The sequence below is a fragment of the Dechloromonas sp. HYN0024 genome, assembly GCF_003441615.1.
Lineage (GTDB): Bacteria > Pseudomonadota > Gammaproteobacteria > Burkholderiales > Rhodocyclaceae > Azonexus.
This window is the reverse complement of the sequence record NZ_CP031842.1, coordinates 342,444-398,831: the sequence shown is the minus strand read 5'-3', so window position 1 is coordinate 398,831 and position 56,388 is coordinate 342,444. Positions and strand designations below refer to the sequence as shown.

The following is a 56,388-nucleotide window of genomic DNA, read 5'->3' as shown; positions in this document are numbered from 1 at the left end:
TAGCCGACCGGGTCGGCCGGCAACAGGCGCCAGGCGTGAGGCATGCAGGCCTGCGGGGGCTGGTTGGTGCTGATGACGCCGCAGCGGTCACCCTTGTGGCGCTGGGCGTTGATGAAATCGAGCAAACGCTCGGCCGGCACGAGGCGCATCGGCGTTTGCGGTGCATAGTGGGCAGCCAGGGAACCGGAAACACGCGGCGCGCCGGCGGCAGTTTCGATCACCGGGCGACGACCGAGGACAGCTTCGAGATGGGCCGGTGCGATATGGCCGGGACGCAGGACAACCGGATCACCCCGCGAGCAGTCAACAATGGTCGATTCGATGCCGACCGTGCACGGGCCGCCATCGAGAATCAGCGGCACCCGATCGCCCAGTTCTTCGCGGACATGCTCGGCGGTGGTCGGACTGATGCGCCCGAAGCGATTGGCCGAGGGCGCCGCGATGCCGGCGTGTTCGCCAACCTCGGCAGCGAAGGCACGGAGCAGGCCGAGAGCCACTGGATGACCGGGAACGCGGAGACCAACGGTATTCTGGCCGCCGGTCACGGCATCGGGCACCCATGCCTGTTTTTTCAGAATCAGGGTGAGCGGACCAGGCCAGAAAGCCTCCATGAGTTCCCAGGCGACATCGGGAACCTGCTCGGCCCAGTGATCGACGGCGTCGTGACCGGCAATATGGACAATCAGCGGGTGATCAGCCGGACGGCCCTTGGCGGCAAAAATCTTGGCAACGGCGGCCGGGTTGGCGGCATCCGCCCCCAGGCCGTAAACCGTTTCCGTCGGGAAGGCGACCAGTTCGCCAGCGCGCAGCAATTCAACAGCGCGCGTGTAGTCCTGAGTCATCGGCGAAAGCTGGTCGGTGTTGTGATCAAGGCTGATCAGGCAACGTCTTGGACAGCACTTTTTCCGTCTGACTCTGACGGAAGCCAGCCAACTTCTGGGCAACGCCAGCGTCGCTCAGGGCCAGGATGGAGACGGCAAACAGCGCAGCATTGGTCGCCCCGGCTTCGCCGACAGCGAAGGTGGCGACGGGAATACCACCCGGCATCTGGACCATGGAAAGCAGCGAATCAAGCCCCATCAGGTGCTTCGACGGCATTGGCACGCCGAGCACGGGAATCTGCGTCTTGGCGGCGAGAACGCCGGCCAGGTGGGCGGCACCACCCGCGGCGCCGATCAGCACCTTGATGCCACGCTCGGCGGCGGTTGCCGCGTAGTCCAATGCCTGATCCGGGGTACGGTGGGCAGACAGAACCTTGGCTTCGTAGGGGATGTCGAGGCTCTTCAGGGCGACGGCGGCGGCGCGCATGATCGGCCAGTCGCTGTCGGAACCCATGACGATACCAACCAGGGGCTTATTGCTCATGTTGTAAATCCTTCAAGTAGGGATGGAAAGATGCCTTAGTCAGCGGGCGGCGGCTTTTCGTTCCGCCGCTTCGATCGTATTGGCCAGCAGCATGGTGATGGTCATCGGACCCACACCACCCGGCACCGGGGTGATCTGGCCGGCCACCTCAAGGCAGCCGGCGTAATCGACGTCACCACACAGCTTGCCGTCGGGCAGGCGGTTGATACCGACGTCGATGACGACAGCGCCCGGCTTGACCATATCGGCGGTCACGAATTTCGGCTTGCCGACGGCAGCGACCAGAATGTCAGCGCGACGGGTGTGGCCGAGCAGGTCTTTCGTGCGCGAGTTGCACACGGTGACCGTGGCACCGGCGTTGATCAGCAGCAGCGCCATCGGCTTGCCGACGATGTTGGAGCGGCCGATAACGACAGCTTCCTTGCCGATCAGGTCGACATTGCCCTTTTCAAACATCTTCATGACGCCGTAGGGCGTACACGGGATGAAACGCGGATTGCCCTGGGCCAGCGCGCCGACGTTCTCGGCATGAAAGCCGTCCACGTCCTTGTCGGCGGCGATGGCTTCGAGCACCGCTTCCTCATCGAAATGCTTGGGCAGCGGCAGTTGCACGAGAATGCCGTGAATCTCGGGGTTGGCGTTCAGTTCGGCAATCTTGTTAAGCACTGTTGCCTGATCGACCGTGGCGTCATAGGTGATCTTTTCGGAGTGCATGCCAATGGCCAGACAGCCGTTGACCTTGTTGCGGACATACACTTCGGAGGCCGGGTCGGCTCCAACCAGAATGACCACCAGACCGGGCTTGTGCCCTTTGGCGGTGAGCCCCTCGACACGTGCCTTGAAACCCTGACGGAGTTCTTCGGCAAGTGCCTTGCCATCGATAATTTGAGCTGTCATCGTCGCATCCAACTGAAAAGAAAAGGGGAAAGGCGGCTGCCTTTCCCTTTGAATTGGCGCGTATTTTAACAGATTACGCGAGTGCAGCCTCGGCTTGGCCGACCGCTGCGCGTCCGGCCTCGAACGCCCGGCGATTCAGTTCGACCAGCTTCTCGCCCTTGCGCTGGAAGCGCTTGAGTACACAGTCGAGCAGGGTTTCGGCGCCGAACGGCAAGTGATCGGCGATGGCACCGAGCATGACGGTGTTGCCTAGCCGAATGTCGCCAAGGCCCTGGGCAATCGAGGTGGCATCGAAGGCGACGACCTTGTTGCCGCATTTTTTGATTTCAGCCAGCGGATCTTCCGGGTAATCAAAGAGGCCCAGCTCAACCACCGGCGGCACCAGTCGGGCGGTGTTCATCAGGGTGATACCACCCGGCCTGAGCATGTGCTGCCAGCGCATCGCCTCGGCCGATTCGAAGCCGAGCAGGACGTCAGCCGTACCCGGCGTGATCTGCGGCGACAAAACCCGCTGACCGAAACGTAGGTGAGAGGAAACGACCCCGCCGCGCTGCGCCATGCCGGCGACTTCCGTTTTCTTGGCGTCGTGACCGAGCGCGATGGCGGCTTCCGCCAGAATCTCGGTCGCCGTCATGACACCCTGACCACCGATGCCGACGACGAGAATATTGGTGTTTTCACTCATCTCAGGCCTCACATCCCTTGGTCACCAGATTGATCGGCGAAGTCGCCATATGGTGCACGATGGCCTTTGGCGCACATGGCTGGACGCACAGGCCGCAACCGGTACACACCGACGTTTCGATCCGGACAAAAGCCAGATCGACCTCGCGCCCGCTCGGCTTGACCTCCTTGCCGCGGCTCGTCACGTGAATGGCCGGACAACCGACATCGATACAGTTGCCGCAGCCGGTGCACTTGTCATCCATAACCTCGAACGGCTTGAGCTTGTGGTAATCCTTGACCAGAACGCAGGGCTGGTCGGTGATGATGACCGAAACATCGGGGACCTTCACCTCATCGCGAATGGTCTTGAAGAGTACCGGCAACTCATAAGGATTGACCTTGTGAATGCGCTCATCCTTGACGCCCAGCGCCGAGACCAGCCTGGCGAAATCAATGCGCGGAGCCTCCTCGCCGTGGATGCCATAACCATTGCCCGGATTGTTCTGGCCACCGGTCATCCCGACGGCGCGGTTATCGAGCAGCAGGACCGTGACATTGCCCTTGTTGTACACCATGTCGAGCAGCCCCTGCATGCCCATGTGCAGGAAGGTCGAATCGCCGATCACGGCGACGATGCGCTTGTCCTTGTCGGCCTCGCCGCGTCCCTTGTCCATGCCCAGCGCGACGCCCATCGAGGCCCCCATCGAGACGCAGGTATCCAGGGCGTTCCACGGATGTCCGGCGCCCAGCGTGTAGCAGCCGATGTCACCGGAAATATTGAGGTTACGGACCTGCGACAGCGTGTAATAGACGCCCAGGTGCGGGCAGGCCACGCACATCGTCGGCGGCCGCGGGAAAACCTGCATCGGCGCGAATGTCGTCGTTTCCGGCATTGGCTCACCGAGCAATCGGGCGATGGCCGGTTTCAGGACATTCGGCGACAACTCGCCCTGCAGCGGCAGAATTTCCTTGCCAATGACCTTCAAGCCCTGTGCCTTCAGTTCGGTTTCAACCAGCGGCTCGACTTCCTCGACGACCACGACCTGATCAACCATGGCGGCCAGTTCGCGGCATTTATCGAAAGGCACCGGGCTGGAAAAACCGAGCTTCAGTACCGGCGCATTGGGGAAGGATTCCTTGACGTGCATGTAGGCCGGACCGGAGGCGATGAAGCCGACGCGTTTGTCCGGACCGTCTTCGATGAAGTTCAGTTCTGACGTTTCGGCCAGTTCGCGCAACTTGATCTCGCGGGCAAACATCAGCGGAATGCGCTTGCCGGCATTGCCCGGCACCATCACGAAGCGTGCCGGCTCCTTGGTGAAGCCGGCACCGACATGCTCACCGCGCTCGCCGACGGTGACCAGTGACTTGACGTGGTTGATGCGCGTCGTCATGCGCAGGATGACCGGCACCTGGAGTTTTTCCGACAACGCGTAGCCATACAGGGTCATCGCGTAGGCTTCCTGCGAATCCGCCGGCTCGAGCACCGGCACGTGGGCGAAGCGGCCCCAGTAGCGCGAGTCCTGCTCATTCTGCGATGACGACAGGCCGACGTCGTCAGCAATGGCGATGACCAGGCCGCCGACCACACCCGTCAGGGTCAGGGTCATCAACGCGTCGGAGGCGACGTTCATGCCGACGTGCTTCATGCAGCAAAAGGCGCGCGAACCAGCGTAGGCGCAGCCAATGGCAACCTCCAGCGAGACCTTTTCATTGACCGACCACTCGGCATAGAGATCCGGGTAGGTGGAAATGACTTCCAGCATTTCAGTAGACGGCGTACCGGGATAAGCAGCGGCGACCTTGACGCCAGCCTCCCATACGGCGCGGGCGACCGCTTCATTACCGGACATCAGGACCCGGCTTGCTGCCGGTACAGGCATGACTGCCGCCATGTCGACTCCTAAATCAATTAAACGAGACGGTCGATTTTAAAGGTGGCCCCGAAAGCCAATTTGATACAGCGCAACTCGATTGACAATATTTTTCGTGTCGTATTGTTATTTGCCGGATGCTGATGGATATCAAAGCCCGCCCCGACCAGCCCCGGAACAATGGCCACTCTCCCGGATACCCGCCATGACCACTACCACCCCCCTCGCGGTACCAGTGCCCCGCTTCCGAATTCCCGGCAACAAGGGAATCTGGGCCGGCATTAGCTGCGAGTTCGTCGAGTTCTCGGTGCTCTTTGCGGTTTACTTCATCGCCCGTGCACATTTTCCCGAGGCTTTCCACGACGGAGCACAACGCCTTTCGGTGACCGCCGGCACCGTGATCACCCTGCTCATGATCACCAGCAGCTATTTCATTGCCTGTTCGGTGAACGCCATCCGCCAGGACCAGCATCGGGCCGCCATCATCTGGCTTGTCAGGGGCCTCGCCGTCGCCCTGGGCTACCCCCTGACCAAGGCACTCGAAATCAGCTGGAACCTGGCCAACGGCATCAACGGCGAATCGGGGATTTTTTTCACGGTCTACTACTACCTGACGTTCACCCATCTCGTACACGCCACCTGGGGCATTCTTGGCATCCTCTGGGTGCTTGCCCGGCTGAGTTTTCGCGGTTATTCATCGGACGACCATGCCGGGCTGGAAGCCCTGGCCTGCTACTGGCACGCCACCGACATCATCTGGCTGGTCATCTTCCCGATGTTTTACGTGCTGGCCTGAGCATGAACACCAAAACCGACCACTTCTCCCGCCTGACCGCCGCCTGGCTTACGCTGGTCGGCCTGACGCTGGCCAGCCTCGGTCTCAGCGAATGGTTCCGCGCTGCTCCCTGGCTGCCGCTGCTGGTCGCCGCCATCATCTGGATCAAGGGGGCGCTGGTGGCCCGTTGCTTCCTCGAATCGCCAGTTGCCCACCCGTTTATCGCCGGCATCCTCAGAACATTCATCGCCCTTGCCCCGATCGCCCTGATCGCCACCGCCTTTTTCGGCGGCACGCTGGCCCGCTGGGCCACGCTCTAAGCGCACCTGACCGGTTTTAATTTTGTTCAAAAGGCGCGGTACGCGTTTACCCCTATTGCACGATGTGAATTTTGTTTTTACAATGCGAAACGTGACTAAGGGAAAGTACGGACTCGCGAAGCACGCAGGAACCAGCTAAAGTTGTTTTGCTCAACAGGCAAAACAGAATGACATTCAATCCAGGAGACAAACCATGGCCGAACAACCGAATAATTTGCCTGACCCCGCCGACGTCGATCCGCAGGAAACCAAGGAATGGATAGACGCTCTGGAAGGCGTCATCACCCAGGAAGGCGCTGACCGCGCCCATTACCTGATCGAGAAGCTGATCGGACAAGCCCGCGAAGACGGCATTGATCTGCCCTACTCGGCCAACACCGAATACATCAACACCATTCCGGCCGATCAGCAGCCCAAGTACCCGGGCAACGCCGACATGGAAATCAAGATTCACAGCTACATCCGCTGGAACGCCATGGCCATGGTCGTGCGCGCCAACAAGGACACCAACGTCGGCGGCCACATTGCCTCCTTCGCTTCGGCCGCCGCGCTCTACGACGTAGGCTTTTCGCATTTCTGGCGCAGCATCAACGACCCCTCCGGTGGCGACCTCATCTTCTTCCAGGGCCATTCCGTACCGGGCGTCTATTCACGCGCCTTCATGCTCGGCCGCCTGAGCGAAGAGCAGATGGACAATTTCCGTCAGGAAACCGACGGCAAGGGCATTTCGTCCTACCCGCATCCGTGGCTGATGCCGGACTTCTGGCAGTTCCCGACCGTTTCCATGGGCCTCGGCCCGATCCAGGCCATCTATCAGGCCCGCTTCATGAAGTACCTCGACTCGCGCGGACTGGCCAAGGCCAATGATCGCAAGGTCTGGGCCTTCCTCGGCGACGGCGAGACCGACGAAGTCGAATCGCTCGGCGCCATCGGTATGGCCGGGCGCGAAAAGCTCGACAACCTGATTTTCGTCATCAACTGCAACCTGCAGCGCCTTGACGGCCCGGTGCGCGGCAACGGCAAGATCATCCAGGAACTCGAATCCGAATTCCGCGGTGCCGGCTGGAACGTCATCAAGCTGGTCTGGGGCACGCATTGGGATGCCCTGTTCCAGCGCGACAAGAAGGGCATCCTCAAGAAGCGCATGATGGAACTGGTCGATGGCCAGTACCAGACCTTCAAGGCCAAGAATGGCGCCTATGTCCGCGAACATTTCTTCAACACGCCGGAACTGCGCGAACTGGTCGCCGACTGGACCGACGATGAAGTCTGGGCGCTGAACCGTGGCGGCCACGACATTTTCAAGATTTTTGCCGCCTACGACCGCGCCATCAAGACCAAGGGCGCACCGACCCTGATTCTGGCCAAGACCATCAAGGGTTTCGGCATGGGCCAGGCCGGTGAAGCGATGAACACCTCGCACCAGCAGAAGAAAATGGACAAGGACCAGATCGGCCGCTTCCGCGACCGTTTCAACCTGCCTGTGCCGGACGACCAGCTGGAAGCCCTGCCCTACCTGAAATTTGCTGAAGACTCCCCGGAATACCAGTACATGCGCCAGCGCCGCATGGACCTCGGCGGTTTCCTGCCGCAGCGCCGCCGCAAGGCCGACCCGCTCGCCGTACCGTCACTTGATACCTTTGCCGCCCTGTTGAAAGCCTCCGGCGAAGGCCGCGAATTGTCTACGACGATGGCCATCGTCCGCATCATGAACATGATGCTGAAGGACAAGAATGTCGGCAAGAACGTCGTGCCCATCGTGCCGGACGAGTCCCGCACCTTCGGCATGGAAGGCATGTTCCGCTCGGTCGGCATCTGGAACCAGGAAGGCCAGAACTATGTGCCGGAAGACCATGACCAGCTGATGTTCTACAAGGAATCGAAGACCGGTCAGGTATTGCAGGAAGGCATCAACGAATCCGGCGCAATGAGCGACTGGATCGCCGCCGCCACTTCGTATTCCGTCCATAACGTCCAGACCATTCCGTTCTACATCTGCTACTCGATGTTCGGCATGCAGCGCGTCCTCGACCTCTGCTGGGCGGCTGGTGACCAGCGCGCCCGCGGCTTCCTGATCGGCGGCACGGCCGGGCGCACGACGCTCAACGGCGAAGGCCTGCAACATGAAGACGGCCACAGCCTGATCCTGTCGAACCTGATCCCGAACTGCATCTCGTACGACCCGACCTTCCAGTACGAAGTCGCTGTCGTCACGCAGGACGGCATGCGCCGCATGTTCGCCGAGCAGGAAGACGTCTTCTATTACCTGACGGTGATGAACGAGAACTACGAGCACCCGGAAATGCCGGTCGGTGCCGAAGCCGATATCATCAAGGGCATGTACGCCTTCAAGAAGGGGGCTGAATCGAAGGGACCGCGCGTCCAGCTGCTTGGCTCCGGCACCATCTTCCGCGAAGTCATCGCCGCCGCCGACCTGCTCAAACAGGACTGGGGTGTCGAGTCCGACCTCTGGGGTTGCCCGAGCATGAACGAACTGGCCCGCAACGGTATCGATACCCAGCGCTGGAACATGCTGCACCCGCTGGAAGAGCCGAAGCTGTCGCATGTCGAAGAGAAGCTGGCCGGCGCCAAAGGACCGGTCATTGCGGCAACCGACTACATCAAGCTGTTCTCCGAGCAGATCCGCCCCTTCGTCAAGGCACCGTACGTCACGCTGGGCACCGACGGCTTCGGCCGCTCCGACACCCGCGAGAAGCTGCGCCACCACTTCGAGGTCGATCGTCACTGGGTCACGCTGGCTGCCCTCAAGGCACTGGCCGACACCGGTGAAATCAAGCGCGAAGTTGTCGCCGCTGCCCTGGTCAAGTACAACCTTGACCCGAACAAGCCGAATCCGCTGAGCGTTTAAGGGAGAGACAACATGAGCCAAATCATTGAAGTCAAAGTCCCCGATATCGGCGATTTCGAAAGCGTTCCGGTCATCGAACTGTTTGTGAAGGTGGGCGACCACATCAAGGTCGACGAAGCCATTGTCACCCTCGAATCCGACAAGGCGACGATGGATGTCCCCTCAACGGTTGAGGGCGTCGTCAAGGAAGTCCTCGTTGCCCTTGGCACCAAGGTTGGCGAAGGTGCACTGCTGATCAAGGTTGAAGCTGGCGGTGCCGCTGCGGCGGCGCCTGCCCCTGCCACCCAGGCTGCTGCTCCGGCGCCGGCTCCCGCCGCCGCCCCGGTCGCAGCCGCCCCCGCTGCCGGTGGTGGCGTCGTAGAGGTGAAGGTGCCGGACATTGGCGATTTCGCCGAAGTCCCGGTCATCGAGCTTTACGTCAAGGTCGGCGACAGCATCAAGGTCGACGACGCGATTGCCACGCTGGAATCCGACAAGGCGACGATGGATGTCCCGTCCACAGTCGCTGGCACGGTCAAGGAAGTCCTCGTCCAGCTCGGTTCCAAGGTTGGTGAAGGCACGGTCCTGATCAAGGTGGAAACCGGCGCTTCTGCCCCGGCCGCCGCTGTTCAAGCTGCCGCCCCGGCGCCTGTGGCTGCTGCCGCACCGGTTTCTGCGCCGGCCGCAGCCGCCCCGGCGGCACTGGCTCCGACCCTGGCCGCCGGTGCCAAGGTGCATGCTTCGCCGTCGGTCCGGGCCTATGCCCGCGAACTCGGCGTCGATCTCAACAAGGTACCGGCCACCGGCCCGAAGAACCGCATCGTCAAGGAAGACCTGACCAAGTACGTCAAGGGCGTCATGTCGGGCGCCATTGCCGGTCCGGTCGCGGCGACGGGTGGTGGGGTCACGGGCGGTGGTTCGCTCGATCTGCTGCCCTGGCCGAAGGTTGATTTCGCCAAGTTCGGCGAGATCGAGGTCAAGCCGCTGTCGCGCATCAAGAAGATTTCCGGCCAGAACCTGTCGCGCAACTGGGTCATGATCCCGGCCGTGACCTATCACGAAGATGCCGACATCACCGACATCGAAGCCTTCCGCGTGCTGCTCAACAAGGAAAACGAAAAGGGTGGCGGTGCCAAGCTGACCATGCTCGCTTTCCTCATGAAGGCCTGCGTCAAGGGCCTGCAGAAGTTCCCGGAATTCAACTCCTCGCTCGATGGCGACAATCTGGTGCTGAAGAAGTATTTCAACATCGGTTTCGCGGCCGACACGCCGAATGGCCTGGTCGTCCCCGTCGTCAAGAATGTGGACAAGAAGTCGGTCTTCGAACTGGCGCAGGAATCCGGCGATCTCGCCAAGCAGGCGCGTGACGGCAAGCTCAAGCCGGCCGACATGTCCGGTGCCTGCTTCACGATTTCCAGCCTGGGCGGCATCGGTGGCACCTACTTCGCACCCATCGTCAATGCGCCGGAAGTCGCCATTCTCGGGGTCAACAAGTCGGCCATGAAGCCGGTCTGGGACGGCAAGCAGTTCGTCCCCCGCCTCACCCTGCCGCTCTCGCTGACCGCTGACCACCGCGTCATCGACGGCGCGCTGGCGACCCGCTTCAACGTCTATATCGCGCAGTTGCTGGCCGACTTCCGTCGCGTCGCGCTGTAAAGGGGAGAACACCATGAGCAATCTGGTAGAAGTCAAAGTCCCCGATATTGGCGATTTCGCCGAAGTGCCGATCATCGACCTCTTCGTCAAGGTCGGCGACAGCATCAAGGTGGATGACGCGATCTGCACGCTGGAGTCCGACAAGGCGACGATGGATGTACCGTCGCCGGTCGCTGGCGTAGTCAAGGAAGTGCTCGTTCAACTTGGCGCCAAAGTGGCCGAAGGCAGCCTGCTGATCAAGGTCGAAGCGGGCGCTGCGGCGACCGCCCCGGCCCCGCAGGCCGCTGCTCCTGCAGCCACCGCCGCACCGGTCGCGGCCCCCGTCGCCGGCAGCCATGCCGGCGGTGCCGACATCGAGTGCGAAATGCTCGTGCTCGGCGCGGGCCCTGGTGGCTATTCCGCCGCTTTCCGCTCGGCCGACCTCGGTATGAAGACGGTCATCGTCGAGCGTTACGCGACGCTGGGCGGAGTCTGTCTCAACGTCGGCTGCATTCCGTCCAAGGCCCTGCTCCACGTTGCGGCGGTCATGGAAGAAGCTGAACACGCCAATGATCTCGGCGTCACCTTTGCTGCCCCGACGGTCGATATCGACAAGCTGCGTGCCCACAAGGACAAGGTCGTTGGCAAGCTGACCGGCGGTCTGGCCGGCATGGCCAAGGGCCGCAAGGTTGAAATCGTGCGCGGCTTCGGCACTTTCATTGACCCGCATCACATCGAAGTCGAAGAAACAACTGGCACCGGCCAGGACAAGACTGGCAGCAAGAAGGTCATCAAGTTCCAGAAATGCATCATTGCCGCAGGTTCGGCCGCCATGCACCTGCCTTTCATTCCGAAGGACCCGCGCATTGTCGATTCGACCGGGGCGCTGGAACTGCGCTTCGTGCCCAAGAAGATGCTGGTCATCGGCGGCGGCATCATCGGCCTGGAAATGGCCACGGTCTATTCGACCCTGGGCGCCAAGGTCGATGTCGTCGAAATGATGGACGGCCTGATGCAAGGCCCCGACCGCGACGCAGTCAAGGTCTGGGAAAAGCAGAACGCCAAGCGTTTCGACAAGATCATGCTGAAGACCAAGACGGTCGCCGTCGATGCCAAGGAGGACGGCCTTTACGTCACCTTTGAAGGCGAAGGCGTCTCGTCCGAGCCAGTCAAGTACGACATGATACTGCAAGCTGCCGGCCGTACGCCGAACGGCAACAAGATCGGGGCCGACAAGGCTGGCGTTGCGGTCACCGACCGTGGCTTTATCAACGTCGATGCCCAGATGCGGACCAACGTGCCGCACATCTTCGCCATCGGCGATCTGGTCGGCCAGCCGATGCTCGCCCACAAGGCAGTGCATGAGTCGCACGTCGCCGCCGAAGCGGCAGCCGGTCAGAAATCAGCCTTTGATGCCTCGGTCATCCCGAGTGTCGCCTACACCCATCCCGAAGTGGCCTGGGTCGGCGTCACCGAAGACCAGGCCAAGAAGGAAGGGCGCAAGATCGAAGCCGCCAAGTTCCCCTGGGCGGCCTCCGGTCGGGCCATCGCCAACGGCGCCGATTACGGCTTCACCAAGCTGATATTCGATGCCGAAACGCATCGCGTCATCGGCGGGGCGATTGTCGGCCCCAACGCTGGCGACATGATCGGCGAAGTCTGTCTGGCCATTGAAATGGGCTGTGACTCGGTCGATATCGGCAAGACCATCCACCCCCACCCGACGCTCGGCGAAACGGTCGGCATGGCGGCGGAAGTCGCCCACGGCACCTGTACCGACGTACCGGCACCGCGCAAGAAATAAGGCGTTCAATCGCGGCAAGACAAAAAGGGCGACGGTTCAACCGTCGCCCTTTTTTTACCGTCCGCTCAGACCGGAATAATCGCCGGCAGAGTCCTTAGCGTTGGCTTTTGCTGATCCGCGCTGTTTTAGCGACGGACATGCTCACGTTCGCGACCTTCACCCTCATTGTGCTCGTACGCCGGCCTGGCCATCAGTAATAGCTGACCGCCTTCGACCAACTCGGCGTCAGCCGAAAACCCGGCGACGCTGCCGTTGTACTTGGTGTGATTTTGGGCAACGAAGAGGCTATAGATCTTGTCATCATTTTCGTGGCCGAGAATCTCCGTCACATCGACGACGCCGGAAGCTTCTTCGTCCTTGGTATAAGCACCAGGGCGATTGATGTCACCGAAAAGGACCGGATCAAAGCCGGCAATTTTGGTCAGGCTTCCATTTTTCGGGCTGAAGATCCAGACCTTGCCGTTGTGCTGGTTATTGCCGACATCTTCCAGCAAGGTGAGCGTGCCGTCGTCATTGACCGAGATATTGTCAAACATCTGGTAATCGCCCTTGGCCGATGTGCCATCAAGCAACATCTCGATTTTTCCGCCCAGTTCCGGCTTGGCAGAATCGTCGAAAGTCAGCGCCCAAAGGCGTGAACGGCCAATCTGACCCAGTGCTATGTCAACATTGCCGTTTCCGTCCTTGGCTGCGTCCATCTGATCGGTCGTCACAAAATAGAATCGGTTGTGGTTCTCGTTGTCCCAGGCGCCATCTTCCGGACGGAGGAACTTGGTGCTGGCACCATTGGCAATATCAGCCCCGGCAACCAGCGAGAAGGTTCCTTCATAGTTGCCACGTTTGTTCACCGTCAGGCCAAGGCCGGCATCGGCCGCACGCGTCTCGGGCAGGTTGCCGGCGACTGCCACGCGATAGACGACGCCTCCCACCAAGCCAGCTTTCTCGACATCATTACCGGTATTTTTCTTGTCGCCCGCATAAACGTAAACACCATTGGTACCGCCATCAGCCGTACCAATTACCACTGTCCGGTCACCCGAATGCGGGTTGGCCAAGAGGTTTTCCCAAGCCCCGTGAGCTGTTTCGGTCCACGGCAGCACGTAGCTGCTGCCCTTGTCCGGACCGGTTGCAACGTGAGCCAGGCCACGCTGGTAAGTCGGCGCAGATTCTTCGCCGTTGAGGAAGATGCGTTGCTTGGTGCCCTTGCGCGTTGCCTTATTGAAAAATGCACTTTTTGCCGCCAGATCGGCCGAGCAGAAGCGCGAAAACGAACTGCCCTGACCGGCCACGCCTGTCGCCTGCACCGCCCCCCAGCTACCATCCGTAGCCTGCCGGTACACCCGCTGGATAAGATCGCCACCAGACACAACCTCGAGCGTCTTCTTGTTGATGACCCACTCTGAAACAAACGCACCCTTGCCGCCATGCGCACGAACGACACCCGCCGGATCGGCGATTTCATGGTTCATCAGAACGGTGAAAGTGCCGTCCTCGTTGTCGTAGGCACCGAGGCCATCGGGCAACCCGACCATGCGGTAATTTCCGACTCTTTCACCAACGGCCAGAAGGGAAGTGATGGTGACATTTGGAACCAGCGAATGCACGTACGGAGCAACGGCTGTGCTCGGTCCCTGCTCGGCCATCACAGGTGCTGCCACGGCGATCAGAGCGGCATTGAGCAGCACGACTAATGTTTTCAACTTCATGGATAAACTCCTGATTGACTGGGGTTATTCGTTCACACGGGCGACCTTTGTCCTGACTCACGGCCAGCTAGGCAACAGGCCCTTCCAGACTAGTCACCTGACATTACAAGGACATGAACCTTTCGTTTCCGCTCGGCAATCCGAGCCACGCTCATGGTCAATACACCCATCCAGAGCATCGCCACTAACCGCCGCCCATGGAGAAACCCCAGCGCGTTGGCGCAACGCCATGACCTCTGATGAATGTTAGGTCCCGCCGTAAAAAAAGCGGAACAGGCACATGCCACGGTAAACTGGCGGCAGCTTCGGGCGCCGGCACATTTGTCGCCCTTCTTATTTCCCAGTCTGGACCATGACCGCCCATCCGCAACTCCCCCGCCGCTCACCCGAAGAGCAAATCCGTCTCGAAGCATCGCTGCGCGACGTGTTCGAGCACAAGCTCTGCTTCAACGAACTGCTAGGCTTCAAGGTCGAATCACTGGACCCGACCGCACCACAAATCAGCTTCATGATGCGCAAGGAACTGATCGGGCATTTCCTGCACGGCCGATTGCACGGCGGCGTCATCGCCACAGTGCTCGATACCGTCGGGGGGCTCGCGGCAACCGTCGCCATTGCCGAAAAATTCAATGATGAAACCACCGAGCAGGTCGCCCATCGCTTCGGCCGTATCGGCACCATCGACCTGCGCACCGACTTCCTGCGTCAGGGCATTGGCAAAAAATTTACGGCCACCGGACGGATTACCCGTCTCGGCGGCCGTATCGCCTCGGTGCAGATGACGCTGGAGAATGAAACCGGCCTGCTCATCGCCACCGGAAGCGCCTCCTACGTCATCAGCTGATCAGAGGATCGGCACACCCTGCTGCTCACCACGTTCGTACACCACGTTGGCGCGACCGACGATGAGCGGGTCAAGATTGCCGATCCGACCGGTATCCTTGTTGTTGTAGGGCAGCTTGTGCAGGACGTAGCGCATGGCATTGAGCCGCGCCCGCTTCTTGCAGTTCGACTTGATCACCGTCCACGGCGCATCGGCGGTATCGGTATGGAAGAACATCGCCTCCTTGGCTTTGGTGTAGTCGGCCCACTTGTCGAGCGAGGCCATGTCGATTGGTGACAATTTCCACTGCTTGAGCGGATGCACCTTGCGCTCGCCGAAACGGCGGCGCTGCTCCTCGCGGCTGACCGAAAACCAGAACTTGATGAGGTGGGTGCCGTTACGGGCGAGCATGCGCTCGAACTCGGGGGCCTGACGCACGAATTCCGAATACTCCTGATCGGAGCAGAAACCCATCACCCGCTCGACGCCGGCACGGTTGTACCAGGAGCGGTCGAACAGCACGATCTCGCCATTGGTTGGCAGGTGCTGGACGTAGCGCTGGAAATACCACTGACCACGTTCGATCTCGCTCGGCTTTTCCAGGGCCACGACGCGTGCGCCGCGAGGATTGAGATGTTCCATGAAACGTTTGATGGTGCCGCCCTTACCCGCCGCATCGCGACCTTCAAAGAGGATGACAACCTTCTGCCCGGTTTCCTTGACCCAGGCCTGCAACTTGAGCAACTCGACCTGCAGGCGGTATTTCTGCCGCTCGTAGTTCTTGCGCTGCATGAGGTTCTTGTAGGGATAACCGCCATCGCGCCAATCCTTGGCCAGTTCTTCATCAGGACTGGCCGGCAACTCCTCGACAACCCCTCCCTGTTGCTTGAGCAAGCCCCTGAGCAAGGCGACCGACTCTTCCGGCGGCATCCCGGCGATGACATCGCGCATGGCGCCCATTTTTGATTCCTGGGCACCATCGACTGCGGCTCGTACGGTAAAGCCTTCAATGCCCTTGTCGCTGAGGTCCGGCGCCACATCGCCGCTCGCCACCTGGCGCCGCCGAGCCGCACGCGGTACCGGCTTGGCCGTTTCTGCCGCCATCTTGGGTCGCGCTGTCGTTGTTTTTTTAGGGGTGACCATATCTCTCTCCATCCGTCGATGCAAAGAGGCTATTTCACGGCAAAGCTGTCGCCTTGTCTAGTCCAGCATTTCGACCGGAATGACTGAGCGCAGAACGGTCTGCGTCTCTCCTCGGCGAACACGGTTGCTCAGCCACCACAAGGCACCTTTCTTGATGCTCCAGTCAGACTCATGGCCGGCCAGCAACAGCGATGCCATGCGACCTAGCGAGGGCTGGTGTCCGACAATCAGGACGGCTCCCTGGGCATTGGGCCAACCCGAGGCGGCGATCAGTTCCGAAACACAGGCCTCCGGGCCAATCTTGCGAACTGTCTCGAAGGGCAGCTTGAGGGCTTCCACCGTCTGCTGGGTTCGCACCGATGGGCTGGCAATGATGCGCAGCTCCTTGGGCTGATGCGCCAGAATCCAGGCCGCCATGGTGCGCGCCTGCTTTTCGCCACGCGCCGTCAGACGCCGCTTCATATCGTCGTCGCCGTCTTCCGCTTCAGCATGACGCCAGAGCAGCAGTTCCATGATCGCCCCCTCCCGAAAAGCCGGCAGTATGCCCATCGATTGTTACCGCCTGATGGCAACAATGGATTTCATCATCGCATAGCGGGCACATCGTTTGCTGGCAATGCGCCCAGAATTTCGGGCTGCGTAGCTTTCGCCGATACTGGCCCAGCCTTTCAAAAAGTAAAATAAACGGCAACCCGCGATGGTTGCCGTTTTTACTTGTCGCAATGGATGCGACTATTTGCCCTTCAAGGCCTTCTTGGGATAAATGTCGTAACGGCTCGACTTCCCTTCCAGGACGTAGCCCGGTGACTGGCCTTCAATATTGGGGGCCTTGCGCGGCCGCTTGACGACGACGCGATGCGTCGCCAATTCCAGGGCTGCCTGCAGCAGTTGCGGCGCATCGTCGTCAGCCCCGACCAGCGGACGAAACATTCGCATTTCCTTTTTGACCAGCGAGCTCTTGTCGCGGTGCGGGAACATCGGATCAAGATAGATGACCTGCGGCGGCTCTTCAGCCCATGCCCTGAACAGTTGAACCGCGTTACCCTGGCGCAGCTGCATGCGTTCAATGATCACCCCGACGTCCGGGTCACCAAGGGCGCGGCCCAGACCGTCGGCGAGCAAGGCGGCGATCAACGGATGGCGCTCGATCAGGGTAACCGGGCACCCCAACTGGGCCAGCAGGAAGGCATCGCGGCCCAGACCGGCGGTGGCGTCGACAATGACGGGCCGGACACCGGGTTGAATGCCGACCGCCTTGGCAATCATCTGGCCGCTGCCGCCGCCGTGCAGACGACGATGGGCGACCGCCCCCTCGAGAAAATCGACCCGCACCGGACCCGCGGCATCCTGCCCCAGTTCCTGCAATTGCCAGCCGCCCGCGCCCAGCTGCAAGGCAAACTCGGCATCGCCGGCAAGCGGCAGACCAAGGGTATCTGCCATCGCCAAAGCCCGATCTGCAAGCTCCGGTGCCAGCGCCTCGATGCGGACGTTTGCTGCAGCGTTCAAAACAGACCTCAGATGGCAGGCGTTTCGATACCGGAAGGCAGGGCGACAGACGACGGATCAATCACATCATCCTGACCGGCGCCGTCCTCGGCCTTGCCAGCCAGTTTCTGGCGTCGCTTTTCTTCCTGTTTGGCCTTCTTGGCGAGATCTCTTTGGCGCTTTTCGAACTGGTAGTTTGGTTTGGCCAAGAGGCCTCCTCTCGTCGCCAACATGGCGGGAAACAAAATGAAAAAGTCTGCTCCGATGATATACGCAGATACCCGGCAAAAATACGTTTCCCCAATGCAAAACGCCAACCGGGTTAGGGCTGGCGTTTTGCATGAAACCTGGTGGCCAATCGCGGAATCGAACCACGGACACGCGGATTTTCAATCCGCTGCTCTACCAACTGAGCTAATTGGCCAAACGAGGGCGCATTATAGCGATGTCACCCGACCTCTGCAACCTTCCAGAGCCGTTTTTGCGGACTCAGGTGCCGATTGGGGGCGACTGGCGGTAAAGTTCTGAAAAATCATCCGGGGGCGGTGGGGGTGGGACCGGCGGATACCAGGCGACAAAGCTCACCTGGGCCAACGCACCGCGTGTGTGAGGATTGGGCCGCAGGCTAGCGCGGGTATCGTGCTGCATGGCGATTTCCTGAACGATGGCGAGCCCCAACCCACTGCCTTCGGTCGACGCATCATCGACCCGATAAAAACGTTCGAAGACCAGTTCGGCTTGTTCCTCGCTGATACCAACGCCGTCATCCTCGACTTCGAGCAGCACGGCGCCCGATCTCATGACCACCCGACAGGTAACGTGCCCGCCACTGGGGGTATAGCGCAGGGCATTGTCGAGGAGGTTTTTGGCCAGCTCCCTTAACAGGAAGGCATTGCCGACAATCATCGCCGAGTGGTCGGACTCGAAGCCGAGGTCGATGTCTTTTTCAATAGCCACCGGCACCCAGTCGGTGACCACATCGCGAATAAGTACGACGAGGTCGAGCGGCTCGTGTTTTTGCTGCGCCGCCTCCCCCCCCTCCGTCCGGGCCAGCGTCAGCAGCTGGTTGATCAGCCGCCCGGCCCGATCCACCCCGGTGGCAATCTGGTGCAAGGCATGGCGCAAGGCCGCCGGATCGGTTTCCCGGATGGCAAATTGGGCCTGCGTCTTGAGCCCGGTGAGGGGGGTACGCATCTGGTGGGCTGCATCAGCAACGAATCGTTGCTGGGCGGAGACACTGCGCTTCATGCGCTCGAGCATGGCATTGAAGGCTTCGACCAGTGGCTCAAGCTCTTCGGGCACGCGTCGCGTGCCAATCGGCGACAGGTCATCCGGCTCACGGGCCTCGATGGTCTGGCGCAGGCGGGTCAGTGGGCGCAGGCCGCGCGACAGGCCGAACCAGACGAGCATGACGGCGAGGGGAATGATGATGAACTGCGGCAGGATCACGCTGGCAACAATCTTGTTGGCAAGCTGACTGCGCTTTTCGGTGGTTTCGCCGACTTCGATGATGATCCACTGCGACTTGGCCATTTGCGGCTCGGCCAGGTAGGTATAGGCGAGGCGTAGATCCTGTCCCTTGAAATCGGCATCGCGCATATAGACTTCACCGGGCACGATCGAGTCGTCGGGAGACGATGCCGAAACGGGGAGATCCTTGTCGCCGGCGAGAAGTTTGCCGCTGCCCGAGACCACATGGAAATAAACACTATCGGTTTCATCGGCCCGCAACATGGCCCGGGCCGAAGCGGGCAAGGACAGCAAGGGTTTGCCATCGACCAGCTTGACCTGGCGGGCGATGGCCGTGACATGCTCACGGAGCGCCTGGTCGTAGGGATAGTTGGCGACGTTGTTGGCGAAGTAATGGGTGAAGGCTATGCTGAGCGGCCAGACGAAGAGCAGAGGCGCGAGCATCCAGTCGAGAATCTCGCCAAACAGCGAGCGCTCGGTTTCGGACACCTGCGGTGGTGGGCTACTCGCCCTGTGGTCGCTCAAGGCAGTAACCCAGTCCGCGAACGGTAGCGATCTTCACGCCGCCCGTTTCAATCTTCTTGCGCAAGCGATGTACATAGACCTCGATGGCATTGTGACTGACCTCTTCACCCCAGCCACAGAGATGATCGACTAGTTGATCCTTGCTGACCAGGCGGCCCATGCGACTGAGCAGGACTTCGAGCAGACCAACCTCGCGGGCTGACAGTTCGAGCGTTTCGCCATTGACCAGCGCCACCCGGCCAACCTGATCGTAGGTCAGCGCGCCACACTGGATGGTGGGCGAAGTCCCGGCCGAACGGCGGGTCAGGGCGCGAACCCGGGCCTCGAGTTCGGGCAGCTCGAAGGGCTTGACCATATAGTCATCGGCACCGAGATCAAGACCTTTGACCCGGTCCCCGGTACCGTCGAGCGCCGTCAGGATAAGTACCGGCAACTGTGAATTACGGGCCCGAATGCGTTTGAGCACCTCAAGGCCGGAGAGCTTCGGCAAGCCAAGGTCGAGAATGAGAAGATCGTAGGACACCGTCAACAGGGCGTTGTCGGCGTCGAGTCCGTTGGCGGCCCAGTCCACGGCGTAGCCGCCCTGCCGCAGCGACCGGGCAAGCCCATCGGCAATAATGGTGTCGTCTTCTGCAATAAGAATGCGCATCTTTTCCTGCCCCTCTGCCGGCGTAAGATTTCTGTAAGCCTGTCGCACTATTCTGCGCGGGCTGTTCTCCTTTTATGGTCTTTGGAGTATGCGGTACTACCGCTACTCAGGGGGTTGTCCGACCTGCACTGGACGGCCCCCTACCGTTTTTTCCCCCTCGCCCAAGCCCCGTAGTCTATCAAATAATCTACCCTGCGAATTCCGCAGCGCACAAGCTCGTCCACGCTTTCAGAATCCCGGCACGAGCACAGAGTGACAAAGTGCCGCCTGAGCAAACTCAGGACGAAAAAAAGCCCGGGCGAACCCGGGCTTTTTACTGACGACTGCTCGTCTGATCTTAGTGACCGCTGGCGCCAGAAGCACCCAGACCGGTTTCCGAACGCAGTTGCTGCGACGGGTACAGGGCACGTTCCTTCTGGGCCTGAGCCGAGTTGTCCAGAATGGACACCAGCCAGATCGTGAAGAACGCGGCAGACATCGAGAAGATGGCAGCAGAGTTGTACGGGAACCAAGCGGAGCCCTTCGGGTTGCCCATAACAGCTTCCCAGACCGAGGCAGAGCCGACGGTCAGGACAGCAGCCATAACCAGACCGACGAAGCCACCGACCACAGCGCCACGCGTCGTGCAGTTCTTCCACAGCACGGACATGAAGAGCACCGGGAAGTTCGAGGAACAGGCGATGGTGAAGGCCAGCATCACCATGTAGGCAACGTTTTCCTTCTCGAAGGCAATACCGAGAACCATGGCCAGAATGCCCAGGAAGATCGTGGCGATCTTGGAGACGCGCAGTTCCTGCTCGGACGAGCAGCCCTTGTTGAACACCGAAGCGTACAGGTCATGCGACACGGCAGAAGCGCCGGACAGGGTCAGACCAGCAACCACAGCCAGAATCGTTGCGAAGGCAACAGCGGAGATGAAGCCGAGGAACAGGTCACCACCAACTGCCTTGGCCAGATGCACAGCAGCCATGTTGCCGCCGCCCTTCAGACCCTTGGCGATTTCGCCGCCGATGTAGAAGTCACCCGGGTTGGCGATCAGGTTGGTGATAGCGCCGAAACCGATGATGAAGGTCAGGATGTAGAAGTAACCGATCCAGGTGGTAGCCCAGGCAACCGACTTGCGTGCTTCCTTGGCGTTCGGCACGGTGAAGAAGCGCATCAGGATGTGCGGCAGGCCAGCGGTACCGAACATCAGTGCCATACCGACGGAGATGGCAGAGATCGGATCCTTGATCAGCGCGCCCGGACCCATGATGGCATCCTTCTTGGTGTGCATTTCAACAGCCTTGGTGAACAGGGCTTCCGGCGAGAAACCGAACTGCAGCAGCACGGACACGGCCATGAAGGTCGCACCGGACAGGAGCATGACGGCCTTGATGATCTGCACCCAGGTCGTTGCGGTCATACCGCCGAAGAGCACGTACATCAGCATCACGACGCCGACGAGGATTTCTGCGTACATGTATTCCATGCCGAAGAGCACCTTGATCAGCTGACCAGCACCGACCATCTGCGCAATCATGTAGAAAGCGACGATAACCAGGGAAGCCGAAGCTGCGAAGATACGGACCGGGGTCTGGGCGAAACGGTAGGAAGCCACGTCAGCGAACGTGAACTTGCCGAGGTTGCGCAGACGCTCAGCCATCAGGAAGGTGATGACCGGCCAGCCGACCAGCCAGCCGATCGAGAAGATCAGGCCGTCAAAGCCGTTGGCAAAAACGAGACCGGAAATACCCAGGAACGAGGCCGCAGACATGTAGTCGCCAGCGATGGCAAGGCCGTTCTGGAAGCCGGTGATACCGCCACCGCCGGTGTAGAAGTCAGCCGCCGACTTGGTCTTGGAAGCTGCCCACTTGGTGATGTAGAGCGTGCCGCCGACGAAGATGGCGAACATGGCGATGGCCGTCCAGTTGGTAGCCTGCTTGGCGGTCTGACCGAGGTCAGCACCAGCCGCGATGGCACCACCGGCGACAGCCATGGCCAGAAGGCCGAGAAGGATCTTGGAGAATTTGGTCATCTTACTTCTGTGCCTCCTTGATGATGGCTTCGTTGATCGCGTCAAATTCGGTGTTGGCGCGACGAACGTAGACCCAGGTCAGCAGGATGGTGAAGGCGATAACGCCCACGCCGATCGGCACGCCGATGCTCATGGTGTAGCCTTCGCCGATCTTCTGGGCCAGGAACTCTTTGTTGTATGCAACCAAGAGAATGAAGCCGTAGTAAGCAGCGGCGCTTACGATGGCCATAATGATGGAGTAGGTGCTGCGCATGGCAACAAACTCCAGGAATTTCGGATTAGCTGTAACCCGATCCAGTGTGTCTTGCATTGATTTGCTCCTCAGATTTTGTTTATAGAGGCATTGCTGCGAAGCGTAATTTAGGCGCAGCGTCTTACAGCTAACTTACAGACAGTTACAAAAGTCATAACGCACATCAAAGCAAATTTGCTCGACCAGTAAAAGCGGGGCCAAAATGCAAAAAGCCCCGAACCAGGCGGGGCTTTTGAAGGCGCAATGGCCGACCGGGAGATTACATCCCCATGCCGCCCATGCCACCCATGCCGCCCATACCACCCATGTCGGGCATGCCGCCGGCCGGCTTGTCTTCAGCCAGTTCGGCCACCATGCATTCGGTGGTCAGCATCAGGCCGGCCACGGAGGCGGCGTTCTGCAGTGCGGTGCGGGTCACCTTGGTCGGGTCGAGAACGCCCATTTCGACCATGTCGCCGTACTCGCCGGTGGAGGCGTTGTAACCGTAGTTACCCTTGCCACGCTGCACCTTGTCGACCACGACCGACGGCTCGTCGCCGGCGTTCGAGACGATTTCGCGCAGCGGCTGCTCCATGGCGCGCAGGACGATCTTGATACCGGCATCCTGATCGTGGTTGTCACCCTTGAGCTTGCCAACGGCAGCGCGGGCGCGGATCAGGGCAACGCCGCCGCCGGCGACGATACCTTCCTCGACAGCAGCGCGGGTGGCGTGCAGGGCATCTTCAACGCGTGCCTTCTTTTCCTTCATTTCGACTTCGGTGGCGGCACCAACCTTGATGACGGCAACGCCGCCAGCCAGCTTGGCAACACGTTCCTGCAGCTTTTCCTTGTCGTAATCGGAGGTTGCTTCCTCGATCTGGATGCGGATCTGCTTGACGCGGGCTTCGATCGAAGCGGCTTCGCCGGCACCATCGATGATGATGGTGTTTTCCTTGGCGACTTCGATGCGCTTGGCCTGGCCGAGGTCCTTGAGGACAGCCTTTTCCAGCGACAGGCCGGTTTCTTCGGCGATCACGGTACCGCCGGTCAGGATGGCGATGTCTTCGAGCATGGCCTTGCGACGATCACCAAAGCCCGGGGCCTTGACGGCGACGGTCTTGAGGATGCCACGGATGTTGTTCACGACGAGGGTGGCGAGGGCTTCACCATCGACATCTTCAGCGATGATGAGGAGCGGACGGCCGGCCTTGGCGACTTGTTCCAGAATCGGCAGCAGGTCGCGGATGTTGGAAATCTTCTTGTCGTAGAGCAGGACAAACGGGTTTTCCATCAGGGCTTGCTGCTTGTCGCTGTTGTTGATGAAGTAGGGCGACAGATAGCCACGGTCGAACTGCATGCCTTCGACGACGTCGAGTTCGTTGGCCAGGGACTTGCCATCTTCAACGGTGATGACGCCTTCCTTGCCGACCTTTTCCATGGCACGGGCGATGATTTCGCCAATGTCGGAATCGGAGTTGGCGGAGATCGAACCGACCTGGGCGATTTCCTTGGTCGTCGTGCAGGGCTTGGAGAAAGCCTGCAGTTCGGCGATGGTGGCGATCACAGCCTTGTCGATACCGCGCTTGAGGTCCATCGGGTTCATGCCGGCGGCAACGTACTTCATGCCTTCGCGGACGATGGCCTGGGCCAGCACGGTGGCGGTGGTGGTGCCATCACCGGCGATGTCGGAGGTCTTGGAAGCGACTTCCTTGACCATCTGGGCGCCCATGTTGGCGAACTTGTCCTTGAGTTCGATTTCCTTGGCGACGGAAACGCCGTCCTTGGTCACCGTCGGGCCGCCGTAGGAGCGCTCGAGCACGACATTGCGACCCTTGGGGCCGAGGGTAACCTTGACCGCGTCGGCCAGGATGTTGATGCCTTCGACCATGCGGGCGCGGGCGGAATCACCGAATTTGACTTCTTTAGCTGCCATTTATATAGCTCCTGAATATTGATCTGTTGCGTTCGTCGGGGCAGAAATTACTTCTGCAGGACGCCCATGATGTCTTCTTCACGCATGACCAGGACTTCCTGACCATCGACCTTGACGCCTTGACCGGCGTACTTGCCGAACAGCACACGGTCGCCGACCTTGACGTCGAGGGCGATCTGCTTGCCGTTGTCGTCACGCTTGCCCGGGCCGACGGCCAGAACTTCGCCCTGATCCGGCTTTTCGCCAGCGGAATCGGGAATGACGATGCCGGAAGCGGTGGTGCGCTCGGCTTCAATGCGCTTGACGATCACACGGTCGTGCAAAGGACGGATATTCATAAATCAGACTCCTGAAAATGAGTTACAACAAACAAAATTGGCCGGCCGCGCCTGGCGCGGCTTCGGGAACGGAGCGGGCGGATTATTAGCACTCGTCTCCGGTGAGTGCTAATAATAGGGGCGGGACGACGGTATTTCAAGAGCCTCGCGTCAATCAGGCGTAAATAGCCACAACCAACGCCACGCAAGTGATTGAAAAACAGCCTCATTTACACCAAACGGTGCACCACCGCCGACGCCAGCTAAAATGCCGGCATGACCGTTTTGCTCAAGAATCCCTGATGATCACCCGTTGGCTTGCCGCCCTCGTCAGTCTTGCCCTGTCCTTGTCCGCACAGGCCGAAGGGCTCCCGCCTGATGTCCTGAAGGCGTTGAAGGCAGCCCAGATTCCCGCGACCAGCGTCGCCGTCATCGTCCAGCCGGTCGATGCCAGCACCCCGCTCGTCGCCCACAATGCCGGGCAAGCGATGAACCCGGCCTCGGTGATGAAACTGCTCACCACCTATGCGGCGCTCGACCTGCTCGGCCCGGCCTATACCTGGAAGACCAGCGTCTGGACCGAGGCAGCACCGGCAAATGGCGTCCTGAGCGGGAATCTGTATCTGCGCGGCAGCGGCGACCCGCGTTTCGCCATCGAACATCTATGGGCCCTGCTCCGGCAAGTCCAGGTGCGCGGCATTCGGCAGATCAGTGGCGACATCGTCCTCGACCGCAGCATCTTCAATGTCCCGGCCATCGACCCGGGCGCATTCGACGACAAGCCGATGCGCCCCTATAACGTCGGCCCGGATGGCCTGCTCCTTAATTTTCGTGCCCTGCGTTTCACGCTGCTGCCTGACAACGGCAAGCCACGCCTGCTCATGGAAACACCGAGCGAAGGCCTCCGCGTCGACAATCAACTGCGCGCCAGCAGCGGCGAGTGCAGTAGCAACTGGAAGGACCTGATCAGCCTCCGCCTGATCCCGGAAAGCACCGGCCACCGACTCGAATTTACCGGCAGCTACGCGGCGCTATGCGGCGAAAGAACACTCAACCTGTCGCCACTGCCGCCCGAGGCTCAGGTAGACGGACTGCTCCGCGCCCTGTGGAAGGAGCTCGGTGGCACGCTCAACGGACAAGTGCGGGGCGGTAGCGTGCCGCTGGGTGCCAGCCTGCTCGCCCGGCATGAGTCAGCGCCACTGGCCGATGCCGTGCGCGACATCAACAAGTTCAGCAATAACGTCATGGCTCGCCAGGTGTTTCTTACTTTAGGCAGCGCCACCCAGCCAGAGGCACCCTCGGCAGAATCCCCGCCCGCCACCACCGAACGTGCCCGACAGCGCATGACCGACTGGCTGGCCAGTCGCCAGCTGCATTTCTCCGAACTGGTGGTAGACAACGGCTCCGGCCTGTCACGCAGCGAGCGGATCAGCGCCGGCAGCCTCAACCGACTGCTGCTCGACGCCTGGAAAAGCCCGGTCATGCCGGAATTCGTATCCAGCCTGCCGATCGTCGGCATCGACGGCACAATGAAAAAACGCCTGGTCAGCACGGAAGCCAGCGGCCGCGCCCATATCAAGACCGGCACGCTGGATGGCGTCAAGACGGCTGCCGGCTACGCCCTCGACGCCCAGGGCCGACGCTATGCCGTGACGTTCCTGATCAATCACCCGCGCGCCCAGGCCGGCAGCGCAGCTATCGACGCCCTCCTCGTCTGGGTCGCCCAGCGCCGGCTTGGCGAGAAAGTACCGGCACTGGAAAATGAGTGAGCACTCGCCTTTCCCGGCCAATTACCTGAATCAGGCGGGGCTCAACCGGCAACACGTCTTCACGCTCAGCGAGCTTCCGGCCGAGGTCGTAGCCACCCTGGGTGACATTGATGGCTACCGGCAACTGATCCTTATCGGCCATGCTGGTCGGCTCCTGTGGGAATGCGTCAAGGCCAGCGGCATCGAGGGCGAACACCCGATTGATGACTATTCTATGCGGACGGTAGCACGCTGGTTTACCGAGTTTTTGCCCGGCCGGCGCTACACCCTGCTTTATCCCGGCGAAGCCGCCGTCGGTCTACAACAACTTGGGAAGCTGGCCGGCTGGCACCACCCCTCGCCGTTCATGATCGGCATTGATGCCACATGGGGAAGCTGGTTTGCCTACCGCGCCGTCGTCTTGGCCGATACAGATTTTTTGCCATCGCCGCCCGCTGAGCGCCTCAATCCCTGCCAGACCTGCCAGGAAAAGCCCTGCATCACCGCCTGCCCGGCCGGGGCGCTAGCCGATGGCTCTTTTTCCCTGTCGCGCTGTGCCAGCTATCGCCTTCAGCCAGATTCGGTCTGCGCCTACGGCTGTCTCGCCCGCTCAGCCTGCCCGATAGGTAGCGCCTACCGCTACGACGAGGCGCAGATCAGGCACAGCTATTCCCGCTCACTGGCGATGCTGCGCCAGTATTTCTAGCCGATCGGCCGGACGCCAAACAGCGCCAGCCAGCCACGAATGACGCGATAAGAAACCCACAGCCCGAGGATAGCAATCAGTATCCAGGCCAGCGGGATGCCAATGATGGTGATGATCAGCAGGCCATAGATCAGCAGACCGGCAAAGGTGAACCAGAAAGTGCGGATCTGCCAGCGGAAATGGCTTTCCAGCCAGGTGCCATTGACGTCGCTGCGCTTGAGATAATTAAGGAAGACGGCACACAGCGAAGGCAAGCCAAAAACGAAGCCACCAGCCACCGTGGCCGCCGAGGTTAGGCCGACCAACACGGCAATTGCGTGCAGGCCGTAGATAAAATGGGTAAGTTGGACCAGCGAGGGACGGACGCCCTGCAGATCGGCGACGGGAAGGGGTTCCGGCATGGCTTATTCCTCGGGAAGATATTTCTGCATGAGCAGCGCATTACCGGCTGCCGGATCAAGGACATAGGGTAAAAATCCGGCCTGATGGTAAGACGCCATCGCCCGCGTGTTGTTGGACAGGACTTCCAGCGTCAGCTTGCAGCAGCCCAGCTCACGGGCCCGCTCCTCTGCCCAGGCCAGCAAGGCCTGACCGATGCCCTGACCGCGCACAGTGTTATGGACGACGATGTCGTGAACATTGAGCAAGGGTTTGGCCGCAAACGTTGAAAACCCGGCGAAGCAGTCGATCAGACCCACCGCCTCACCATCGCGCCAGGCCAGCGCCCCATGAAAGCCCGGCACCTCGCGCATGACGCCGATCAGATGCAGCTTGGCGTAATCCGACAGGCCCTCGCCGCCACCCATGGGGTCATTGGCGTAGTGATCCAGAAGGCCAAGCCAGATTTCAGCCTGCGCCAGGTCGGACAGATCCAGCGGAACAACCCTCAGGCTCACAGCCCGAGCGCCTGCCACATCGTGTCGATGCGCTTTTTCACGCCATCATCCATGACAATCGGCCGCCCCCACTCGCGGCTGGTTTCGCCCGGCCACTTGTTGGTCGCGTCGAGCCCCATCTTGGAGCCCAGACCGGCCACCGGCGAGGCGAAATCAAGGTAGTCGATCGGTGTGTTATCGACCAGCGTCGTATCGCGCGTCGCATCCATACGGGTCGTCATCGCCCACACCACTTCCTTCCAGTCGCGGATGTCGATGTCGTCGTCGACGACAATGATGGTCTTGGTATACATGAACTGGCGGAGGAAACTCCAGATACCGAACATGATGCGCTTGGCGTGGCCGGGATAAGCCTTCTTGATGCTGACAATCGCCATGCGGTACGAACAGCCTTCCGGCGGCAGGTAGAAATCAACGATTTCCGGATATTGCTTCTGGAGCAGCGGCACGAACACTTCATTGAGAGCGACGCCAAGCACAGCCGGCTCATCGGGCGGCTTGCCGGTGTAGGTGCTGTGATAGATCGGGTCGCGGCGCATGGTGATGCGCTCGATGGTGAACACCGGGAATTCGGCCTGCTCGTTGTAATAGCCGGTGTGGTCGCCATACGGCCCTTCGAGCGCCATCTCACCGGGGTGGATGACCCCTTCCAGAACGATTTCGGCCGAAGCGGGCACTTGCAAAGCGGAGCCGATGCATTGTGTCAGCTCCGTCTTGGCCCCACGCAACAGGCCGGCAAACTGGTATTCGGAAAGGCTGTCCGGCACCGGGGTCACGGCCCCGAGGATGGTCGCCGGATCGCAGCCAAGTACCACCGCCACCGGGAAGGGCTGGCCGGGATGGGCCAGTTGATGCTCGCGAAAATCGAGCGCCCCGCCGCGATGCGCCAGCCAGCGCATGATCACCTTGTTCGGCCCGAGCACCTGCTGGCGGTAGATGCCGAGGTTCTGCCGGTTCTTGTGCGGCCCTTTGGTAACAACCAGGCCCCAGGTGATCAGCGGCGCGACATCGCCCGGCCAGCAGTGCTGGATGGGCAGGCGCGCCAGATCGACATCCTTGCCCTCCCAGATAATTTCCTGACAAGGCGCATTCGACACCTTCTTCGGTGCCATGTTCATCACCTGCTTCAAAATCGGCAGCTTGTCCCAGGCATCCTTGAGGCCCTTGGGTGGTTCCGGCTCCTTGAGATAGGCGAGCAGCTTGCCGACTTCACGCAGGGCCTGCACCGATTCTTCGCCCATGCCGAGCGCCACCCGTTTCGGCGTCCCGAACAGATTGGCCAGAACCGGCATGGTATGGCGGGTTTGACCACTGCGCGGCTTCTCGAAAAGGATGGCAGGGCCTTCGGCGCGCAGGACGCGGTCGCAGATTTCGGTCATCTCGAGATGTGTATCGACCTCGACGCCGACGCGTTTGAGTTCGCCGGTCTTCTCCAGTTGCGACACGAAGTCGCGCAAGTCGTGATATTTCATCGAATCAGGAAATCCAGCGCGATGCCGGCGAAGATCGCCGCACCGACAGTATTGTTATGGAGAAAAGCCTTGAAACAGGCCATCCGCTCACGACCGCGTATCCACGTGTAATGCACACCCATGATAGCGCCAGCAACGAGCAGGCCGGCATAAAAGGCCGGGCCTCGATGCAATTGCCAGCCGATCCAGCCGATGATCGCCAGCGTCGCGCCATAACAACCCATCACCGCTGCCACGTCGAAACGACCGAAGGTGATGGCCGAGGTCTTGATGCCGATTTTCACATCGTCCTCACGGTCAACCATGGCGTACTCGGTATCGTAGGCCACCGCCCAGAAAATATTGGCAAGCAGCAGCCACCACGCCTCGGCTGGCACCTCGCCAAGATGCGCCGCGTAGGCCATCGGGATGCCAAAACCGAAAGCGATGCCGAGATAAGCTTGCGGAATGGCCAGGAAACGTTTGGTAAACGGGTAGCTGGCAGCGAGAAAAAGCGCCGGCACCGACAGCCAGATAACCAACGCCTTGCCAAGCATCAGGACCAGGGCAAATGCTGCCAGCGAAAGCCCGGCAAAGAGCGCCAGGGCTTCCTTCGTGGTCACTTTGCCGGCCGTCAGCGGGCGCTCCTTGGTGCGTTCAACATGCTTGTCGAAATCGCGGTCGGCGTAGTCGTTGATGACACAGCCGGCCGAACGCATCAGTACAGTACCCAGCACGAAGACCCAGAGCACCATCCAGTTGGGCCGCCCCAGCGCCGACAACCACAGCGCCCACAGCGTCGGCCAGAGCAGCAACATGATGCCGATCGGCTTGTCGAGGCGCATCAGCCGTTCGTAGAGATCGAGTTTTTCCTTGAGGGCGGGCCAGTTCATCGGGCAATTTTACCTTGGTCGGGGCGCTCAGCCAGCGCTGTGCCGACTAGCCTGCTGCCAGGCCACCACAACCTGCCCGGCATGGGCAAGAATGGCCTGATAGCGTTTGGCCGGCAGGGCGTGGCGCAAGGAGGCGAATAGCTGCTGCGTTCCATCCTGGGCGAGCGGCGACTTCGGCGCGATATCGGAGAGCAGGGCAATCTGGATATTGGCCAGGGCATCGGCGACCAGACGCCAGCCCAGCTCGGGCATCTGCCCGTTGAGGGCCACCATCATGCTGCCCAGCGGCTGGACAATCCCCTGCACCTGTTCGCTGGTTTCGCAGGCGGTCATGGCATGCCACAGCGCGAGGTGGATACCGCGCCGCACATCGACCTTGAAATCAATGGCATCGGACTCGACCTCGTTGATCTGCTCGAAATACTGCTGAAAGAGCACATCGTCACGGGCCTCAAGGCGGGTACGCAGACCACCGATAAGCGCCGTCAGGGAATGAATGGCATCGAGATTGAAGGCCTGCGTATAGGCCAGCCCCCATTGATCGAGACCGCTGATCAGCAAGGCCAGGCGGAGCGCCCGGGCCTCGTCGCTGGCGCCAGCCTGGCACCAGTCGAAGCAATGCGCCGCCACTTCGCCGAGAACGACGACATCCGGTGCCCCGTCTGCCGTCACCGCCTGGCGAAACGCACCGGCAAAGACATCCTGGGCCATCCGCGCCGCAAGGTGCTGGGTATCGGCACTGGCCAGGCTGGCAAGTTGGTCGGCGGGGATCTGGGCAGCAGTCGTCATGGCAAATCGAAATGAGGGAAAGCCGATATTTTAACGAGACGCCGGATACCTGACGCCAATTGCTGCATCCAACCAGGGAAAAGAACTGCAATCAAGATGGAGAAATGTCGCCGGAAAGACGGCCAATGGCCAGCATGGCGACACCGACCGAACCCGCAGCCGTCGCTTCAGTCCATGAAGCCCGACTGGATTTCCAGGATTTTATCGAGTGCCCCCAACAGCACGGCAACACAATCAGGGTCCAGCTTGAAGTGGCTCATGCGCTCCAGTTCAGCAAAGGCCTGAGCGTTGCTCCAGGCCTTTTTGTACGGGCGCTCCGAGGTCAGTGCATCGAACACATCGGCCACGGCAACGATCCGCGCCTCAATCGGAATGTCCTTGCCGGCCAGACCATCCGGGTAACCATTGCCATCGATGCTCTCGTGATGATGCGCCACGATATTGCGGATCATCACGATATCCTTGTGGTTCCGGATATTGAAGTTGACCATCATGGCGTCGATGATCTCCCGCCCCCGCGTCGTATGGGTTTTCATCTCGGCGAACTCTTCAACGCTGAGCGGGCCGGGCTTGAGGAGAATCCGGTCGGGTATGGCGATCTTGCCGACATCATGCAATGGCGCATGCTGGAAAATCCGGTCAGCGAACTCGTCGTCAATGGCATGCGTGGCCCCCAGCCGCCAGGCAATCAACTGCGAGTAACGGGCCATGCGCTCGAGATGCATGCCGGTTTCCGGATCGCGATGATGGGTGAACTGGGTGGCCGTCTTCAGGGCGCCGCGCAAGGTCGAAATCTGGGTCAACTCGGCGGCCATCAACCCGGTCATCAGGTGCGCGATCATATCGAGGTAGGTCAGGTTCGAATCATCGAACGCGGCGCGCTGAAAGGAGTTGAAAAACAACATACCGATGAACTGACCATCGCTGAACAGCGGAATGGTATAGCTGGACTGAAAGCCCTTGGCGAGTATCTGCTTGGAGTGGGTTGTATTCCGGTCGGCAAACACCCCCAGATCATTGACGACGCGCGTCTCGCGGTTTTTCGCCAGATAGAGCAGGGAGGGAACCTCGCTGAGTTTGGCTTCATGAAGCTTGAGGGGATTGTCGGCCTCCATGCTCCCGATGAAGGTACGCAGGGTATCGGTGACCTGATCGTATTTGGCGATGGCGATGCGATCGATGCACGGAAAGCGCTGCCGGACGACCTCATGAACATAGGCTGCCTTGTCCTGCAGCGTACGATGGTCGTCCAGTTTGCTGAGTTGCAATTGATGCTCCTCCCCATGCGGGGCAGGCATCATTGCAGAATCATCCACTTGCGCCGCACCGGGCACGGCGGGCAAAGGCGCCAATGACATACGAACTCCATATTCCCTGATTCACAGCATGTCCCGGCCCATGACAGACCAGGGCACCTGCTTTGCTTGAATCGAACCGGCTCGTCGTCGCAACTGGGTCACGCTGACCATCGGGGCTCCGGAAAATAGTACAACAAATTGGTCGGGATTCCGTGAAAAGCAGCACCAGCCAATGGCTGGTCTGATCCGCACCGTTACCGCAGCTTCCCCCGCAAAGCCGCCACTGCTGCCTGCAGGGCGGCCGGAGTCGCTGCTTCAGTAGCGAACGGAGCGCCTACACGCAAGACGACCGCCGAGAACAGGCCGCGCCGGAATGGCGACTTCATGGCGACCCCGTCAATGCGGGAAAAATAGCTCCCCCACAGGCCGCCTAGCGCCATCGGCACGACCGGCACCGGATTGGCGGCAAGAATGCGGGAGATGCCGGGACGGAAGGTCTGCAACTCACCGTCGCGGGTAATGCCGCCCTCGGGGAAGAGGCCGACCAGATCACCGTTGGCCAGCGCCTTGCTCACGTCGCGGAAAGCGGCCTCCAGCATGGCCGGGTCTTCCTTGGCCGACGCGATGGGAATGGCCCCGCAATGGCGGAAGATAAAGCCGAGCAGAGGGGTCTTGAAAATGCGATGGTCCATGACAAAGCGGATCGGTCGGGGCGAGGCCCCCATGATGATCACCGCATCGGCAAAGCTGACATGATTGGCCACCAGAACCGCCGCCCCTTCTGCCGGAATATGCGCCAGCCCCTCGCTGCGTAGCCGATACACCGCCTTGACGAGCAGCCAGGCGATAAAGCGGAGCAGGAATTCCGGCACCAGCCCGTAAATATAGATCGCCACACAAGCGTTAAGCAGGGCAGCGAGGCCAAACAGGACCGGCATCGACATCCCGGCACCGAGCAGGCTGGCCGCCCCGAGCGCACCGACCACCATGAACAATGCGTTGAGAATATTGTTGCCGGCAATGATGCGGGCCCGATGATCCGGTGCGCTGCGCAACTGGATCAGCGCGTAGAGCGGAACCGTGAAAAAGCCGCCGAAGGCACCCAGCATGGTGAAATCGATCAACACCCGCCAGACATCCGGAATACTGAGCAAGGCAAGCAGTTGGTGCGGCGTCGTACCAGCCAGGCCAAGCGGCGAGGCAAAATACAGATCCAGCCCGAACAGCGTCAGGCCAATCGAGCCAAATGGCACCAGCCCGATCTCGACATGGTGGCCGGACATCCGTTCGCAGAGCATCGAGCCGACCCCGATGCCCACCGTAAATGTGGCGAGTAACAGGGTCACCGCCGACTCGCCCCCGCCCAGCACAACGCGCGCGTATGCCGGAAACTGGGCGACGAACAACCCGCCATAGAGCCAGAACCAGGAGATGCCAAGAATGGACAGAAAGACAGTCCGGTCCCGCCGGGCAAATGCAATGTTGCGCCAGGTTTCCGTCAACGGATTGAGGTTCACCCTGAGTTCCGGCACTGGCGCCGGCGCCGCCGGGATGCCCCGGCTCGTCAGGTAGCCAGCCAGGGCGACGGCAAATCCGCCGCCGGCGATCCACGCCGGATGGTCGACCACACCGGCCAGCAACCCACCGGCCAGCATCCCGACCAGAATGGCCACGAATGTACCGGCCTCGATCAGCGCATTGCCACCGACCAGTTCATCGGCGTGCAGATGCTGCGGCATGATGGCGTACTTGACCGGCCCGAACAACGTCGAATGCAGGCCGAGCAGGAAAAGCCCACCCAGCAGCACGGGCAGGCTGTGCAGCAGAAATCCGGCTGCCGCAACGCCCATGATGAGCATCTCCAGCATCTTGACGAAGCGGGCGAGCATCGCCTTGTCGTACTTGTCGGCCAGTTGTCCGGCAGTCGCCGAGAAGAGAAAAAAGGGCAGGATGAAAATGCCCGATGCCAGGCTGCCCAGAATTTCCGGATTGAGCGCCGTCCATTGCGTCGCCTGAAAGGTCAGGAGGACGACCAGGGCATTCTTGAACAGGTTGTCGTTGAAAGCCCCGAGAAACTGGGTCACAAAGAAAGGCCCGAAGCGCCGCGTCCGGAGGAGTCGGAATTGACTGCTCACGCTGCACCGCTGGCGAAAAGAAAGCGAACGAAATTCATGGCCGGGATTCTATGCGACATCGAGCCGCTAAAATACGCCATCGCAATGCTCGCCGCGCCCGACAGCCGAAGAAAGTCCACAAGCAATGAAGCCCTCCCGCTCGGAATTCCTTGACCTCCCCGACGTCCGACTGCACATCCGCCGCTGGGGTGATGCGCAGGCCCCGATGTTGTTCCTGCTGCACGGCTGGATGGATGTTTCGGCCTCTTTCCAGTTTGTCGTGGACGAACTGGCCCGTGACTGGAATATCGTCGCCCCCGACTGGCGCGGTTTCGGTAATTCGGAATGGCTGAACCGGCCTTATTTTTTCGCCGAGCATCTAGGCGACCTGGAAGCAATCGTTGATCGTTACGCACCGACAGGCAAGGTGAAACTGGTCGGCCACAGCATGGGCGGCATTCTTTCCTGTTTGTACGCCGGCATTCGGCCCGAGCGCGTTGAAAGCGTCGTTTCGCTGGAAGGTTTCGGCATTGCGCCGACCACACCGGGGATGGCCCCGGAGCGTTACCAGCAGTGGCTGGGCGCCCTTAAAAAGCCGCCGCGCATGCATGCCTACGCCGACCGTGCCGCCTTTGCCCGCCGACTCTTGCACAGCGACCGCTTTCTGCTTCCTGAGCGCGCCGAATTTCTGGCCAAGCACCTGGCCCGTGTCGGCGATGGCGAAAACCGGGCCGGCCTTCGCCATCACGGCATCATCTGGAATGGCGACCCGTGGCACAAAGCCCCCGCCCCTTATCTGTTCCGTCTCGAGGAATCGATGGCGATCTGGAAACAGATCACCTGCTCGGTACTCTGGGTGGCTGGCCGGCAATCCTGGGTTATTCGTGAGTTCGAAACCCGGCCGGGCGACTGGGCGGCGCGTCAGGCCTGTTTTGCAAATCTTGGCGAGGCGTGGATCGATCAGGCCGACCACATGTTGCATCATGACCAGCCAACCGAAGTGGCACGCATCGTCGAGGCATTTATCGGCTGAAATGCCGAAGCGCAGAGCATCAAGAAAAAAGCCGGGAAATCCCGGCTTTTTCTTAGTGGTAGGCCGTCTTCGAGGCCAGCTTGGCAGCCATGAAACAGGCCAGGCCAAGAATAACAACAGTAAACACAATGCCGACGTAAGAGAGTTCGTCCATATTTGCCTCGATACAGGTTGAAGTAAAAAATCAGGCAATCAGACCGCTCTCCCGAAGAAAGTTCCCGCCGGGCCAAATTATTTTTACGCCGGGCCCAATGACGGCCCGGCGAGCCCGGCATCAGCGACCGAGCGACCCGCCCGGTGCGGCGCGCAGGTACTGGTTCGGCCATATCCCGACCTGCCCCAATGCCTGGGCTGCCTGCAGGGGCCAGTAGGGATTGCGCAGGATTTCCCGGCCGACCAGAACCATGTCGGCCTGGCCGGTGCGCACGATGTGATCGGCCTGGGCGGGCGAGGTGATCAACCCTACCGCAGCCGCCGGCAGCCCCGCCTCATGGCGGACGCGGGCGGCGAACCCGGTCTGAAAGCCGGGACCGGCGGGAATTTTTGCCGTCGGCACCAGACCGGCGGTCGAGATATCGGCCAGATCAACGCCGAGCGCCTTGAGGCCACGGCAGAGCTCGACGGTTTCGTCAGCGGTCCAGCCACCGTCGACCCAGTCGGTGGCCGACAGGCGAATAAGCAGCGGCAAATTATCCGGCCATACCGCGCGCACCGCCGTCACGACCTCGCGCACCAAACGGGTCCGGTTCTCGAAACTGCCACCATAGGCATCCGTACGCTGGTTAGACAGGGGCGACAGGAACTGATGCAGCAGGTAGCCGTGGGCGGCATGCAGTTCTATGGCCTGAAACCCCGCCACTACCGCCCGCCTGGCTGCCGCGACAAAGGCCGCAACAAGATCGGCAATCTCGTCGAGGGTCAGTGCATGCGGCGAAAGGTAGCCATCACCGAAGGAAACGGCCGAAGGCGCGACCGGCATCCATCCTCCCTCACTGGTCGTCAGTGTTTTCTGCGCCTCCCAGCCCAGTCCGACGCTGGCCTTACGCCCGGCGTGGGCCAACTGGATCGCCGGCACACAACCCTGGCCTTTCGCCTGTGCGGCGATCCGGGCGAGCGGCTCGATCTGTTCGTCCTTCCACAAACCGAGGTCTCCCGGGCTGATCCGGCCGGCTGGCGTGACGCCCGTTGCCTCAAGGATCATCAGGCCGGCACCACCCATGGCCCGGCTACCGTAATGAATAACATGCCAGTCCCCGGCCATGCCATCCTGCGCCGAGTACTGGCACATCGGCGGAATGCCGATGCGGTTCTTCAAGGTGATATCACGGAGTTTCAGGGGTTCGAACAGATGGCTCATGGGTTCAGTCATTGAAAATTTGCAGAAAACGGCGAAAGCCTACTCGCCGCGCGCCCTTCGGAGACTAATCGACTCGCCCGCCACGCCCCAGTTGTCGGTATCGACCTCATCGATGACGACAATGGTCGTTTTCGGGTTCTTGCCCAGCACATCGACCAGCAGTTGCGTCGCGCCCTGAATCAGGCGGGCCTTCTGTTCCGGCGTCGCGCCTTCACGGGTAATCTTGATATTGACGTAGGGCATCAGCCACTCCGTTTAACGATTGACGTCGACAACGACGCGGCCACGCACCTGGCCTGCCATCAACTGCGCAGCGGTCGGAATGGCCTCGGCCAGCGACACTTCGTGCGTGATCAGGCCGAGCTTGCCGACATCGAGATCGGTCGCCAGACGCTGCCAGGCAAGCAGTCGCTCCGGGCGCGGACACATCACGCTATCAATGCCGACCAAAGTCACCCCACGCAGAATGAAGGGCGCCACCGAGGACGGGAAATCCATGCCGCCAGCCAGGCCGCAGGCGGTGACCACGCCGCGATACTTGGTGGTCGCGCAAATATTGGCCAGGGTGTGACTACCGACAACATCGACTGCTCCGGCCCAGCGCTCCTTGCCCAGCGGCTTGCCGGGTGTCGCAAAGACAGCCCGGTCGAGCACTTCGGTCGCCCCCAGTTGCTTCAGATAGTCAGTTTCCTCCGGCCGGCCGCTGACGGCCACCACGGTGTAGCCGAGCTTGGCGAGCACCGCGATGGCGACGCTGCCAACGCCACCCGCCGCGCCGGTCACGACGATCTCGCCATCGGCGGGCTTGACGCCCTGGCGCTCGAGCGCCATGACGCAAAGCATGGCGGTATAGCCGGCGGTGCCGATCGCCACCGCCTGTTTCTCGCTGAAGGCAGCGGGCAGCGGCACCAGCCAGTCGCCCTTGAGGCGGGCTTTCTGGGCCAGACCACCCCAGTGTGTTTCACCGACACCCCAGCCGTTGAGGACAACCCGGTCACCTGCCTGGTAATCGGGGTTATTGCTGCTCTCGACCGTACCGGCAATGTCGATGCCCGGCACCATCGGAAACTTGCGGACGACCGGTCCCTTGCCGGTAATTGCCAGCCCGTCCTTGTAGTTGAGCGAAGACATCGCCACCCGCACCGTCACATCGCCTTCCGGCAACTGGCTGTCGTTGATGTCCTGTACCGACGCCCGATAACCGGCGTCATCCTTCTCGATCAGAATTCCCTTGAACATGTCTTGTCTCCAATTTCAATCCGGCTAGCAGGGTTCGAGCGCCAGCGTGGCGTCCCGCTTTTCTACAAACTTCAGTATAACCAAGAGGACGACACCCACCACCATGACGCCACCTGCGATGGTCAGGCCAATCGAATAATTGCCCAGCCGGGTCGCCAGCCAGCCGACGATGGCGGGCCCGATGATCTGCGCCGCCCCATAGGAGAGGGTCATCTTGCCCATCATCTTGGCCGGCCGCGTCGGGTAATAACGTCCGGCCATGGTCAACACCAGACTGACCATGCCGATGAAAGTGCCACCAAAGAGCAGCGCTCCGAACAGCGTGGCGAACAATCCCCCGACAGCCACCGGCAGGACGATGCCGATGATCTGCAGTACTGCGGCGAGGATCAGCGCGTTGATGTCACCCGTATAACGGGCGATCAGATCCCAGTTGAAGGCCGCCGGGGTCGCCGCCAAACCGATAGCCAGGAAGGCGAGCGCCCCCTTGCCGGCAAGACCGGGCAACTGATCGACGATGGCGACGATGAAGGTGGCGCTGATGACGTAACCAAAGCCGGCACAAAAATAGGCCGCCATGAAAAGCCCGAGGAACAGTCGGCCCGGTGGATTGTCGTGCATGGGCGCGCCGCTCTTGGTCAGCGGACTGGTGTCGGGAGCCGGCAACCAGACCAGGGCCGGCACGATAAGCAGGCAGGCGATGGCCGAAAAGGCGAACCACTGTTCGCGCCAGTCGAAGCTCCCGCTCATCAGCCATACCGCCATGGCGCACCCGGAAATACCCAGACCGATGCCGGCAAAGTGGATACCCAGCTCCGGGCGGTGGTTGTGACGAATCAGCCAGTTGAGAATCAGCCCGGTCCCCAGCAACATGCCGGCGGCACTGCTCAGGCCGGCGATGAAACGGGACAGCATCCAGACCCACGGATCGGCGGTCAGGCCCATCAGCACCGTACTCAGGATGGCGACCACGAGGCCCATGCGATAGAGCTTGTCTTTGAGTACCAGATCGCTGATCAACGAAGCGATCAGCGCGCCGCTCAGGTAACCGGCGTAGTTCATTGCCGCCAGCCAGCCAGCTTCGGCCAGCCCGAGCCCAGCCTGTTGCTGCATCAGGGGCAGCAGCGGCGTATAGGCAAAGCGGGCCACGCCGAAGGTCAGCAACAGACTGAAAATTCCGGCGCAAAGCACCTGGAGCCGTTCTCTCTGTGAAGTCATGGGATATTCCCTTTGTTATTGATCAGCGAACAATAAACAGAGTAATGTATCATTTCAAATGATTTGTTCAGAACGCACAATTCTATTTTTGAGATACACATGGAACTCGTCGCCCTCCGCACCTTTCAGGCCGTTGTCGAAGAAGGTGGCATCCTAGCTGCCTCGCGCAAGCTCAATACCGTCCAGTCCAACGTCACCGGCCGTATCCGGCGGCTCGAAGAAGAACTGGGGGCCGAGCTGTTCTTCCGCAAAGGACGCGGCCTGGAACTCGCCCCCTCGGGCAAGGTCCTGCTCGATTACGCACGGCGCATGCTGATGCTCGAACGGCAGACCAGCGCCGCCGTCCGCCTGGTTGGCGAAAGTGCCGGCGAACTGCGCATCGGGGCAATGGAAACCTTTGCTGCCCTGCACCTGCCAAGCGCCCTGAAGGCCGTACGTAGCACCCATCCCGGCCTTGAGCTGCGGGTCACTACCGACACCACCAGCACGCTGACCGAAAAGGTCCTCGACCACAAACTCGACTGCGCCTTCGTCGCTGGCCCGGTCATCCACCCCGACCTGCAGTTCGACGAACTGGTGGTCGAGGAACTGGTCCAGGTGCATGCGGCTGGCACCGACCCCGTGCTGCTACCGCTTATCCTCTTCCGGGAAGGCTGCGCCTATCGCACCCGGGCTATCGCCTGGCAGCGCGCCCAGGGCCACGCTGTGGCCGATGCCATGGAGTTCGGCACGCTGGAGGGCATCCTCGGCTGCATTGCCGTCGGCCTCGGCTGGACCCTGATGCCGCGTCGTGTCGTCGAACAATCGGGGCATGCGGCCGATCTCATCATCGAGACCGTGCCCGACGAATTCAGCCGGGTTCCTACCGGCATGATCTATCTGCGTGAGGCCCGGGCAATGGCGGCACTGAAGACCCTGAGCGACGGCATTACGGCTTCGGCCAGACGAGTCAGGATTTAAGAAGTTCTTCGCGCGAGCCGAGCCAGCGCTTGAGATGGCGTTCGGCCAGGTCGCCATGCTCGGTCAACATTTCCTCGGCGACGCCACGCGCCAGTTCGACCAGATCGGCATCCATTTCCAGATCGGCATAGCGCAGCAGCGGTACGCCGCTCTGCCGGCTGCCGACAAATTCGCCGGGGCCGCGAATCTGCAAGTCCTGCCGGGCGATTTCAAAACCATCAGTATTCTCGAAAATGATCTTCAGGCGCTGGCGGGCGATTTCACCGAGCGGCCCGGCGTAGATCAGTACGCAACTCGACTCATACTTGCCACGGCCAACCCGCCCGCGCAGCTGGTGCAGTTGGGATAATCCGAAACGTTCAGCGTGCTCGATGACCATCAGGCTGGCATTCGGCACATCGACGCCGACCTCGATCACCGTGGTCGCCACCAGCACATCGATATCGCCGGCGGCAAAGGCGGCCATCACCGCCTGCTTCTCGTCGGCCTTCAGCCGGCCATGGACCAGACCAACGGTCAGGGTCGGCAATTCCGCCAGCAATGTCTCGTAGGTATCCTGCGCCGTCTGCAACTGCAGAGCCTCGGACTCCTCGATCAGCGGACACACCCAATAGGCCTGCCGGCCTTCCTCGACATGTTTTTTGACAAAGCCGACCACATCGTCCCGCCGGTTATCAGCAACCAGCCGCGTCTTGATCGGTGTTCGACCGGGCGGCAGTTCATCGAGCACGGTCACATCAAGATCGGCGTAGTAGCTCATGGCCAGGGTGCGCGGAATGGGCGTTGCCGACATCATCAGCTGGTGCGGGTTATCGCCCTTCTTGCGCAGGGCGAGGCGCTGGGCAACGCCGAAGCGGTGCTGTTCATCGACAATCGCCAGGCCGAGTTTGGCGAAATCGACGCCGTCCTGAATCAGCGCATGCGTGCCGACCACCAGTTGCGCGTCGGCTGCCGTCGCCGCCAGTTGCTCACGCCGGGCCTTTGTCTTCAGGCTGCCCGACAGCCATGCCACACGAACGCCAAGCGGCTCCAGCCAATCCTTCAGTTTCAGATAATGCTGCTCGGCGAGAATTTCCGTCGGCGCCATGAAGGCTGCCTGCCAGCCGGCTGAAATCGCCTGACAGGCGGCCAGCGCAGCGACGATGGTCTTGCCGGCTCCGACATCACCCTGCAACAGGCGCTGCATCGGATACGGCTGGGCCAGATCGCCGCCGATTTCAGCCATCGCCCTGACCTGTGCGCCAGTCAGCCCAAAGGGCAGACTATCGAGCAGGCGCGCCCCCAGGTCGTCCCGCGCCGCGAGGACCGGCGCTCCCTGCTCGCGGCGAGCGAGATAGGCCCGGCGCAGCGACAATTGCTGGGCCAGCACCTCGTCGAACTTGACCCGCCGCCAGGCCGGGTGATTGCGCGCATGCAGGGTATCAAGATCGGTGCCCGGCGGTGGCATGTGCAAAAACCGCAGGCTACGCGCCAAACCTGGCAGTTTCAGACGTTGCCGCAACGCCTCTGGCAGCGTCTCGGAAAGATCACCCGCCGCCAGGGCCTTGCCAATCAGCTTTTGCAGGGCCGAATTGGCCAGGCCGGCAGTCGATGGATAAATCGGCGTCATTTCCGTCGGCAGCGGCTCATCGTCACCCACCTTGCGGAAACGCGGGTGCACCATCTCGGCCCCGAAGAAACCGCCGCGTACTTCGCCGAAAGCCCGGATACGCGAACCTTCGCTCAGCGCGGCCTGCTGGTTCGGATAAAAGCTGAAAAACCGCAGCGTGATCTCGCCGCTGGCGTCTGCAGCATGCACGACCATCTGGCGGCGCGGGCGAAACTGCACCTCATTACGCAGGACGACCACCTCGACCTGCACCGGTTCGCCCCCGAAAGCACGATCGACCGGCGTGATGCGGGTTTCGTCCTCATAACGCAAGGGCAGGTGCACCAGCAAATCGGCCTCGCTATGGAGGCCGATTTTGCCGAGCTTCTTGAGCAGGGCCTCCGAAGCACGGATCGGAGCCGACGCTTCGGCGTCGCTCATGAGCGGCTTAGTTGCCCAGACACATCACCGCGTCGGCCTCAACCAGCGCGCCGCGCGGCAGTTCCTTGACACCGACAGCGGCACGGGCCGGAAAGGGCTCGCTGAAATAGCGGGCCATCGTTTCATTGACCTTGGCGAAGTGGCTCAGGTCAGTCAGGAATACGTTGAGCTTGACCACGTCAGCCAGCGAACCACCTGCTGCTTCAGCGACCGCCTTGAGATTTTCAAAAACGCGAACGATTTGCCCATCGATCCCGTCTACCATCTGCATGGAAGCAGGATCAAGCCCGATCTGCCCGGACATGTAAACGGTGTCACCGACGCGCACGGCTTGCGAATAGGTGCCGATGGCGGCCGGGGCGTTCGGGGTGGCGATAATGGTCTTGGCCATAAAATGCTTTCCTGTCTGTCAATTGCAAAACCCTATTTTAGCCTTGCTGACCCATGAACCCACGTATCGAATCCCTGGAAAAAATGCTCAACGGCCCACGCGACGGCGCCCTCCTCCGCTTCTCGCTCGGTAACGAATACCTCAAGGCCGGGGAGCCGGCCAAGGCGGCCAGCTCCTTCCAGGCCGCAGTCGACCGCGACAATCAGTACTCCGCCGCCTGGAAAGCCCTCGGCAAGGCACTGGCCGAAGCCGGCGACCCTCCCGGTGCGCTCGCCGCCTACGAGAAGGGCATCACGGTAGCCGAGGCCAAAGGGGATATTCAAGCGGCCAAGGAAATGACTGTGTTTGCCAAACGGATTCGCAAGACGCTGGCTGAATAAGCGGTATTTCTCATTCGCGAAAATTGAAGACTGTCTGCTTTGGATCAAACCCAGAAGTTCCGAATGGCATAATCTCTCCTTCAATGATCCATAACCGGAGGTTGCCATGAGGAAAATCATCAAACTGGGGCTGCTGCTTGGGCTCGTCGTCACCCTCAGTACCGGCTGTGCCGTCAACCGGGCGACAGGAAGCGTCGATCCATCGGCAAACCTGTCGTCGCTCAAGACGATGTATGTCAAGCAGGTGGACAAGGATGACAACACCTACAATCTGATCGCCGACAAACTGCGCAGCAAGGGCGTCACCGTCACTACCGGTAGCGGTGCCCCGACCTCCAATGTTGACGCCGTCGTCACCTACATCGACAAATGGATGTGGGATATCACCATGTACATGTTGGAACTGACCATCACCATCCGCGACCCGAAAACCGATTACCCGCTGGCCACCGGCAACTCCTTCCATACCTCGCTGACCCGCCTGTCCCCCAAGGAAATGGTCAACGAAGTGGTCGACAACATCTATAAGGGAGCGAAATAAATGTACCAACTCGCACCGTCACCCCGTGCCGTTTTGGCCATCGCCGCCATTGCCCTGTTTCTTGGCGGATGCGCCTCGCCAGCCGATCGTGGTGCCATGACGCCAAAGAACATTTCGATCAGCAAGCACTTCCCCCATAGCCTCGGTGTGCAGACCGGCGGTGGCGCCCAAACCGGCGCGATGGACAGCAGCAACATTTCCGATGCCGACCTGAAAGCGGCCATCGAGGATGCTGTCAGCCAGAGCAAGCTGTTCAAGACCATCGTCCAGGGCAGCAATGGTGACTACGAATTAAGTGTACGACTGACCACCCTTTCGAAGCCTCTCTTTGGGGCAACGTTTACTGTGGAAATGGAAACCGCCTGGTCACTGACAAAAACCAGCGATCGCTCGGTAGCTCTGCGCAAATCCGTCAAGTCCACCGGCGTGGCGACCATGGGTGAGGCCTTTGCCGGCGTGACACGACTGCGCATGGCGGTTGAAGCCGCGACCCGGAACAACATCGAGCAAGGTCTGAAGGCTATTGCCGAACTGAATCTCTAACGATTTGTTACACCTTCGCCCGGCATCGACGTATGCCGGACAGGGAGTGTCCGCGTTATTTGCTTAGGTAATCACCGGACACTTTCCCCCATGACCTACAAGCAAATGTTTCTCCGCCTTGGCCTCGCCACCATCCTGATCGGTAGCCTCGGTGCCTGCGCGGTCGCACCCTACCCGGCGGCTTATCACCGGGCACCGCCGGTCTATGTCCAGACTTATCCGGGATATGCCCAACCAAGCGGGACGATTTACTACAACTCGGCTCCCCGCTACTACGAAGACCGGGGCGGCAGATATTACGACGACCGCCGTTACAACACGGCGCCATCGCCGTCGCCCATGCAGTTACACCGCGACATCCGGCAAAGTCTTGGCCTGCCGCGTCCGAATCTGCCGGGTCTACCGTGAGCGCTTAATTCTTGCCCTTGGGCGGCACGAGAATGGTTTCGACGCCCAGTTCCTTGAGTTTGGCCTGAGCGGCCTCGGCCTCTTGCTTGGTCTTGAACGGACCGACCTGAACGCGCGTTTCGAGGGTCGATGCGACACCACTCAGGGTCAGCCGCGCATGCAGTTCCTCAGCACGCTGGACACTCGAGAAGACCCCCGCCTGCAACAGAAACCCTGAGAAAAGACGGGAGACTGCCGGGGCCGGGCGCGCGTCGACAGGGTGGCTTGCCACTTTCGGTGGCGGCGGCTCGGCTGGCGCCGCGGAACGTTGCGGCGGCAGAATGTTGGACGGTGCAGTCGTGGCTTCGGGGACTGGCGCTGGAACTGGAACTGGAACTGGAACTGGAACTGGAACTGGAACTGGAACTGCAACGGATGATGGCGCTGTCTTGTGGGCAACCGCCGGAGCTGATGATTTTGGCCGGGTTTCGACCAGTGCTTCCGGCCGTGCCTCAACCTTTGGCGGCGGCGGAGGCTCAACCGGAGTCTCGGCTTTTTCCGGCGCCGCAGCGGGCGGTGCCGGCGGGTTTTCGGCCGGCGTTACCGGCTGTGAGACGGCTTTTTTCGGGGCAACGGGAACCGGCTTGGTAAAGACCTGCTCTTCCGACTCGTCGGGGGCTGTCGCCAGATAGTCAAAGAAGGCCAGCACGCCGAGTAGTGCGGCAACCAGCACGCCAGCCACGGCCAGACGCGCCATCAGCTTGCTGCGAATTTCGCCAGCCCCGGCCTCGCCTTCGACCACATCCGTTTTATCGACCATCGCCACCCTCAACGCTCCTGACTTTTGGCCAGCGCCACGACCAGTTCAGCCTCGGCGCGGGCGATACCACAACGCTCGGCAATCGCCGCCGGATCGTAACCCGAAACAGCCAATTGCATTGCATCGCCATAAATGGGAGAAACCGTCTGGCTGGCCCGCAGATGGGCCAGTTCCTGCTGCATGTCGGCCCGCAGGGCAGCCAGTTCGCCACGAATGGCATCGACCTCGTCGCGCATCTGGGCGACTTCCTGCTCAAGACCACTGCGCAAGGTCTCTCCCGCCAACTCCTCGGAGGCCTGGGCCCAGTCGCCTTCGGCATCGTCGGCCGCCGGCGGCAAATCAATCGTCGGCGCCACCTGGGGTGCCGGCTCGGCAACCTGGGTGCGCTGACGCAGACGCAGCATGCGCACCAGCACGAAGACAATGTAGATGGCGACCAGCGTGATCAGAACGATCACGCCCTCGCGCAAACCCAGCGTCACGCCACCCAGTTCAAGCGCCGGCACAGTGGCCCCTGACCCGCCAGCTTAGAAACCCACCGAGTATTGGACACCGACGATGTGGGCACTGGCATCGTACTTGCCTTGAAGGGCAGGAAGCGCCACCGGGACGGTGGTCGCCGGCTGAGAAATGCTGGGGTCGATGACGTAAAGATAGGAGTATCCCAGATCAAATTTTCCATAAGTGCCAGCATTCCACTGAGCACCGAGCGACAGCCAAAGGCGATTGTTATCCGGCACACGGGCGGTGCGGTATTCATCACGAACCGGCGTACGATCAAAGGCAATCCCGAACTTGAGTTTGGCCTTGTCGGTCGCCTTGTAACCAGCGCCCCACGCGAAACGCCAGGAGTTTTCATACTTGAAGGGTTCGCTGGACAACAACAAACCATCGCTACTTCTCCGCACATCTAGGGACTGAAGGGAGTTCCAGCGCGTATATGACAAATCGCCCATGGCCTCCCAACGATCGGAAACCTGTTGCCAAACAGACAGAATGAAGGTGTCCGGCAACTTGACATCGGCATTAACCGGAAGGGCACCATTGAGGGTCCCCTCAAGTTTGTACTTGATGGCTGAACGATATGAAATACCAAGCCGCATCGCTGGCGACAGGGTAAACAACGCCCCGGCATTCCAACCCCAGGAGGTATCGTCAGCCTTGAGGATTGCACCCGTCTTGGTCAGTTCGCCCTCGATCGTCTGGTAATTCAAACCAAAACCAAGCGACACCTTGTCGGTAACCCGATAGGCCAGAGAAGGATTGATATTAACCGTCTTGATTTCAGATTTGAGGGCCCGCCCAGCACCGGCCCAACCGGCATCGTATTCCGTCGCCAAACCAAAAGGTGCCGAAATACCCAGGCCCAGGTACAGGTCTTTGCTCAGCTGTCCCGACAGATAGGCATTGGGCACTGCGGCCCAACCACCTGCATCGCCGCCCGACTTGACGCCGCTCGTGTCGCGGTATTCGTAACTCGGCCCGACCCCGGCAACGCCGACCGACAGCTGGATGCCATTGCCAAGCTGGGTCATCCCGGCCGGATTGTAGAAAATCGTGCTGGCATTGTCGGCCACGGCAGCGGAACCGGCGTAGGCATTGCCGAGGCCGCTGGCATTCTGCTCCATGAGCTGAAAGGCGCCAGCCGAAGCCATACCGGAAAAGGCCAGCAGCAACAGCGCCGGAACCGTACGCAGGATCATTTTATTCATTGGATTGCTCCCTTACAGGCGGGGTAATTGGATAACTACCGGATTTTAATCCATAAACGGCATATTTTCGGGCGGAACCTCGCGCTTCATTCCGGCGCTATCGATGGCCACGTAGGTCAGTTCGGCTTCAGTCACCTTGACGATGATTGGCGCAGCGTAATTTCGTTCGGCATAAACCTCGACCTTGACGGTGATCGACGTGTTTCCTACGCGCACGATTTCAGCGTAGAGACTGACAATATCGCCGACCGAAACCGGCTGTTTGAACAGAAAAGAATTGACCGAGACCGTGGCCACCCGGCCGCGCGCCCGGCGCATGGCAGGAATGGCACCGGCCACGTCAACCTGGGCCATGACCCAGCCACCGAAGACATCACCGTTCTGATTGAGGTCGGCCGGCATGGGTACGACGCGCAACGTGGAATGCTTGCTGGGGAGAGTAATGCGGTCGGCAGCCATGATTTATCCAAAATGTTAAATATGTGCGAATTTTCCCGGAAAGCGGGCAGTTTTCATATACTCACATAATTCATCGTCACCTCAAATCCAGTCAGGCTCCTGCATGCGTCGCGCCACCGCTCTTCCCAAACCGCCAGTCGGGCAAGCGTTGCCCGAAACCCACGTCTGGCTCACCCTGCGCACGCTCTTCCCCTACCTGTGGCGCTACCGCCTGCGCGTCCTCGCGGCGATGGGCTGCCTGATCGGTGCCAAAGTCGCAAACGTAGGCGTTCCGCTTGTTTTCAAGGACATGATCGATGGACTTTCGGGCGGCGAGCAACTGCTCGCCCTGCCGATTTTGCTGCTGATCCTCTACGGCACGCTGCGTTTTTCAACCGCCCTGTTCACCGAATTGCGCGAAATCCTCTTTGCCCGGGTCACCCAGCGGGCCGTCCGCCAGGTTTCGCTGGAAGTCTTTCGCCACCTCCATGCCCTGTCCCTGCGTTTCCATCTCGAGCGGCAGACCGGCGGTGTCTCGCGTGATATCGAACGCGGCAGCCGGTCGATCTCCAGCCTGATTTCCTACACGCTCTATTCGATCCTGCCGACTCTGGTCGAAATCGGGCTGGTCCTCGGTATTCTGTTCGTCAAGTACGACATGGGCTACGTGGTCATCACGCTGCTTTCACTCACCGCCTACATCGTCTTCACCATCAAGGTCAGCAACTGGCGCATCGATATCCGCCGCGCCGTCAATGAAAACGATTCCGCCGCCAACACCCGCGCCGTGGATAGCCTGCTCAACTACGAGACGGTCAAGTATTTCAACAATGAATCCTGGGAGGCCCGGCGCTACGACGAGCAACTGGTCAAATGGGAAGAAGCGGCAACGCGCAGCCAGACCACTCTGGCTTTCCTCAACCTCGGCCAGCAGGCGATCATTGCCCTCGGCGTCACGGCCATGATGTGGCGAGCCGCCAGCGGCGTCGTCGATGGCCGGATGACCATCGGCGATCTGGTGCTGGTCAATGCCTTCCTGATCCAGCTCTACATGCCGCTCAATTTCCTCGGCATCGTCTATCGCGAAATTCGGCAAGCACTCACCGACATCGAGCGGATGTTCAAGCTGCTCAACGAAAACCGGGAAATTGCCGATGCCGCCGATGCCCGCGACCTGCCAACAGGCCCCTTGCAGATCAATTTCGATGCTGTGGACTTCGCCTATGAGCCGAACCGCCAGATCCTGAAAAATCTCAGCTTTGCCATCCCCCCGGCAAAACCGTCGCCGTCGTTGGCCATTCGGGAGCCGGCAAGTCAACGCTGTCACGACTGCTCTATCGCTTCTACGACGTCACAGGCGGCGCCATCCAGGTCAATGGCCACGATCTGCGTACGCTCAGGCAAAGCAGTCTGCGCGCGGCGATCGGTATCGTCCCGCAGGATACCGTGCTGTTCAACGACACCATTTTCTACAACATCAACTACGGTCGGCCCGATGCCAGCCGTGAGGAAGTCTTTGCGGCAGCACGTGCCGCCCAGTTGCACGAATTCATCGAGTCGCTACCGCTCAAGTACGAAACCCGGGTTGGCGAGCGTGGCCTGAAACTGTCCGGTGGCGAAAAGCAACGGGTTGCCATTGCCCGAGCCCTCCTCAAGAACCCGCCCATCCTGATTTTCGACGAGGCCACCTCGGCCCTCGACTCGGCGACCGAACGTGCCATCCAGACCCAGCTTGAGCAGGTCGCCATTGGCCATACCACGCTGGTTATCGCCCATCGCCTGTCCACGGTCATGAATGCCGACGAAATCCTAGTCATGAACGAAGGCCGCATCATCGAGCGGGGAAGCCACGCAGCACTGCTTGCCGCCAATGGCAACTATGCCCGGATGTGGACGATGCAACAGCAGGAAAAGAATGAACAGGAGGAGGCTGCGCAGTGATCGCCATAGCGTCCCATCGCAATACTCGCCGAAAGCTGAACCGCGGCACCTGGTTGCTGCCGGTCGCCACCTTTTTGCTACTGGCCCTGTCCACGCTGGCTACCTGGCACTGGCAGTACCGCCTCCAGATTCAGGCAGAAGAGTTGACCAGCAACCAGGAAAGCGCGGCGATTACCGCCGAAATTCGCGAGCGCCTCAATCTGCACGGCCAGTTTCTCCGCTCATTACACGCCTTTGCTGGCGCAGCACCTAGCCATGACAAGGCAGTTTGGCGGCGCTTTGCCCGAAGTATCGAAGTCGACGGCAATCTGGCCGGGATGTTCGCCTTTGCCTATGCCCCAGCCCTCCACCTCAACACCCCGCATGTCGCCGCCCGCTCTGGCGACTTTCGATCTGACCGCCACGCCATTTTCCCGACCCCACTCCCCGGCGCCAGCCTCGCTGTTCCGCTCCGCTTCATCGCACCCGAATCACCGATTGTCGAGGCGATTCTCGGCTTTGACCTGCTCTCCGAAAAGGGCAGGCGCGACGCCATTCTCCGGTCCGCCCTGACTGGCGACATCGCCATGACGGCCCCCATCGAACTGCAAACCGACAAGGGCGCAAAGCGACCGGGTTTCCAGTTGGTTCAGGCAATTTTTGACGATCAATTCATCGCCAGCCAACCCGATTCGAACCAACGGAACTTCGCCGGGGTGGTCCTTACCGCTTATCGCTTCGACGAATTCATGGGCTCCTTCAAGCTGCCACTCAACAGTCGCTTCGCGATGCAGATTTTCGATGAGTCACTGTCCGCCGACGCCCCCGATAGTGCAGCACCGACATTGATCTACAGTTCTGATCCGGGCTACGATTTTTCCGCCTCGCCGCTCCTCCATCACGAGATCGATTTCGGGGGACGTAACTGGGTGCTTCACTTCCATGCTCAACGCACCAGCAACCCGGGATTTGACACCCCAGCCCTGATCCTCTACGGAGGGCTGCTCGGCAGTCTGCTCCTGGCCCTCCTGGTATATTACCTAACCAGCCATCGTGACCGAGCCGAACGTTACGCCCAAAGGCTGACCCGCGAACTCAGCGAGCACCGGGATCACCTGCAGGACCTGGTCAGCCAGCGCACAGCCAGTCTTGACGGTGCCCTGAAGCAAGCCAGAGCGGCCAGCCAGGCAAAATCCGAATTCCTCGCCAACATGTCGCACGAGTTGAATACGCCGATGCATGCGATTCTCGGCTTCGTTGAACTCGGTCTCAAGCGCACCAAGGATCTCAACGACCCGAAAATCACCCAGTATTTCGAGCGCATTGATCAGAGCGGTCAGCGACTTCTCTCGCTGATCGACGAGTTGCTCGACCTCTCGAAACTCGATGCCGGCCAGGTTGAATTGCACCCTCAAACCTTCGACGCCGAGCAACTGGTGCAGCAAGTTGGGGCGCAACTCGAACCGCTCCTGCTGTCCCGGCAATTGCGCCTGGACATCATCACCCAGACAACAGGGATAAAGCTCACGGCGGACATCAATCGAATTACCCAGGTCATCTGCAACCTGCTGTCGAATGCCATCAAGTTTTCCCCGGTTGGCGGGACAATACGGGTCGAACTGACCAGCGCCCTACTGCCGGCCGGTCGCCGGGCCGCGGATAGCGGCATGCAGTCTGCGCTGGCGTTGAGATTTATCGATCAGGGGGTAGGCATTCCCGAGGATGAACTGGAGTCCATTTTTGACAAGTTTGTCCAAAGCAGCGCCACCAAGAGTGGCGCTGGTGGAACCGGACTGGGCTTGGCGATTTGCCGGGGAATTGTTTCACAACACCGTGGTACGATTGTTGCGCACAACAATCCAGAGCAGGGCGCCTGTTTCGTCGTTACCCTGCCATTGAATTTCTGGATGGGGAAATCTACACAAAATGACTAAAACATGCGTCTTGTTGGTGGACGACGAGGAACTGAACCTGGAGATACTGGTTGAGTATTTCGACGGTGAAGAACCTTTCTCACTGCAAGCAGCCGATAGCGGCGAGGCCGCATGGGAACTGCTGCAAAATCCTGAAAACAACTTCAAACTGATTCTGCTTGACCGCATGATGCCCGGGCTTGATGGCATTGGGCTGCTCCGGCGCATCAAGGGAGATCCACGTCTGGCCGGCATTCCGGTCATCATGCAGACGGCGGCCAACTCACCCGAGCAGATTCGCGAAGGGCTCGAAGCCGGGGCCTACTACTACCTGACCAAGCCGTATCGCCGCGACAGCCTGCTCGCCATTGTTCATGCCGCCCTCAGCGATGCCAATGCCCGCAACGCGCTCAGCCAGCAGTTGCATCAACACATCAACTCGCTGCAATTTCTCGAAAAAGCTGAATTTACTATCCGCTCAGTCGAAGATGCAGGCCAGCTCGCCTCATTCATCGCACATGCCTGCCCGAACCCCGAAGCCGTGGTGATGGGAATTTCCGAACTGTTGATCAACGGGGTCGAACACGGCAACCTCGGCCTGACCTATGCCGAGAAAAGCCAGTTAAAGCAAGAAGACCGCTGGCACGAGGAAGTACTCCGTCGCGCCGCCATGCCCGAGAATGCAAGCAAGTCGGTTCGTTTGAGCTATCACCGCGACGGCGACTCTATCAGTCTTCGCATCGCCGATCAGGGATGTGGATTCGACTGGCGGAACTATCTCCAGATCGACCCAGAACGCGCCTTTGACCCGAATGGGCGGGGCATCGCCCTGGCCCGCATGTTGAGTTTCAGCAACCTCACATATGAAGGCTGCGGCAATATCGCCATAGCAACGATTTCCCGGCGCACCGAGGACACCCCAGGAGGTCAATCATGACTTCGCTGGCCAACAAGATGAAAGTGCTGGCGGTTGATGACAACCGCACCAATCTGCATATCCTGCAGGTGTTCCTGAAAAAGCTCGGGCATGAAGTCATCATTGCCGAGAATGGCGAGGAGGCGGTACGCAAGTTTGAAGCGGAATCACCCGACCTGGTCCTTCTCGACATCATGATGCCGGTCATGGATGGCTTCGAAGCGGCTCGTCGGATCAAGGCAATGGCTCGTGACCGATGGACACCGGTGATTTTTCTTTCGGCCCTGAACCGCGACGAGAATCTTGTCGAAGGTCTCGACGCCGGTGCCGATGACTACCTGACCAAGCCAATCAATTTCGTCGTGCTCGAAGCCAAGCTTCGTTCGATGCAACGCTCGCTGTCCATGCAGCAGGAGTCCATTGACTCCCTGCGCCGTGTCCAGGCGATTTCCGATAATGTGATTGATGCCATTGTCACCAGCAACGCGGAGGGTGTCATCGTCTCGGTTAACCAATCAACCGAGCGTATTTTCGGCTGGAGCACCGCGGAGCTCATCGGGAAAAATATGGGCTTGCTCGTCCCGGAACGCCCGACAACGGCCGATACATCCGTTGACGTTGCGTTCGGGCAGGAGTTGGAGCTGGAGGCGAGACACAAAAACGGTCATAGTTTCCCGGCGACCATCACTGTTTCTCAAGTCGTACTGGATAACCAGGCCATGAGTGTCGGCGTCATTCGCGATATCTCCGAACGCAAACGCACCGAACAAAAACTTCGTGAAAATGCGCGCCAGCTTCAGGACTATTACGACCAGACCCAAGCCGAACAGCATCTGGCCTTGCGTCTGATGGAAAAGCAATTGCACCGCAAAGGGCTACAGGATAACCGCCTGCGCTATACGGTGATTCCTGCAGAAAATTTCAGCGGCGATATCGTCGCTGCCAATCGCTCCCAGGAGGGGCTCTTCTATGCCTTGCTGGCGGACGCCACCGGACATGGCCTGACCGCCGCCATCAGCGTGCTACCCGTTCTGGCTCTGTTCTACAGAATGACCAAACTGAACCGGCCAATTCGCGAAATTGTTCTTGAACTGAACCACCAGCTCAAGGAATCGATGCCTATCGGACGTTTCGTCGCCGTTACCCTGGTCTGTCTCAATGAAGCCGAAAAGCAAGGCGACATCTGGGTCGGCGGCACGCCGGAAGCCTTCCTGTTCGATCGCTGGGGACGCGTCGCTACCACCTTCCCCTCGATCAATCTCCCCTTGGGCATCGTCGGCAACGACGAACTGGGCGGTGATCCACTGCACTTCAGCTGGTCCGATGAAAGCCAGTTGGTCCTGTGCTCGGATGGACTCCTTGAGGCAACCGATCCACTGGGTGTTCAGTTCGGCGTCGAGCGACTGATTGCAGCGACTGCCAATACGTCGCCTACGGATCGTTTTACCAAAATCGAAGCGGCGCTGGCCGGGCATCAGGGTACGGCCATAGCGAGCGACGATATTTCGTTGATGCTGATCGATTGCCCGTAAAGGGAAATTGAATTTGGAGACGAAAAAAAGGCCGGAATATCCGGCCTTTTTATTCACGGTACGTATTACGCAGCCGATTCTTCGATTTCCACAGCCTCGGTGGGCTCCGGACGATCAACCAGCTCGACGAAAGCCATCGGTGCGTTGTCGCCGACACGGAAGCCACACTTCAGGATGCGAAGGTAGCCACCCGGACGGGTTGCGTAACGCGGGCCGATTTCGGCGAACAGCTTGACCACGATATCGCGGTCGCGCAGACGGTCAAAAGCCAGACGCTTGTTAGCCAGCGTCGGGGTCTTGCCGAGGGTGATCATGGGCTCAACAACACGGCGCAGTTCCTTGGCCTTCGGCACGGTGGTCTTGATAGCCTCGTGCTTGAGCAGGGAAACGGTCATGTTGCGCAGCATCGCCAGGCGATGGCTGCTGGTGCGGTTCAGTTTGCGAAGTCCATTGCGGTGACGCATGGTTAATCCTTTCTATATTCTGCAGGCGTCCCTTGACTGCCCGGGAGGAAAAGGCTTACGCCTTTTCCAGACCGGCGGGCGGCCAGTTTTCCAGTTTCATGCCGAGTGTCAGACCGCGCGCGGCCAACACTTCCTTGATCTCATTCAGCGACTTGCGACCCAGATTCGGGGTCTTGAGAAGCTCATTCTCGGTACGCTGAATCAGATCGCCGATGTAGTAGATGTTCTCAGCCTTGAGGCAGTTCGCAGAACGAACCGTCAATTCGAGATCATCGACCGGACGGAGCAGAACCGGGTCAACCTGAGCCGGCTTGGAAGCCTCGGCGACCGGTGCGGTACCTTCCAGATCAGCGAAGACCGAAAGTTGTTCCATCAGCACGCGAGCAGCGTAACGGATAGCTTCTTCCGGTTCGACGACACCGTTCGTTTCGATATCGACGATCAGCTTGTCAAGGTCGGTACGCTGCTCGACGCGGGCGCTTTCGACCGCATAAGCAACGCGACGGATCGGGCTGAAAGATGCATCAAGCACCAGCTTGCCAATAGACTTGGCGTCGCCGAGATTGCGCATGTTGCCCGGTACGTAGCCACGACCCTTTTCGACCTTGATCTCCATGGACAGCTTGCCGCCCGCGGAGAGGTGAGCGATGACGTGTTCAGGGTTGATGATTTCCACATCGTGCGGCAATTCGATATCGCCAGCACGAACGGGGCCTTCACCTTCCTTGGTCAGCTTCAGGTTAACCACATCGCGATTGTGCAGCTTGAACACAATACCCTTGAGGTTGAGAAGGATGTCGACGACATCTTCCTGCACGCCATCAATGGTCGAGTACTCATGAAGAACACCATCGATACCCACCTCGGTCGGTGCGTAACCAACCATCGAGGAGAGCAGAATGCGACGCAGCGCGTTGCCAAGCGTATGGCCATAACCGCGTTCAAACGGTTCCATGACCACTTTGGCCTGCACGGGCGAAACGCTCTGCACGTCGATGATACGGGGTTTTAGAAGTCCACTGCTTTGCATGGGCTAGATCCTCTGCTCAGTGCTTACTTCGAGTAAAGTTCGATGACGAGACCTTCATTCAGGGTCGCCGGCAGTTCAGAGCGCTGCGGCATGGCCTTGAATGTGCCCTTGCCTTCCTTGACATCCACCGAAATCCACTCGGGGAAACCGCGGGACTCAGCAGCTTCCAGTGCAGCCTTGCAACGCAGGGATGCGCGGGCACGGTCGGTCAGCTGGACAACATCACCCGGCTTGACGATAAAGGAAGGAATATTGCAGCGCTTGCCGTTAACCAGAACGCCGTTGTGGCGAACGATCTGACGGGACTCGGTGCGGGAAGCACCAAAACCCATACGGTAAGCGACGGAATCAAGGCGAGCTTCGAGCAATTGCAGCAGGTTTTCACCGGTCTGGCCCTTGCGACGGTCAGCTTCAGCAAAGGTCTTGCGGAACTGGCCTTCAAGGACGCCGTAAACACGACGAATCTTCTGCTTGGCACGGAGGTGGACGCCATAGTCGGACAGACGGGCGCCAGACTTCTGGCCATGCTGGCCAGGAGCGTACGAACGACGCTCGATGGCACACTTATCGGTAAAACACTTTTCGCCCTTCAGGAACAGCTTTTCGCCTTCGCGGCGGCACTGACGGCATTTCGGATCGAGATTACGAGCCACTTGTCTTTCTCCTTAGATGCGGCGCTTTTTGGGCGGACGGCAACCGTTATGCGGCACCGGCGTCACGTCGGAAATCGCGGTGATCTTCATGCCCAGCGCGTTGAGGGCGCGGACAGAGGATTCACGACCAGGACCGGGGCCCTTGATGCGAACTTCCAGATTCTTGACGCCACATTCCTGAGCAGCCTTGCCGGCAGCTTCAGCAGCAACCTGAGCGGCGAACGGGGTGGACTTACGCGAACCGCGGAAGCCGGCACCACCGGACGTTGCCCAGGACAGCGCATTGCCCTGGCGATCGGTAATGGTGATGATGGTGTTATTGAACGAAGCGTGGATGTGGGCGATGCCCTCAGCAACGTTCTTTTTAACCTTTTTGCGAACTTTGGTAGCAGTCTTTGCCATGTTCTGTCCCTATTACTTCTTGCCAGCGATGGCCTTGCGCGGACCCTTGCGAGTACGAGCATTGGTACGGGTGCGCTGACCACGGCAAGGCAAGCCCTTGCGATGGCGAAGGCCACGGTAGCAACCGAGGT

55 protein-coding genes, 1 tRNA gene and 1 pseudogene (2 of these 57 running past the window's edge) are annotated in these 56,388 nt (G+C 60.3%); 18 read left to right on the top strand and 39 right to left on the bottom strand.

Annotation, left to right across the window (positions count from 1 at the left end; all coding sequences use genetic code 11):
* The 5 genes from HYN24_RS01990 to HYN24_RS01970 form a co-directional block, all read right to left on the bottom strand.
* On the bottom strand, positions 1–842 hold the 5' portion of the coding sequence (locus HYN24_RS01990) for an L-threonylcarbamoyladenylate synthase (protein ID WP_117607714.1). 145 nt of this gene lie to the left of the window's left edge; 842 of the gene's 987 nt are visible here — the first part of the coding sequence; it begins with the start codon at positions 840–842; its stop codon lies beyond the left edge, outside the window.
* A 25-nt stretch (positions 843–867) separates the two neighbouring features.
* Complete coding sequence (gene purE, locus HYN24_RS01985; protein ID WP_117607713.1) at positions 868–1,365, bottom strand: 5-(carboxyamino)imidazole ribonucleotide mutase; 498 nt, start codon at positions 1,363–1,365, stop codon at positions 868–870.
* Between the two features lie 39 nt (positions 1,366–1,404).
* Positions 1,405–2,262: a bifunctional methylenetetrahydrofolate dehydrogenase/methenyltetrahydrofolate cyclohydrolase FolD gene (gene folD / locus HYN24_RS01980; protein ID WP_117607712.1), complete on the bottom strand. Its 858-nt coding sequence runs from the start codon at positions 2,260–2,262 to the stop codon at positions 1,405–1,407.
* Between the two features lie 73 nt (positions 2,263–2,335).
* The gene (locus HYN24_RS01975) at positions 2,336–2,947 is read right to left on the bottom strand and encodes an indolepyruvate oxidoreductase subunit beta (RefSeq protein WP_117607711.1); all 612 of its coding nucleotides are present in this window, start codon (positions 2,945–2,947) and stop codon (positions 2,336–2,338) included.
* Position 2,948: 1 nt separating this feature from the next.
* Positions 2,949–4,823 carry a thiamine pyrophosphate-dependent enzyme gene (locus tag HYN24_RS01970; RefSeq protein WP_117607710.1) on the bottom strand — a complete coding sequence of 625 codons (1,875 nt, stop codon included), beginning with the start codon at positions 4,821–4,823 and terminating at the stop codon, positions 2,949–2,951.
* Between the two features lie 184 nt (positions 4,824–5,007).
* Here HYN24_RS01970 and HYN24_RS01965 point away from each other — a divergent pair, with 184 nt between their 5' ends.
* From HYN24_RS01965 to lpdA, 5 genes are all read left to right on the top strand, one after another.
* On the top strand, positions 5,008–5,598 hold the full coding sequence (locus tag HYN24_RS01965; protein WP_117607709.1) for a cytochrome c oxidase subunit 3 family protein: 591 nt from the start codon (positions 5,008–5,010) through the stop codon (positions 5,596–5,598).
* Positions 5,599–5,600: 2 nt separating this feature from the next.
* Positions 5,601–5,897, top strand: coding sequence for a hypothetical protein (locus tag HYN24_RS01960; protein ID WP_117607708.1), 297 nt, complete (start codon positions 5,601–5,603; stop codon positions 5,895–5,897).
* A gap of 193 nt (positions 5,898–6,090) precedes the next feature.
* Entirely contained in the window at positions 6,091–8,766 is a 2,676-nt protein-coding gene (gene aceE, locus HYN24_RS01955) for a pyruvate dehydrogenase (acetyl-transferring), homodimeric type (RefSeq protein ID WP_117607707.1), read from the top strand.
* A 12-nt stretch (positions 8,767–8,778) separates the two neighbouring features.
* On the top strand, positions 8,779–10,401 hold the full coding sequence (gene aceF / locus HYN24_RS01950; protein ID WP_117607706.1) for a dihydrolipoyllysine-residue acetyltransferase: 1,623 nt from the start codon (positions 8,779–8,781) through the stop codon (positions 10,399–10,401).
* A gap of 13 nt (positions 10,402–10,414) precedes the next feature.
* The gene (lpdA, locus tag HYN24_RS01945; protein WP_117607705.1) at positions 10,415–12,184 is read left to right on the top strand and encodes a dihydrolipoyl dehydrogenase; all 1,770 of its coding nucleotides are present in this window, start codon (positions 10,415–10,417) and stop codon (positions 12,182–12,184) included.
* Positions 12,185–12,309: 125 nt separating this feature from the next.
* Here lpdA and HYN24_RS01940 read toward each other — a convergent pair whose 3' ends face one another.
* Complete coding sequence (locus HYN24_RS01940) at positions 12,310–13,890, bottom strand: alkaline phosphatase PhoX (RefSeq protein ID WP_117607704.1); 1,581 nt, start codon at positions 13,888–13,890, stop codon at positions 12,310–12,312.
* A gap of 352 nt (positions 13,891–14,242) precedes the next feature.
* Between HYN24_RS01940 and HYN24_RS01935 the strand changes: the two genes are divergently transcribed.
* Entirely contained in the window at positions 14,243–14,734 is a 492-nt protein-coding gene (locus HYN24_RS01935; protein ID WP_117607703.1) for a thioesterase family protein, read from the top strand.
* On the opposite strand, the gene ppk2 is transcribed toward HYN24_RS01935, so the two are convergent.
* The 11 genes from ppk2 to HYN24_RS01880 form a co-directional block, all read right to left on the bottom strand.
* Positions 14,735–15,856, bottom strand: coding sequence for a polyphosphate kinase 2 (gene ppk2 / locus HYN24_RS01930; protein ID WP_117607702.1), 1,122 nt, complete (start codon positions 15,854–15,856; stop codon positions 14,735–14,737).
* A gap of 57 nt (positions 15,857–15,913) precedes the next feature.
* Entirely contained in the window at positions 15,914–16,369 is a 456-nt protein-coding gene (locus HYN24_RS01925; protein ID WP_117610166.1) for a histidine phosphatase family protein, read from the bottom strand.
* Between the two features lie 219 nt (positions 16,370–16,588).
* Complete coding sequence (locus HYN24_RS01920) at positions 16,589–17,362, bottom strand: class I SAM-dependent methyltransferase (RefSeq protein WP_240327707.1); 774 nt, start codon at positions 17,360–17,362, stop codon at positions 16,589–16,591.
* Positions 17,363–17,370: 8 nt separating this feature from the next.
* Positions 17,371–17,550 carry a hypothetical protein gene (locus HYN24_RS01915; protein ID WP_117607701.1) on the bottom strand — a complete coding sequence of 60 codons (180 nt, stop codon included), beginning with the start codon at positions 17,548–17,550 and terminating at the stop codon, positions 17,371–17,373.
* A 139-nt stretch (positions 17,551–17,689) separates the two neighbouring features.
* Positions 17,690–17,765: transfer RNA gene (locus HYN24_RS01910), tRNA-Phe, on the bottom strand.
* Between the two features lie 65 nt (positions 17,766–17,830).
* Positions 17,831–19,300, bottom strand: a complete 1,470-nt coding sequence (locus HYN24_RS01905; protein ID WP_240327706.1) for a sensor histidine kinase — start codon at positions 19,298–19,300, stop codon at positions 17,831–17,833.
* A gap of 13 nt (positions 19,301–19,313) precedes the next feature.
* Positions 19,314–19,985 carry a response regulator transcription factor gene (locus HYN24_RS01900; protein WP_117607700.1) on the bottom strand — a complete coding sequence of 224 codons (672 nt, stop codon included), beginning with the start codon at positions 19,983–19,985 and terminating at the stop codon, positions 19,314–19,316.
* Between the two features lie 337 nt (positions 19,986–20,322).
* Positions 20,323–22,002 (bottom strand): cation acetate symporter, encoded by a 1,680-nt coding sequence (locus HYN24_RS01895; protein WP_117607699.1) that lies wholly within the window; start codon positions 22,000–22,002, stop codon positions 20,323–20,325.
* A 1-nt stretch (position 22,003) separates the two neighbouring features.
* Positions 22,004–22,312 (bottom strand): DUF485 domain-containing protein, encoded by a 309-nt coding sequence (locus HYN24_RS01890; protein WP_117607698.1) that lies wholly within the window; start codon positions 22,310–22,312, stop codon positions 22,004–22,006.
* A 202-nt stretch (positions 22,313–22,514) separates the two neighbouring features.
* Positions 22,515–24,167, bottom strand: coding sequence for a chaperonin GroEL (gene groL, locus HYN24_RS01885; protein WP_117607697.1), 1,653 nt, complete (start codon positions 24,165–24,167; stop codon positions 22,515–22,517).
* 47 nt (positions 24,168–24,214) lie between these two features.
* On the bottom strand, positions 24,215–24,505 hold the full coding sequence (locus HYN24_RS01880) for a co-chaperone GroES (RefSeq protein ID WP_117607696.1): 291 nt from the start codon (positions 24,503–24,505) through the stop codon (positions 24,215–24,217).
* A gap of 281 nt (positions 24,506–24,786) precedes the next feature.
* On the opposite strand from HYN24_RS01880, the gene dacB reads away from it, so the two are divergent.
* The gene (dacB, locus tag HYN24_RS01875; RefSeq protein WP_117607695.1) at positions 24,787–26,253 is read left to right on the top strand and encodes a D-alanyl-D-alanine carboxypeptidase/D-alanyl-D-alanine-endopeptidase; all 1,467 of its coding nucleotides are present in this window, start codon (positions 24,787–24,789) and stop codon (positions 26,251–26,253) included.
* Positions 26,246–26,938 (top strand): hypothetical protein, encoded by a 693-nt coding sequence (locus HYN24_RS01870; protein WP_117607694.1) that lies wholly within the window; start codon positions 26,246–26,248, stop codon positions 26,936–26,938. Before dacB ends, HYN24_RS01870 begins: the two co-directional genes overlap by 8 nt.
* On the opposite strand, the gene HYN24_RS01865 is transcribed toward HYN24_RS01870, so the two are convergent.
* From HYN24_RS01865 to HYN24_RS01835, 7 genes are all read right to left on the bottom strand, one after another.
* Entirely contained in the window at positions 26,935–27,339 is a 405-nt protein-coding gene (locus HYN24_RS01865; protein ID WP_117607693.1) for a hypothetical protein, read from the bottom strand. The genes HYN24_RS01870 and HYN24_RS01865 overlap by 4 nt on opposite strands.
* A gap of 3 nt (positions 27,340–27,342) precedes the next feature.
* Positions 27,343–27,834, bottom strand: a complete 492-nt coding sequence (locus HYN24_RS01860) for a GNAT family N-acetyltransferase (RefSeq protein WP_117607692.1) — start codon at positions 27,832–27,834, stop codon at positions 27,343–27,345.
* Positions 27,831–29,306, bottom strand: a complete 1,476-nt coding sequence (gene ubiD / locus HYN24_RS01855; protein ID WP_117607691.1) for a 4-hydroxy-3-polyprenylbenzoate decarboxylase — start codon at positions 29,304–29,306, stop codon at positions 27,831–27,833. Before ubiD ends, HYN24_RS01860 begins: the two co-directional genes overlap by 4 nt.
* Complete coding sequence (ubiA, locus tag HYN24_RS01850; protein ID WP_117607690.1) at positions 29,303–30,178, bottom strand: 4-hydroxybenzoate octaprenyltransferase; 876 nt, start codon at positions 30,176–30,178, stop codon at positions 29,303–29,305. Before ubiA ends, ubiD begins: the two co-directional genes overlap by 4 nt.
* A gap of 27 nt (positions 30,179–30,205) precedes the next feature.
* Complete coding sequence (locus HYN24_RS01845; protein WP_117607689.1) at positions 30,206–30,967, bottom strand: hypothetical protein; 762 nt, start codon at positions 30,965–30,967, stop codon at positions 30,206–30,208.
* Between the two features lie 167 nt (positions 30,968–31,134).
* Positions 31,135–32,235, bottom strand: a complete 1,101-nt coding sequence (locus HYN24_RS01840; RefSeq protein WP_205421420.1) for an HD domain-containing phosphohydrolase — start codon at positions 32,233–32,235, stop codon at positions 31,135–31,137.
* Positions 32,236–32,519: 284 nt separating this feature from the next.
* Positions 32,520–34,400: an MFS transporter gene (locus tag HYN24_RS01835; protein WP_117607687.1), complete on the bottom strand. Its 1,881-nt coding sequence runs from the start codon at positions 34,398–34,400 to the stop codon at positions 32,520–32,522.
* A 124-nt stretch (positions 34,401–34,524) separates the two neighbouring features.
* Between HYN24_RS01835 and HYN24_RS01830 the strand changes: the two genes are divergently transcribed.
* A complete protein-coding gene (locus tag HYN24_RS01830) occupies positions 34,525–35,412 on the top strand; it encodes an alpha/beta fold hydrolase (RefSeq protein ID WP_117607686.1) in 888 nt (295 codons plus the stop codon).
* A 274-nt stretch (positions 35,413–35,686) separates the two neighbouring features.
* Here HYN24_RS01830 and HYN24_RS01825 read toward each other — a convergent pair whose 3' ends face one another.
* Genes HYN24_RS01825 through HYN24_RS01810 form a run of 4 tightly spaced genes read right to left on the bottom strand, consistent with a single transcriptional unit; the run spans position 35,687 to position 39,226 of the window.
* On the bottom strand, positions 35,687–36,769 hold the full coding sequence (locus HYN24_RS01825) for an NADH:flavin oxidoreductase/NADH oxidase (RefSeq protein WP_117607685.1): 1,083 nt from the start codon (positions 36,767–36,769) through the stop codon (positions 35,687–35,689).
* 39 nt (positions 36,770–36,808) lie between these two features.
* Positions 36,809–37,012: a 4-oxalocrotonate tautomerase family protein gene (locus HYN24_RS01820; RefSeq protein WP_117607684.1), complete on the bottom strand. Its 204-nt coding sequence runs from the start codon at positions 37,010–37,012 to the stop codon at positions 36,809–36,811.
* A 12-nt stretch (positions 37,013–37,024) separates the two neighbouring features.
* Positions 37,025–38,008, bottom strand: coding sequence for an MDR family oxidoreductase (locus tag HYN24_RS01815; RefSeq protein ID WP_117607683.1), 984 nt, complete (start codon positions 38,006–38,008; stop codon positions 37,025–37,027).
* Positions 38,009–38,032: 24 nt separating this feature from the next.
* On the bottom strand, positions 38,033–39,226 hold the full coding sequence (locus tag HYN24_RS01810) for a YbfB/YjiJ family MFS transporter (RefSeq protein WP_117607682.1): 1,194 nt from the start codon (positions 39,224–39,226) through the stop codon (positions 38,033–38,035).
* Between the two features lie 99 nt (positions 39,227–39,325).
* Here HYN24_RS01810 and HYN24_RS01805 point away from each other — a divergent pair, with 99 nt between their 5' ends.
* Entirely contained in the window at positions 39,326–40,186 is an 861-nt protein-coding gene (locus HYN24_RS01805; RefSeq protein WP_117607681.1) for a LysR family transcriptional regulator, read from the top strand.
* Here the strand turns inward: HYN24_RS01805 and recG are convergent.
* Together recG and HYN24_RS01795 are read right to left on the bottom strand one after the other, a co-directional pair.
* The gene (gene recG / locus HYN24_RS01800; protein WP_117607680.1) at positions 40,176–42,215 is read right to left on the bottom strand and encodes an ATP-dependent DNA helicase RecG; all 2,040 of its coding nucleotides are present in this window, start codon (positions 42,213–42,215) and stop codon (positions 40,176–40,178) included. The two genes, HYN24_RS01805 and recG, sit on opposite strands and share 11 nt — an antisense overlap.
* Before the next feature lie 7 nt (positions 42,216–42,222).
* Positions 42,223–42,606, bottom strand: coding sequence for a RidA family protein (locus HYN24_RS01795; protein WP_117607679.1), 384 nt, complete (start codon positions 42,604–42,606; stop codon positions 42,223–42,225).
* Positions 42,607–42,659: 53 nt separating this feature from the next.
* Here HYN24_RS01795 and HYN24_RS01790 point away from each other — a divergent pair, with 53 nt between their 5' ends.
* From HYN24_RS01790 to HYN24_RS01775, 4 genes are all read left to right on the top strand, one after another.
* Entirely contained in the window at positions 42,660–42,986 is a 327-nt protein-coding gene (locus HYN24_RS01790; RefSeq protein WP_117607678.1) for a tetratricopeptide repeat protein, read from the top strand.
* 106 nt (positions 42,987–43,092) lie between these two features.
* Complete coding sequence (locus tag HYN24_RS01785) at positions 43,093–43,527, top strand: hypothetical protein (RefSeq protein ID WP_117607677.1); 435 nt, start codon at positions 43,093–43,095, stop codon at positions 43,525–43,527.
* Positions 43,528–44,070, top strand: coding sequence for a hypothetical protein (locus HYN24_RS01780; protein ID WP_117607676.1), 543 nt, complete (start codon positions 43,528–43,530; stop codon positions 44,068–44,070).
* 90 nt (positions 44,071–44,160) lie between these two features.
* Positions 44,161–44,478, top strand: coding sequence for a hypothetical protein (locus HYN24_RS01775; protein WP_117607675.1), 318 nt, complete (start codon positions 44,161–44,163; stop codon positions 44,476–44,478).
* A 4-nt stretch (positions 44,479–44,482) separates the two neighbouring features.
* Here the strand turns inward: HYN24_RS01775 and HYN24_RS01770 are convergent, their stop codons facing one another.
* Genes HYN24_RS01770 through HYN24_RS01755 form a run of 4 tightly spaced genes read right to left on the bottom strand, consistent with a single transcriptional unit; the run spans position 44,483 to position 47,448 of the window.
* A complete protein-coding gene (locus HYN24_RS01770; RefSeq protein WP_117607674.1) occupies positions 44,483–45,277 on the bottom strand; it encodes an SPOR domain-containing protein in 795 nt (264 codons plus the stop codon).
* An 8-nt stretch (positions 45,278–45,285) separates the two neighbouring features.
* Positions 45,286–45,783: a DUF2802 domain-containing protein gene (locus tag HYN24_RS01765; RefSeq protein ID WP_117607673.1), complete on the bottom strand. Its 498-nt coding sequence runs from the start codon at positions 45,781–45,783 to the stop codon at positions 45,286–45,288.
* Between the two features lie 21 nt (positions 45,784–45,804).
* Positions 45,805–46,989 carry an OmpP1/FadL family transporter gene (locus HYN24_RS01760; protein WP_117607672.1) on the bottom strand — a complete coding sequence of 395 codons (1,185 nt, stop codon included), beginning with the start codon at positions 46,987–46,989 and terminating at the stop codon, positions 45,805–45,807.
* Positions 46,990–47,034: 45 nt separating this feature from the next.
* A complete protein-coding gene (locus tag HYN24_RS01755) occupies positions 47,035–47,448 on the bottom strand; it encodes an acyl-CoA thioesterase (protein ID WP_117607671.1) in 414 nt (137 codons plus the stop codon).
* Positions 47,449–47,551: 103 nt separating this feature from the next.
* Between HYN24_RS01755 and HYN24_RS01750 the strand changes: the two are divergent.
* From HYN24_RS01750 to HYN24_RS01735, 4 genes and pseudogenes are all read left to right on the top strand, one after another.
* Positions 47,552–49,368 (top strand): annotated as a pseudogene (locus HYN24_RS01750) (ABC transporter ATP-binding protein/permease).
* The gene (locus HYN24_RS01745) at positions 49,365–51,281 is read left to right on the top strand and encodes an ATP-binding protein (protein WP_117607670.1); all 1,917 of its coding nucleotides are present in this window, start codon (positions 49,365–49,367) and stop codon (positions 51,279–51,281) included. The pseudogene HYN24_RS01750 and the gene HYN24_RS01745 overlap by 4 nt, the downstream one beginning before the upstream one ends.
* Entirely contained in the window at positions 51,274–52,197 is a 924-nt protein-coding gene (locus tag HYN24_RS01740) for a response regulator (RefSeq protein ID WP_117607669.1), read from the top strand. The genes HYN24_RS01745 and HYN24_RS01740 overlap by 8 nt, the downstream gene beginning before the upstream one ends.
* A complete protein-coding gene (locus HYN24_RS01735; protein WP_117607668.1) occupies positions 52,194–53,708 on the top strand; it encodes a response regulator in 1,515 nt (504 codons plus the stop codon). The genes HYN24_RS01740 and HYN24_RS01735 overlap by 4 nt, the downstream gene beginning before the upstream one ends.
* Before the next feature lie 65 nt (positions 53,709–53,773).
* Here HYN24_RS01735 and rplQ read toward each other — a convergent pair whose 3' ends face one another.
* The 5 genes in view from rplQ to rpsM are tightly spaced (at most 55 nt apart) and all read right to left on the bottom strand, a layout consistent with a single transcriptional unit that may run on beyond the window.
* The gene (gene rplQ, locus HYN24_RS01730) at positions 53,774–54,172 is read right to left on the bottom strand and encodes a 50S ribosomal protein L17 (protein ID WP_117607667.1); all 399 of its coding nucleotides are present in this window, start codon (positions 54,170–54,172) and stop codon (positions 53,774–53,776) included.
* A gap of 55 nt (positions 54,173–54,227) precedes the next feature.
* Entirely contained in the window at positions 54,228–55,202 is a 975-nt protein-coding gene (gene rpoA, locus HYN24_RS01725; RefSeq protein ID WP_117607666.1) for a DNA-directed RNA polymerase subunit alpha, read from the bottom strand.
* Positions 55,203–55,225: 23 nt separating this feature from the next.
* A complete protein-coding gene (rpsD, locus tag HYN24_RS01720; RefSeq protein ID WP_117607665.1) occupies positions 55,226–55,855 on the bottom strand; it encodes a 30S ribosomal protein S4 in 630 nt (209 codons plus the stop codon).
* A gap of 12 nt (positions 55,856–55,867) precedes the next feature.
* On the bottom strand, positions 55,868–56,257 hold the full coding sequence (rpsK, locus tag HYN24_RS01715; protein ID WP_066880003.1) for a 30S ribosomal protein S11: 390 nt from the start codon (positions 56,255–56,257) through the stop codon (positions 55,868–55,870).
* Between the two features lie 12 nt (positions 56,258–56,269).
* Positions 56,270–56,388, bottom strand: partial view of a 30S ribosomal protein S13 gene (gene rpsM / locus HYN24_RS01710; protein WP_117607664.1) — the 3' end only. The gene runs 244 nt beyond the window's last position; 119 of the gene's 363 nt are visible here — the last part of the coding sequence; its start codon lies beyond the right edge, outside the window; it ends in the stop codon at positions 56,270–56,272.

Excerpts from the sequence above, each read along its gene's own strand:
- purE (WP_117607713.1), bottom strand. The coding sequence starts at position 1,365 with ATGAGCAATAAGCCCCTGGTTGGTATCGTCATGGGTTCCGACAGCGAC.
- folD (WP_117607712.1), bottom strand. The coding sequence starts at position 2,262 with ATGACAGCTCAAATTATCGATGGCAAGGCACTTGCCGAAGAACTCCGT.
- HYN24_RS01975 (WP_117607711.1), bottom strand. The coding sequence starts at position 2,947 with ATGAGTGAAAACACCAATATTCTCGTCGTCGGCATCGGTGGTCAGGGT.
- HYN24_RS01970 (WP_117607710.1), bottom strand. The coding sequence starts at position 4,823 with ATGGCGGCAGTCATGCCTGTACCGGCAGCAAGCCGGGTCCTGATGTCC.
- HYN24_RS01965 (WP_117607709.1), top strand. The coding sequence starts at position 5,008 with ATGACCACTACCACCCCCCTCGCGGTACCAGTGCCCCGCTTCCGAATT.
- HYN24_RS01960 (WP_117607708.1), top strand. The coding sequence starts at position 5,601 with ATGAACACCAAAACCGACCACTTCTCCCGCCTGACCGCCGCCTGGCTT.
- aceE (WP_117607707.1), top strand. The coding sequence starts at position 6,091 with ATGGCCGAACAACCGAATAATTTGCCTGACCCCGCCGACGTCGATCCG.
- aceF (WP_117607706.1), top strand. The coding sequence starts at position 8,779 with ATGAGCCAAATCATTGAAGTCAAAGTCCCCGATATCGGCGATTTCGAA.
- lpdA (WP_117607705.1), top strand. The coding sequence starts at position 10,415 with ATGAGCAATCTGGTAGAAGTCAAAGTCCCCGATATTGGCGATTTCGCC.
- HYN24_RS01940 (WP_117607704.1), bottom strand. The coding sequence starts at position 13,890 with ATGAAGTTGAAAACATTAGTCGTGCTGCTCAATGCCGCTCTGATCGCC.
- HYN24_RS01935 (WP_117607703.1), top strand. The coding sequence starts at position 14,243 with ATGACCGCCCATCCGCAACTCCCCCGCCGCTCACCCGAAGAGCAAATC.
- ppk2 (WP_117607702.1), bottom strand. The coding sequence starts at position 15,856 with ATGGTCACCCCTAAAAAAACAACGACAGCGCGACCCAAGATGGCGGCA.
- HYN24_RS01925 (WP_117610166.1), bottom strand. The coding sequence starts at position 16,369 with ATGGAACTGCTGCTCTGGCGTCATGCTGAAGCGGAAGACGGCGACGAC.
- HYN24_RS01900 (WP_117607700.1), bottom strand. The coding sequence starts at position 19,985 with ATGCGCATTCTTATTGCAGAAGACGACACCATTATTGCCGATGGGCTT.
- HYN24_RS01895 (WP_117607699.1), bottom strand. The coding sequence starts at position 22,002 with ATGACCAAATTCTCCAAGATCCTTCTCGGCCTTCTGGCCATGGCTGTC.
- HYN24_RS01890 (WP_117607698.1), bottom strand. The coding sequence starts at position 22,312 with ATGCAAGACACACTGGATCGGGTTACAGCTAATCCGAAATTCCTGGAG.
- groL (WP_117607697.1), bottom strand. The coding sequence starts at position 24,167 with ATGGCAGCTAAAGAAGTCAAATTCGGTGATTCCGCCCGCGCCCGCATG.
- HYN24_RS01880 (WP_117607696.1), bottom strand. The coding sequence starts at position 24,505 with ATGAATATCCGTCCTTTGCACGACCGTGTGATCGTCAAGCGCATTGAA.
- dacB (WP_117607695.1), top strand. The coding sequence starts at position 24,787 with ATGATCACCCGTTGGCTTGCCGCCCTCGTCAGTCTTGCCCTGTCCTTG.
- HYN24_RS01870 (WP_117607694.1), top strand. The coding sequence starts at position 26,246 with ATGAGTGAGCACTCGCCTTTCCCGGCCAATTACCTGAATCAGGCGGGG.
- HYN24_RS01865 (WP_117607693.1), bottom strand. The coding sequence starts at position 27,339 with ATGCCGGAACCCCTTCCCGTCGCCGATCTGCAGGGCGTCCGTCCCTCG.
- ubiD (WP_117607691.1), bottom strand. The coding sequence starts at position 29,306 with ATGAAATATCACGACTTGCGCGACTTCGTGTCGCAACTGGAGAAGACC.
- ubiA (WP_117607690.1), bottom strand. The coding sequence starts at position 30,178 with ATGAACTGGCCCGCCCTCAAGGAAAAACTCGATCTCTACGAACGGCTG.
- HYN24_RS01845 (WP_117607689.1), bottom strand. The coding sequence starts at position 30,967 with ATGACGACTGCTGCCCAGATCCCCGCCGACCAACTTGCCAGCCTGGCC.
- HYN24_RS01830 (WP_117607686.1), top strand. The coding sequence starts at position 34,525 with ATGAAGCCCTCCCGCTCGGAATTCCTTGACCTCCCCGACGTCCGACTG.
- HYN24_RS01825 (WP_117607685.1), bottom strand. The coding sequence starts at position 36,769 with ATGAGCCATCTGTTCGAACCCCTGAAACTCCGTGATATCACCTTGAAG.
- HYN24_RS01820 (WP_117607684.1), bottom strand. The coding sequence starts at position 37,012 with ATGCCCTACGTCAATATCAAGATTACCCGTGAAGGCGCGACGCCGGAA.
- HYN24_RS01815 (WP_117607683.1), bottom strand. The coding sequence starts at position 38,008 with ATGTTCAAGGGAATTCTGATCGAGAAGGATGACGCCGGTTATCGGGCG.
- HYN24_RS01810 (WP_117607682.1), bottom strand. The coding sequence starts at position 39,226 with ATGACTTCACAGAGAGAACGGCTCCAGGTGCTTTGCGCCGGAATTTTC.
- HYN24_RS01805 (WP_117607681.1), top strand. The coding sequence starts at position 39,326 with ATGGAACTCGTCGCCCTCCGCACCTTTCAGGCCGTTGTCGAAGAAGGT.
- recG (WP_117607680.1), bottom strand. The coding sequence starts at position 42,215 with ATGAGCGACGCCGAAGCGTCGGCTCCGATCCGTGCTTCGGAGGCCCTG.
- HYN24_RS01795 (WP_117607679.1), bottom strand. The coding sequence starts at position 42,606 with ATGGCCAAGACCATTATCGCCACCCCGAACGCCCCGGCCGCCATCGGC.
- HYN24_RS01790 (WP_117607678.1), top strand. The coding sequence starts at position 42,660 with ATGAACCCACGTATCGAATCCCTGGAAAAAATGCTCAACGGCCCACGC.
- HYN24_RS01785 (WP_117607677.1), top strand. The coding sequence starts at position 43,093 with ATGAGGAAAATCATCAAACTGGGGCTGCTGCTTGGGCTCGTCGTCACC.
- HYN24_RS01780 (WP_117607676.1), top strand. The coding sequence starts at position 43,528 with ATGTACCAACTCGCACCGTCACCCCGTGCCGTTTTGGCCATCGCCGCC.
- HYN24_RS01775 (WP_117607675.1), top strand. The coding sequence starts at position 44,161 with ATGACCTACAAGCAAATGTTTCTCCGCCTTGGCCTCGCCACCATCCTG.
- HYN24_RS01770 (WP_117607674.1), bottom strand. The coding sequence starts at position 45,277 with ATGGTCGATAAAACGGATGTGGTCGAAGGCGAGGCCGGGGCTGGCGAA.
- HYN24_RS01760 (WP_117607672.1), bottom strand. The coding sequence starts at position 46,989 with ATGAATAAAATGATCCTGCGTACGGTTCCGGCGCTGTTGCTGCTGGCC.
- HYN24_RS01755 (WP_117607671.1), bottom strand. The coding sequence starts at position 47,448 with ATGGCTGCCGACCGCATTACTCTCCCCAGCAAGCATTCCACGTTGCGC.
- HYN24_RS01740 (WP_117607669.1), top strand. The coding sequence starts at position 51,274 with ATGACTAAAACATGCGTCTTGTTGGTGGACGACGAGGAACTGAACCTG.
- HYN24_RS01735 (WP_117607668.1), top strand. The coding sequence starts at position 52,194 with ATGACTTCGCTGGCCAACAAGATGAAAGTGCTGGCGGTTGATGACAAC.
- rplQ (WP_117607667.1), bottom strand. The coding sequence starts at position 54,172 with ATGCGTCACCGCAATGGACTTCGCAAACTGAACCGCACCAGCAGCCAT.
- rpoA (WP_117607666.1), bottom strand. The coding sequence starts at position 55,202 with ATGCAAAGCAGTGGACTTCTAAAACCCCGTATCATCGACGTGCAGAGC.
- rpsK (WP_066880003.1), bottom strand. The coding sequence starts at position 56,257 with ATGGCAAAGACTGCTACCAAAGTTCGCAAAAAGGTTAAAAAGAACGTT.